Below are 56,156 nucleotides of genomic sequence, written 5' to 3' on the forward strand. Positions count from 1 at the left end.
TCTGCCACCTTGGTAGTCTGCTCGCTCACGCGGCACTTCCCTTCATGACGAGGTCGAGCACTCCGTGCTCGTCTATATCGCTTGCTTTCGTTTGGGTGAGGACTTTGCCGTCATCGATGACGAGTACGTTGTCGGCGAGGCCCAGAACTTCTTCAATTTCGCTCGAAACGACGATGATCGCCGTGCCGGCCGCCGCCAGTTTGCGGATGAGGGCGTAAATCTCGGAGCGCGCCCCGACGTCGACACCCCGCGTGGGCTCGTCCAGCAGCAGGACCGACGTTCCGTGGACCAGCCAACGGGCGAGGAGGATCTTTTGTTGATTTCCGCCCGAAAGGGTCCGTGCAGGACGGTCCGGATCAGCCGGACGCAACTCCAGTGCGGCGATCTGCTCACGTGTAGTTTCCCGTTCAGCCGCCTCGTTCAAGCGACCGGCCCGAGCAAAACGCTCGAAGGTCGACAGGGTGACGTTCTTGAAGATCGGCTCATCCAGAATCAGCCCCTGGCTCTTGCGCTCCTCGGGCGAGAGCCCGATGCCAGCGTTGACGGCAGACGTCACAGAGCCCGGCCGGAGCACCTTGCCGTTCACGGACACGCTGCCGGAAGAGGCCTTGCGGGCACCATAGATGGTCTCGAGGATCTCAGAGCGCTTGGATCCTACCAGGCCGGCGAAACCGAGGACCTCGCCCGCCCGAACGGTGAAACTGACCTTTTCGAAGTGTCCAAAAAGCTCGAGGTCGTTCACATCGAGCACGACAGGAGCATCGGCCGCCACGGCTTTCCTCTCCGGGAACACATTCGCGACATCCCGACCAGTCATCAGCCGGATCAGCTCGGACTTGGCTGTATCCGTGACGCTGAGCCCGTTTGCCGTGCTGCGCCCGTCCTTGATCACTGAGATACGGTCGCCGATCTGCCGGATTTCTTCGAGCCGGTGCGAGATGTATACGACGGCGATGCCCTGGGCAGTGAGTTCGCGAACCACGCGGAACAGATTGGACACCTCACCCGAGTCGAGGATTGCGCTGGGCTCATCCATGATGATCAGCTTGGTGTCCCGCGACAGGGCACGCGCCATGCTCACGATCTGTTTGTTGGCCGCAGAAAGCGTACCCACTTCTGTGGACGGCGAAAGGTCGCCGTGCCCGAGCCGCTTCAGAAGGCTGCGCGCAATAGCGTTCGCCTTTTTCACGTGCAGAACGCCTCCTGTTGCACGTTCGTGCCCGAGGAAGATGTTTTCGGCTACGGAAAGCCCGTCGACGACGTCGAGCTCCTGGTACATGGTGGCGATGCCCAGATCCAGTGCGGCCGTAGGACCCGGGAGCGTAACTTGTTTGCCTTCCCAACGGATTTCGCCGCTATCCGGCTGGTGGACGCCTGCCAGTGTCTTGATGAGGGTGGACTTGCCGGCGCCATTCTGGCCCATAACGCAGTGAACTTCTCCCGGAAGTACCTGCAGATCGACGCCCTTGAGCGCCTGGACTCCCGCAAAACCCTTGGTGAGTCCACGAACTTCGAGCAACGGCTGTGGCTGATCTTCTTCGAACATGCGACGAACCTAACACATTATGTCGGCGATCGGTATAAGTTCGTCGATTTCGCTTGACCTTCTGTTATTGTGATAGCAGTCACGCACAGTTGCGGGCATGAAAAGGCATGCTGCACCAGGCGAAGACGCACCTAAACTCATTGAGGAGATACACATGCTTGCAGTTCGTACGGGCCGGAAGATGCTCGTTACCACCGCTGCCTTTCTTGCTGTTGGCGGCCTTGTCACCGGGTGCACTGGAGGCGCAGACGCGGCCAACACTCAGCCCACCAACGCATCGGTTGAAGGCAACCAGGCCCAGGGTGACAAGGTAGTCATCGGCTTCTCCGGTCCCGCGGCAGACCACGGCTGGCTCGGCGCCATCAACTCAGCGGCGCTTGCCGAGGCGAAGAAGTACCAGGACATCGATTTGAGGGTGGCCGAGGGAACCAATGACGCGAACCTGCAGATCAGCCAGGTAGAGCAGTTCATCAACGACAAGGTTGACGCCATCGTCCTGCTGCCGACAGACGGCGCTGCCCTGACCCCGGTCGCCACGCAGGCCATGGAAGCAGGAATCCCCGTCATCAACGTTGACCGGGAATTCTCAAGCTCCTTCGCAGCCCGCGCCACCATCCTGGGCGACAACTACGGCATGGGCGTCAGCGCCGGCACGTACATCTGCGAGCAGCTCAAAGACAAGAAGGATGCTGTCGTCGCCGAGATCGCGGGCATCGACTCGTTGCCCCTGACGAAGGACCGCAGCAAGGGCTTCGCAGACGCGCTGGAATCTTGCGGCCTCAACGTGGACAACCGGGTCGCAGCCGACTTCACCGTCCAGGGCGGTGAAGCAGCAACGTCGCAGCTCCTGTCAGCTGCGCCGAAGATCGACGCCATCTGGAACCACGACGACGATCAGGGCGTGGGTGTCCTGGCCGCCATCGACAACGCGAGCCGCAAAGAGTTCTTTATGGTCGGCGGTGCCGGCTCGGCTAACGCCATGCGTGAAATCCAGGCCGGCGACAGTGTCCTGCGCGCCACCGTCATCTACCCCTCCACCCAGGCGGCAGACGGCGTCCGCCTCGCCCGCTTGATCTCCCAGAACAAGGCCATGAGCGACCTCGTGGAAGTGGAAGTACCGAAGCGGATCGTTCTGAACGCGCCGGTTGTCACCAGCGAAAACGTGGAGCAGTACCTTCCGACGGCCTTCGAGTCGTAGGACCGTGAGGCGCGGGTGCCCTGTCGCCGACAGGGCACCCGCGCCTCTGGACCAAAACTATCCAGCACCGCCCCTTCGGAGCGCTTCTGTGAAAGGACCAAAGGTGCCCCTCCCGCCCGGCCAGTTCGGCTCCACGGAACCTGCGAAGCCCTCGAGCCCTTATCGGTGGATGCGTTGGCCTGAGCACTGGATCCCGACGTCCTGGCCAGTCGATGCCGTAACCCCTCGGTCCGGCGTCCAAAACGCGGAAAGCGCCGGAGACGCGACGGCTGAACTTCGAGGGTTCTATAGCGCTCTGTCGAATTTTTAGATCAACTGGTTCATGTGGCTCACGGCAGCACCTACTTGAACTTTGAAAGCTCCATTCTGGCCTCCCCGGTCCTCCCGGGGATGGATCCCAGCAAGCACCCCTCTGGCAAGTGCCCCCTACAGCAAGCAGGAACAATTCATGACCACTACCCCACACATGTCCGGTCCGCCGGGTACCCCGGCAGCCCGTCCGCTCGGCGTGGCCGCCATCGGCTATGCCTTCATGGGGAAGGCGCATTCAAATGCGTGGCGGAATGTGGCCAGCTTCTTCGATGTCCCGGCCTTTGAACAAAAAGTCCTCGTCGGCCGGGATGCTAAAGCCGTTGCCGACGCCGCCACGAAATATGGCTGGGCCGAGTCCGCCACCGACTGGCGGACCGTCATCACCAGGGACGATATCGACATCATTGATATCTGTGCCCCCGGCTGGATGCACGCCGAGATCGCCATCGCCGCGCTGGAAGCGGGCAAGCACGTGCTCCTGGAAAAGCCGCTGGCCAACACCTTGGCAGAGGCCGAACGCATGACCGCCGCTGCTGCGAAGGCCCGTGCCCGCGGTGTCCAGTCGATGGTCGGGTTCAACTATCGGCGGGTTCCTGCCCTGGCACTGGCGCGTGAGCTGATCGAGGAGGGCCGTCTCGGCACGGTACGGCATGTACGGGCCGCTTACATGCAGGACTGGCTCGCCGACCCGGATTCACCCATGACCTGGCGGCTGAACAAGGAAACCGCAGGCTCCGGGGCGCTTGGTGACATCGCCTCCCACGCCATAGACCAGGTGCTGTTTCTGCTCGCAGATTCCGTCACAGAGGTATCCGGCCGGCTGCACACCTTCACGCCGGTGCGGCCGGGCAAGAACGGTCCAGAGGATGTGACGGTCGACGACGCCGCCTGGGCCACTTTGTCCCTCGCTTCCGGGGCCATCGCCTCCGTCGAAGTTTCCCGGGTGGCCACCGGCCAAAAGAACTCCCTGAAGCTGGAGATTTATGGCGACAAGGGCGCAGTACTCTTCGACTTGGAAAACCTGAACGAACTCACGTTCCTGGACGCTACCGTCCCCATGCGGGAACAGGGCTTCCGCCGGATCCTTGTCAATGAACCCGCGCACCCCTACATGGACGCGTGGTGGCCGCAGGGGCACATCATTGGCTGGGAACACACCTTCACCCACGAAATCCGCGACTTCCTGGCCGCGATCGGCAGCGGCGGTTCGCCGTCGCCCTCGTTCGAGGAGGGCCTTACCGTGCAGCGCGTGCTCGCAGCCATCGAAGAGTCCGCCAACGCCAAGTCCTCCATTATCCAACTCACCAACCCCGGACCAACAGACACGGCCGGCACCACCGAAGGAGCCTGACATGCCTCGCCCGTACACCCTGTTCACCGGCCAGTGGGCCGACCTCCCCTTCGAGGAAGTCGCCAAGCTCGCCTCCGGCTGGGGCTACGACGGCCTGGAAATCGCCGTCTCCGGCGATCACCTGGACGCCTGGCGCTGGGACGAACCCGGCTACGTCGAATCCAAGCTCGCCGTCCTCGAGAAGTACAACCTGAAGGTCTGGGCCATCTCCAACCACCTCAAGGGCCAGGCTGTCTGCGATGACCCGATCGACTTCCGGCATGAAGCAATCGTTGGGGCCAAGGTCTGGGGCGACGGCGACCCCGAAGGCGTTCGCCAGCGCGCTGCCGAAGAAATGAAACACACCGCACGCCTGGCCAAAGCACTCGGAGTGGACAGGGTCGTCGGCTTCACCGGCTCCTCCATCTGGCAGTACGTTGCCATGTTCCCTCCCGTCCCCGAGAAGGTCATCGACGCCGGGTACCAGGACTTTGCCGATCGCTGGAACCCGATCCTGGACGTCTTCGACGAATGCGGTGTCCGCTTCGCCCACGAAGTACACCCCTCCGAAATCGCCTACGACTACTGGAGCACCGTCCGCACGCTCGAAGCTATCGGCCACCGCGAAGCGTTCGGCCTGAACTGGGACCCCTCCCACATGATGTGGCAGGGCATCGATCCCGTCTCCTTCATCTGGGACTTCAAGGACCGGATCTACCACGTCGACTGCAAGGACACGAAGCTCCGGTTCACCGGCCGGAACACCGTCATGGGCTCCCACCTGCCCTGGGGCGACCCGCGCCGCGGCTGGGACTTCGTCTCTGCAGGCCGCGGGGACGTGCCCTGGGAATCCTCCTTCCGGGCCCTTACTGCGATCGGTTACGACGGACCCATCAGCATCGAGTGGGAAGACGCAGGGATGGACCGCCTCCACGGCGCCCCCGAAGCCCTCGCTGCCCTCAGGAAGTTCGATTTCCCGGCCTCCCAGACCAGCTTCGACGCCGCCTTCAGCAGCAAGGACTGAAGCCGGAGGGGGCCGCACAAGCGCTGTTGCCAGGCGAACTTGGGTGCGCTTGGATGAAGGTGACACGTTGATCAAAGCGCATAGAACTGTGGCTCAACGTTTGCAGACCCGAGACTCGCAGCTTTCCAATACTCATGTCAGGGGAAAATCATGTCCTACTCGCTCCAGCTGTACACCCTCCGCAACCAGATCCAGGCGGACCTGAGCGGCACCATCCGGAAGGTGGCGGAGATCGGCTTCACGCAGGTGGAGCCCTACAACTTCGTGGCCACAGCCCAGGAGTTGGGCGCCGCCCTGAAGGACAACGGACTCACCGCCCCGTCCGGCCACGCTCCGCTGCTCAGCCAGGACCAGGACGAAATCTTCGCCGCCGCCAAGGAGCTCGGCATCAGCACCGTCATCGAGCCGTACATCACGGCTGAGCACTGGCAGGACGCGGAGGCCATCCAGGCCACCGCGGCCAAGCTCAACGCCGCCGCCAGGAAGGGCGCCGAATACGGCATCCGCGTGGGGTACCACAACCACGCCTGGGAGCTGGAGTCCAGCATCGAGGGCCAAACCGCGCTGGAGTACTTCGAAGGGCTGCTGGACCCCGAACTGGTCCTGGAAGTGGACACCTTCTGGGCTGCCGTGGGCGGCCAGGACCCGGTGGACATCCTGACCAGACTGGGTGACCGGGTGAAGTTCATCCACATCAAGGACGGCCCCCTGACCACGGACACCAAGGCACAGCAGCCTGCCGGCCAGGGCAAGATCCCGGTGCGGGACGTCATCAACGCCGCCAGGTCGCTGGAAGTCGGCGTCGTGGAATTCGACGACTACTCCGGGGATATCTTCGATGGCATCACCCAGTCGCTGAACTTCCTGAACTCCGGCTCCGCCAAGGCCACTGAACGGGCCCAGGCATGAGCGCCCCCGCATCCACGCCGTCTTCCCGCCGGGGTCCGGTCGGCGTCGGCCTCATCGGAGCCGGCAACATCAGCAAGCAGTACCTGGACAACCTGACCGTCTTCCCGGACCTGAAAGTCCACGTCATCGCCGACCTCTTCGAGGAGGCTGCCGAGGCCCGCGCCAAGGAATACGGCATTCCCGAGTGGGGCGGCGTGGACGCCGCACTGAACCATCCCGACGTCGAAATCATCGTCAACCTGACCATCCCGGCCGCACACGTGGAGGTCGCCACCGCCGCCGTCCGCGCCGGCAAGCACGTCTGGACCGAGAAGCCCTTCTCGCTGGACCGCGAATCGGGACTGGGGCTGCTGAAGACTGCCGACGCCGCCGGCATCCGCCTCGGCACGGCGCCGGACACCTTCCTCGGCGCCGGACTCCAGACCGCCCGCCGGCTCATCGAACGCGGCGACATCGGCACCCCGCTCACCGCCATGACCACGTTCCAGACCCCCGGCCCGGAGTCCTGGCACCCGAACCCGGCGTTCCTGTTCCAGTACGGCGCCGGGCCGCTGTTCGACATGGGACCGTACTACCTCACCACGCTCATTCAGACGTTCGGCTCGATCCGCAAGGTGGCCGCCATCGGCTCCAAGGCCAAAGAGGTCCGCATCATCGGCTCCGGCCCGAAGGCGGGCGAGGAATTCACCGTGGACGTCCCCACCCACGTCTCCGCGATGGCCCAATTCGAAGGCGGCCAGTCCTCGCACAGCGTCTTCTCGTTCGAATCACCCCGCCAGCGGATGGGCTTCGTGGAGATCACCGGTACCGAGGCCACCATCTCGCTCCCGGATCCCAACTACTTCGACGGCGACATCAAGCTCTGGCGCGCCGGCGATGAGGACTGGACGGTCATCCCCGCCACCGGACCGGCCAACGGCCGCGGCATGGGGGTCCTGGACATGGCCCGCTCCATCCGCGGCGGCGTTCCGCACCGCGCCACCGGCAACCTCGCCTACCACGTCCTGGACACGATGGTCTCGATCGCTGAGTCCATCGAGTCCGGAACATTCGTCGACGTCGAAAGCTCCGCGCCCGCGTCCGCGGCCCTCCCCGAGGACTGGAACCCCACAGCGCCCACCGTCTAGAAGGCCTCGGAAACGCTCCTACCGCGCCTGCCCGCCGAGAATCCGCTCATAAAGGGCCAGATGGTCGGCCACCATGCGGGCCGAACTGAAGCGCTCTTCCGCCGCGGCCCGGCAGGCCTGGCGGCTGAGGCCGCCAGCCTCGGCGGCAAACGCCGCCAGCTGGTCGACGCCGCCCAGGTATCCCGTGACGCCGTGCTCCACGATTTCCGGGGCAGCACCCGCGGGCGTTCCCACCACGGGTGTCCCGGTGGCCAGTGCCTCGATCATCACGAGGCCGAAGGGTTCGGGCCACTGGATCGGATTCAGGAAGGCGATGGCGCCGCCCACCAGCTCGTATTTTTCGGCGTCGGACAGCTGTCCCATGAACTCGACGTCCGGTCCGAGCGCCGGCCGGATGACGTCGTCGAAATAGCCCTGTTCCGCGGGTCCCTGGATCCGGGCACTGGCCCGCAGCGGGATCCCTGCCGCCCGCGCAATGTGGATCGATTCGAGGATGCCCTTGTCCGGGGACAGCCGCCCGACGAAACACAGGTAGCCGCCCGTTCCCTTGCCGACGGGAACGGACGCCACATCCATGCCGTGGTGGATCACCCGCACCACCGGCACCTCCGGCGACCGGCTGACCTGGTCATGGGAAATGGCGATAATTCCGGTGGTCTTCCCGATGGCACGGTACAGGTCCGCGGCCTGCCGGGCCAGGCGGATGTGGATCGTGGTAACCACCGGGATTCCGGCCGGCCGATGGGCGTACAGGGGGCCACTCAGGGTGTGGTCATGAATGATGTCGACGCCGGTCATGCCGTCGTAGGCCCGAATGATGTGGCTCAGTTCAGACAGTGCGAGGCCCAGGTCGGCCGGTTCGGAGGGGCGCATCCGCGGGGCAAGGGGAACGGGGCAGGTGCTGTCGGAAGGGGCGGCCAGCAGGACGTCATGCCCTGCCGCCGCGAACCCGCGCGCAAGACTGTCCACCACCCGTTCTGTGCCGCCGTACCCCGGCGGCGGAACCGGGATCCACGGAGCCGATATCAGTCCAATGCGCATTGTCATCTCCCGCAGATCTGTGGCGTGCCCGCCGGGAGTTAGTCCAAACACTATGGCGGGCCCTCCCTCCGGACAAGGGCTACGTGAAATCCGGCTCCCAGATGGCAGTATCCAGCGAAGTGACCAAAGCAACTGTCCGGGACAGGAATGCCGGGGAAGCCGCGGAAGTTGTCGCAGGCATGAAGATTGAGATCTGGTCAGACGTTGCCTGCCCGTGGTGCTACATCGGCAAGCGCCGGTTTGAGACCGCCCTTGCCGAGTTCCCGCACCGCGACCAGGTGGAGGTGCAGTGGCGCAGCTATCAGCTGGACCCGACCGTGCCCGAGCACTACGACGGCACCGAACTCGATTACCTCAGCAAGCGCAAGGGCCTGGCCCCGGACCAGGTCACACAGATGTTCGACCATGTAGCAGCCCAGGCCAAAGGTGAGGGTCTGAACTACCGGTTCGACGCCGTCGTGGTTGCCAACAGCTTTACCGCCCACCGGCTGATCCACCTGGCCGCCGCCCACGGCAAGCAGGACGCCGCGAAGGAACGCCTGCTCAGCGACCACTTCGAACACGGCAAGGACATCGGCAGCCGCGAGTACCTGACGTCGCTCGGCGCGGACCTGGGCCTGGACTCCGGCGAAATCAGCGAGCTGTTCAGCACGGATAAATACGCCGACGACGTCCGCCGCGACTTCGCCGAGGCCCGTGCCCTGGGCATCAGCGGCGTTCCCTTCTTCGTGATCGACCGCAAGTACGGACTGTCCGGAGCGCAGCCGGCGGCTACATTCAGCATGGCGCTGGAGCAGGCGTGGCAGGAAGCGCACCCGCTGGTGATGGTGGGCTCGGACAGATCCGGCAACGTGGCGGGAGACGCCGAGGCCTGCGGCCCGGACGGCTGCCCCGTCTGAACCGGCAGGATTACGAACGGAAAACTCGGGAGCGGTTTAGTGACAGATCGCGGTAAGGTGTCCCCATGCCCCGGATTTCGGCCCCCAGCAACGCTGCACAACGCGCCGAGACCCAGCGCCGTATCCTGAACGCCTTCGGCGAGCTTCTGTTCTCCCACGGGCTGCCCGGGCTCACCATGACGGATGTGGCCCGGCACGCTGGGGTTGGCCGCACAGCCGTCTACAACTACTACGCGGACATCGAAGAGCTCCTGATCGCCTACGCCCTCGTGGAGACGGAGCGGTTCATGGCGGGGCTGCGCGAGTCGCTGTCCCGGCTCGACAACCCGGTGGACCGGCTGGCCCTGTACGTGCGGGCGCAGGTGGAGGACCTCAGCCGGCGCCACCTTCCGCCGGGTCCAGCCATGGGTGCCGTCCTTTCGCCGGCGTCGTTCGCCAAGCTGGCTGACCACGTGGGCGGGCTCAGCGACATGCTGCAGGACATTCTCCGCGACGGCATGGACCAGGGCTACTTCCCGGCGGCCGACCCGCTCCAGCAGGCGCAGCTGATCCACGGCACGCTCTCCTCCAGCGCCGCCCGCGGCGGCGACGACTCCGAGGACCTGGAGGAAAGGATTTCGCGCACGGTCCGCTTCATCCAACTGGGCGCCGGGGCACGGTTCGACGACGGCGGCCGTCCCGTACGACTGCACCCGCCGGCCGCTGCGGCCGGCTAAGCGTCAGCCGTCCCCGCCCAGGATCAGCCCGCCAGGATCAGGGCGTGGCGCCCTGGGTGGGCATGACCGGCCACTGCGAATCGTCGGCGACTCGCCGGCTTTCCCGCGGGCAGCTGAGCTGGCCCGGGGTCTGGTCGACAAGCTGCGGCTTGACCAAACCGCGGTAATCACTGGTCAGGATCACATCCACGCTGGCATCCTTACGGCCGTCCTGGAAGTAGTCAGAGCCCGGGAGGTTCCGCTGGACAGTGAAGGCCGCCGACTGTCCGGCAGCACCCGAGACGATGGCCGCCACACCGCGGTACCCGGTCTCGGTGTTGGCCACATTGCCAACAACGAACTTCCGGGCCTTGAATTCATTGGCCGCCGCCTTGGCCAGGCCGTTGCGGTTCGTGGCGTTGAGGACGTTTACCTTCACTTTGGCCGGCGGTGTGTAGTCGAAGGTTGTGGCGGGGCAGGCGGAAGAATTCTCCTGGGCCTGGATGGCGGACGGAAACTTGATCTGCCCGCTCATCACGCCCATCGCCCCCATGATCCCCGCGACAATGAGGCCCAGCAACAGCACGAGGACCACGCCGTGCAGGATCCGGCGGCGCAGCCGGCCGGGGTTTTCCGCGTTCCCGTCATCATCGACGAACGTGGCCCGGAGCTCCGGGCCCGTAATCACGCGGTGACCGTGCAGGACGGTCAGGTCCTTGGGTTTTCTAGCCATCGATCACGAGCACCCTTGCATGTATCGCGGTGCGCTGGTGGAGTGCTGTCCTCACCGCCCGGTGCAGGCCGTCCTCCAGGTATAGGGTGCCCTGGTACTGCACCACGTGGGGAAAAAGGTCGCCAAAGAACGTGGAGTCCTCGGCAAGGAGCGCTTCAAGGTCCAGGGTCCGCTTGGTGGTCACAAGTTCATCCAGCCGCACGGGACGGGGCGGAAGGGCCGCCCAGTCTTTGGGGGTACTGAAACCATGGTCGGGGTAAGGGCGTCCCTCGCCCACAGCTTTGAATATCACCCTGCAAGCGTATGCAACCGGCAGGTTCAAGGGAATGTGGAATCAGCGTGCCGCGGGAGGTTGTGGCCAAACAGTAACTATGTGTCACATCCGGGCGGCCAACCCGGACCGGAACGGGTTCGCCGGTGCCGGCTGACAGAATGGAAGCATGACTGCACCCTCTGCGCATGCTGCCCCGCGCTTCGGCACCCACAGGCCGTCGGAACCGGCCCTGGCCCTTCTCCTGGACGTTGACGGACCCGTTGCCAGCCCGGTCACGAGGGATGTGAAACCGGAGATCATTGCCGACCTGGTTGCGCTCGCGAAGGCCGGGGTGCCGGTCATCTTCAACACGGGACGCTCGGACACGTTTATCCGCGAGCAGGTCATGGAGCCCATGATCGCGGCCGGGATGCCGAGCGGAACCTTGATCCACGCCATCTGTGAAAAGGGCGCCGTGTGGTTCAGCTACACCTCGGCCGGTCCGGGGCCCATCCACGTGGACCACGAGCTGGCCATGCCCGCGGCCTTCGGCGATGACATCCGGCGCATGGTGGCCGAGGACTACTCGTCCCACATGTTCTTCGACGAGACCAAGCGCGCCATGGTGTCCGTGGAACAGCACATTGAAGTGCCCAACAGTGAATACCTCGCCGAGCAGAAGCTGTTTGATGCCGAGGCCCTGAAACTGATGGAGCGCCACGACCTGGGCGTCGTGCGGCTGGACCACCATGCACCCAATTCCGACGACGAGATCGACTACCGCCTGGACCCCACGATCATTTCCACTGACATTGAGTCGGTCCAGCTGGGCAAGGACCTCGGCGCGAGCCGCGCCGTGGAGATGCTGGCGGCCCAGGGCATCACACCGCAGGCCTGGCGGACGGTCGGGGACTCCCGCACGGACTACGCCATGGCGGACTGGCTGCACCACAACGACCACGCCGTCAAACACGTCGACGTCCGCCCTGCAGACGGAGTCCCGGCCAAGCCCTACGACATTCTCACCGCCGCCGACCTGGGCCTGCCCGAAACGGTCATTCACGACGACGCCGGCGCGGCCTTCCTGTCCAGCTGGCGGCAGGCGCTGCTCGGCTAGCTCCCCCTGCCCTGCACGTTTTCCGAGCAGGACTATCATGCAAGTAAGACTTCACCCCCAACAGCATGGGAGAAACACCATTACCGACGTGACGGTTCAGGACGATATCTACTACGGCGCCGAGGCATCCGAGGACATACCCGTACTCGCGGAGGCAACGTCGCCGGCGGCTGTCGCGCGCCTCAAGCACCGCCCCGACGTCATTCGCCGATCGGGCCGGTACGCGCTGATCAATGACACCCGGACGCCCTACCAGGCCATGGTGGAGGACCTGCTCTTCCTGCGGAATGTGCTGGATGGTGCCGGGCTGGATTACCTGCTGGTCCGCGGCAACAATGACCGCCCGGTGATCGCCCTTGACTGGAAGGACCGCAAGAAGCTGCGGTCCGCCCTCGTTGCCGCCTGCCGGAACGAGCCGTTCTACTCCATGACCGTGGACGCGAAGAAGAAAATGTCCGTCCTGGTCGCCGACGGCGAACTGTCCGTCAACCGGCAGGCACGTATTTTCCGGCTGTACCGCCCGCGGGTCGAGCCGGTGGGCGGCTTCGAATTCGGTGCCTCCGCCGGCGTCCAGGTTGAACTGTGGAGCTTCCTGGGCAACGAAGTGATCCTGCCCATCGAAAACTCCCTCACCCGCCGCACCATGATGGCGCACGAGGCCGTCCGCGGAACGGTTGAACGCTACGGCCACACGTGGCCCACCATCGAGAACATGTTCGCTGACCACGCGAGCGACATCAGCTTCGACATCGACATGGTTTTCTCCTGGGTGGACGGTAGCTCGCCGGAGTACATCGCCGCCCGCCGTGCCCGGCAGTCGCAAGCCGTCCTGGGCGAGGGCGACGACCACGAGGCACGCTACCGGCAGATCAATGAGCTCAAATATGCGCTCCGGTCGGTGTACATGTTCGCGCCGTGGGTCCGCCGCATCTTCATCGCCACGGACTCCCCCGCGCCCGAGTGGCTGAGCGACCACCCGTCAGTGACCATCGTCCGCAGCGAGGAGTTCTTCGCCGACCCGTCGGTGCTGCCTACCCACAACTCGCAGGCTGTGGAGTGCCAGCTGCACCACATCGAGGGGCTCTCCGAGCACTTCCTCTACTCCAACGATGACATGTTCTTCGGGCGCCCTGTGGGCCCGGACATGTTCTTCACCCCGGGCGGCATCACCAAGTTCATCGAGGCGGAGACCCGCATCGGCCTCGGCGAGAACGATGCCGAACGCAGCGGCTTTGAGAACGCGGCCCGGGTCAACCGGAAGCTGCTCTGGAACCGCTTCGGCCGGATCACCACCCGCCACCTGGAGCACACGGCCGCCCCGCTGCGCCGGAGCCTCGTGGCGCAGATGGAGCAGGAGTTCCCGGCGGAGTTTGCAAGCACTGCCGCCAGCACGTTCCGTGCTGCGGACAACATCTCCGTCACGAACTCCTTCTACCACTACTACGCACTGCTGACCGGCCGGGCCGTGACCCAGACGGCGGCCAAGGTGCGGTATGTGGACACCACACTCCGGTCGGGGCTGAAGTACCTGCCCAAGCTGCTGAACAAGCGCAACATGGACTTCTTCTGCCTCAATGACGGCAGCTTTCCGGAAGTTCCGGCGGAGGAACGCGCGGAGCTGGTTACCGAGTTCCTGGAAAAGTACTACCCCATTAAGGCGCCCTGGGAGAAGTAAAACCGGGAAAGCCGAGGCCCCTGCAATGCGGAAAGAACCCCGCCAGGCTACTGGCGGGGTTCTTTCGTGGGTAGTGACGCTACTTCCGTGTGAGGATCGGGCGTTTGGCGCCCTCGGGGATGCGGATTCCGGCTGCAGCCAGGCGGCGTTCCGTCTCCTCAGGGCTGACGTACTCGCCCACAGTCGGTGTGGAACCCAGCGGCACCACTGAATGCACCACGGTGTGCTCGTAAACGTGCACCAGGTTGAAGGCCTGACCGCCGTCGCGGCCGCGCGTGCCGCCCACCGGAACATTCAGGTCCTGGGTGTAGCACGTGGCTGAGGCCACCGACACAGGGATGCCGGCGAAGCTCGCCGTCGTGGAGTAGTGCAGGTGGCCGGCCAGGATGCTGCGCACATCCGAGTTCCGGACCACGGCGGCAAGCGACGCCTGGTCGCGTAGTTCCACCAGCACGGACAGGTCGAGCACCGACGGCACCGGCGGATGGTGCAGCGCCAGGATGGTACCGTCCGGCGTGGGGGTCTCCAGCTGCCCTGCCAGCCAGTCGAGCTGGTTGTCACTGAGTTCGCCGTGGTGGTAGCCGGGCACGGACGTGTCCAAGGTGATGACCCGAAGCCCGTTGACGTAGTAGCTGTGGTCCACGGGATCGTCGTTGCCATGCTGGCCGAAGAGCCCCGCCCGGAAGTTGGCCCGGTTGTCGTGGTTGCCCATGGCCCAGATGCCCTGCGCACCGAGATCCTGGCAGGCAGGCTCGACGATTGCGCGGAGCTTGGCGTAGGCCTCGGGATCGCCTTTGTCCGCCAGGTCGCCGGTAAAAATCACGGCTTCGGGGCGGGCACCGGACGCCTTGACCTCGTCGAAGAGCTGAATCAGGCGGGCTTCGCTGTCAACTGCGCCGTATAGGGGGTCCGGACCTCCCAACAGATGGGGGTCACTCAGGTGGAGTAGAAAATGGCGTGGCCGGGGGTGCTCGGCCTCGATGAGCTCCATTGCTGCCTTCGCGGTAGTGAGGAAGCGGGGCGCCTCCTGTGTTCCCTCTCAGTACGCTCCATCCAACCAGATAAAAAGCGAACTATGGGGAAACGGGAGTTAGCATGTTGAAAAATTACGACACCGCCGCCGCGTCCAGGCTACCTTCCTCGCTTTCGTTTCCTTGCCCGGCCATCCTGATGGCCGCTTCGTTAATTTGCCGCGCGTTATTTAGCTTGCAGAGATAAAGGGGAGGACCCGGAGTCCGCCGGCTGTTCCGGGCGGAAGGCTCTTCCGGAACGTGCCCGGCTTGCCTTGCGTGGGGCTACTTATGCCATGGACGACGGCGCGCACTAGCGCCGGTCGGGCCAGCCGGCCGGCAAGTCCGGTACAGCCTGTACATGCGGGGTCGGCCGACGGGCCCGACTCGGGCACCGGATCGCCGGTCAGGCAGCCGAAACCCGCGCGGCTTCCGTCGGGCGTCGGCGGAATCGTTCGGAGGGAAGTCACATCGTGCTCTCTCGCCGGGTGCATGGCTGTCACTAGTATCAACGGCGTTGGCTTCCGTTGCATTCCCTGGACCTCCTGACCATTTGACTTCATCTGGTGTGCGAACAGCCCGACGGCGGCTGTCCGCCACCGCTTACGGCGCCGTCGTTGGCTCCGCCGTCGGTGCCGCCGGGACAGCTTCCGCCGCTGCCGCATCCTCTGTTGGCGCAACACTGGGCGCAACAGTGGGCGCGGGGGCGGTCGCCGGTTCCGACGTGGGAACTGGGGCCGGTGCCGTGATTTCCACGGCCGTCGGCGTCGGGACCGGATCCGGCTCGGGCGCCGGGGCGGGCTCCACAGGCGCGGCCTCTGTTGGGGCCGGTTCGGCACTGGTGATCGGTGCTGAAGGCGCAACCTGGTCGGAGGGTGCCGGCTGCGCAGGCTCGGCCGGAGCCACCGGCTCCGTAGGTGCCGGGGCTACCGGAGCGGGGTCCACCGGTGTGGGAGTCGGCGTCGGGGTGGGTGTGGGAGTTGGGGTTGGGGTAGGCGTTGGTGTGGGAGTCGGCGTCGGTGTGGGTGTGGGTGCCGGCGCCGTGGCCGGCTTGGGCTTCACGGCGGCGGGCTTCGGCGCCGTCGGCGTGGGGGACGTTGTAACTGCCGGCTTTGATGCCGGGCGGGAAGTTGACGGAGCGGAGGTCGACGAGCTGACGACCAACGTGGTCCGGGCCGGGGTCGACTTGCCGCTGCGGGGGTTGGCGATTGCGGCTGCCGTGGCCGGGGTCAGGCTGTCGTCGGTGTTGCCCGGTCCGCTGTTCCCGGGAATATTGGGGATCGCCCAGCCGGAAGTGGTTGCGGCGTCGGTATCGAAACTCGTAAAGACCGCCGGCGTCAGCGCGTCCGTCTGCCGGATGGGCAGCAGGGTCCATTTCGCGGGATCCTGGTGCTGCCCGTTCTTGATGACCTCGAAGTGCAGGTGGCATCCGGTGGAGGAGCCGGTGGTGCCTACTTCTGCGATGACCTGGCCGACGCGCACCGCATCGCCCTTCTCGACGGCGATGCCCTGCAGGTGGTTGTACGTGGTGATCAGGCCGTTGCCGTGATCAATCTCGACCCTGTTGCCCCCGCCCCAGGGGTGCCATCCGGCTGCCCGGACCACGCCGGCGTCGGCGGCGTAAACGCGGGTGCCGCAAGCGGCGGCGAAGTCCCGGCCCCAGTGGAACTCGCCGGCCTCGCCTGTGATCGGACTGTGCCGCAGCCCGAACGAGGAACTGGGGGTGAGGACTTCCAAGGGTGCCATGAGGAAGCCGGCCGCCGGCCGCTTCAACGCGGTGGAGGCCACACCGGGAGACTTGGCAATGCCTGTCTTAGAGGCCTTCACGGTGGAGCCCGAGACGGTGCGGCCGGCAGGAGCCTTCGCGGGTGCGGCGGTGCCGGACCCACTGATCGCGTAACTGGGCGGGGTGCTGTCGGGATCCAGGAGCTCCGGTCCGACGACACCCGAGGGAGGTGCGATCGGGACGGCAGCGCCCACGGGCTGCTGGATCGAGGCGGCTGGCCCCTGGAACCCAAAGGCAAAGACGGAAAAGCCTACAACCACCGCTGCGGACAAGCTCCGCAGCGCGATCCGGCCCGGGGCGGTCGCCCTCGGTGCATGTTTGTGTCCCCCGTGATTTGCCACAGAATTCTCCTGGATCGGTACCCGCCAAACTCCTATCTCGACGAGCGTGTCCTCCATTGTGGCCACAGCCCCAAGCACGGCGGTACCCCTAAAACTGGGGGGCCAGCGGGTCCGGTTTCATAGGCTTAACCGGGCCGCCTCGGCGCGCGAGAATGAGTTATGCGGACTTTCCTTAGGGAATGGCAGGCGGAACTGAAAAGAACGCTGACCGGCAGTCCGGATGCTGTGCCGGACTGGTCCCGGAAGTTTGCCCAGGGTGATGACCCCGGATATTTCCTCCCCGGCTCTGCGGTCTGGGCCGTCCACGGCGGCATAGCGACAATCATCGGCGGTATCCGGTCCCTGCTGATGCAAACACTTCACCCCGCAGTCCTCGCCGGGGTCCACGACCATTCGAATTTCCGCGAGGACACGCTGGGGCGTCTGGCCCGGACCACGGCGTGGATCCATGCGCTCACCTACGGGTCCACCGCTGAAGCCCAGGCGGCAACATCGAGGGTGATCCGGCTGCACGAGTCCGTATTCGGAAAGTATGTCGACGGCGACGGCACCGTCAGGGAGTACTCCGCCAACGACCCCGAGCTGCTCCGCTGGGTGCACATTACCTTCACGGACTCGTTTCTCCGCGCGCATGAGCTGTGGGACGGCCCCATCCCCGGTGGCCCGGACGCGTACGTGCGCGAATGGGCCCAGGCAGGCAGGCTCATGGGCGTAGAGTTTCCGCCGGAGAGCAAAGCCGCCCTCGAGCGGGAACTCGAAGAGTGGCTTGCCACCGGCACCCTCCGCTGCGACGAACGGGTTGCCGAAACTGTTGCCTTCATCCGGCATCCACCCCTGCATCCGCTCCTGAAGCCGGGCTACCGGGTACTGTTCAATGCCGCTGTCCTGAGTCTGGATCCTGACTACCGCCGGCTGCTCGGGCTGCATACCGCCCGCCTTGGTCCGCTGCCGCTGCCGGTGCGTCTAGCCGCCAAGGCGACCCTCGTCGTCGTACGCCGCGCCTTGGGCCCGGCCAGCCCGAGCCAGCTGGCCGCCCGCGAGCGGCTACGGAGGCTGGGCGTGACTTAGCCGCCTCCCGCACCGGATTTGTTCGGCATTCAGAAAGGGAAACAGAAAACCCGGCCCTGACGATGTCAGAACCGGGTTTTCCGATGGCGGAGAATGGGGGATTTGAACCCCCGAGGGCGTTAACCCAACACGCGTTCCAGGCGTGCGCCATAGGCCGCTAGGCGAATTCTCCAGCTGCTCTTGAACCAAAAGCAGATACTAGAATACCTGAACTTTCCGGCATCTCCCAATCGGCCGGATTGGCCTCCCGGACAGGCACCTTTTGCGGCGGCTACGGCGCCGGCATCCAAGGCCCGGAACGCCGTGGCTCTGATGGCAGGATGGAGCCATGATCCAGCTGCATGCGCTTGTGGTTTACGTGCCCGATTCCCACGCCGGAGCTGTGCTCACCGCGATAGGTGACGCCGGCGCCGGCCGGCTGGGCGACTATTCGCACTGCTCGTTCACGTCGCCGGGTACGGGACGTTTTACCCCGCTGTCCGGGGCCCGGCCCTTCATCGGCACCCCGGGCCAGCCGGAGAAAGTTTCCGAGGTCCGGATCGAGTGCATCGTTGAAGAGGACGTGCTCGACGCCGTCGTGCAGGGATTGCGGCAGGCCCACCCCTATGAGGAGCCGGCGTTCATGAGCTGGCCCGTGAACGGGCACCGGTGAGACGTGCGCGGCGCCCGCCGCTGGTCAGCCGGAGCCGATTCGGGCCACACCCAAAGTTCGGGTAAAGTATCTGACGGCCCCTCATGTGGCGTCATCCTGTTGAACTCCCCCAGGACCGGAAGGTAGCAAGGGTAGATGGGCTCTGGCGGGTGCATGAGGGGTCTCTTATTTAAATGTCAGTCCCTATAGGTAGGTTTTCCCTGTGACTGTTACAACTGCCCTTTACCGCAGGTACCGCCCGGACTCGTTCGCGGACGTTATCGGGCAGGAGCATGTCACGGAGCCGCTGATGACGGCACTGCGCAAAAACCGCGTGAACCACGCCTACCTTTTCTCCGGCCCGCGCGGCTGCGGCAAGACCACCTCTGCGCGCATCCTGGCCCGCTGCCTGAACTGTGCAAAGGGCCCCACGGACACCCCGTGTGGCGTCTGCCCCAGCTGCATCGAACTTGCCCGCGGCGGAGCCGGCTCCCTCGACGTCATCGAGATTGACGCCGCAAGCCACGGCGGCGTTGACGACGCCCGCGACCTTCGCGAACGCGCCACCTATGCTCCGGTGCGGGACCGCTACAAGATCTTCATCATTGACGAGGCCCACATGGTCACCTCGGCCGGCTTCAACGCCCTGCTGAAAATCGTCGAAGAGCCGCCGGAACACATCAAGTTCATCTTCGCCACCACCGAGCCGGACAAGGTCATCGGGACCATCCGCTCGCGCACGCACCACTACCCGTTCCGGCTCGTGCCGCCGGAGCCGCTGATGGCGTACCTCGAGCAGCTGTGCCACCAGGAGAACGTCCCGGTGGCCCCCGGGGTACTGTCGCTGGTGATCCGCGCAGGTGCCGGATCCGTCCGGGACTCGCTGTCCGTGCTGGACCAGCTCATGGCCGGCGCAGGACCCAACGGCCTCGATTACGAGCTCGCGGTGGCACTGCTCGGCTACACGCACGCCTCGCTGCTGGACGACGTCGTCGAAGCAATCGCCGCTTCCGATGCCGCCACCGTCTTCCGTGCCGTGGACCGCGTCATCCAGACGGGGCACGATCCCCGCCGTTTCGTGGAGGACCTCCTGGAGCGCTTCCGGGACCTCATCATCGTCCAGGCCATGCCGGAAAGCGCCCAGGCGATCCTCCGCGGCATGCCGGCCGACCAAATCGCCCGGATGCAGAACCAGGCACACAATCTTGGCGCAGCCGAGCTCTCGCGGGCGGCGGACGTCACCAACACCGCCCTGACGGAAATGACGGGCGCCACGTCGCCGCGGCTGCACCTGGAACTGCTCTGCGCCCGGATCCTGCTGCCCAGCTCTGAGCAGAGCGAGCGCGGCATTGCCGCCCGGATCGACCGTGTGGAGCGGCGCCTGAACTACTCGGGGTCCGACGCCGGTGCTCCAGCCGCCGTTCCGGCTGCCCCAGCCGTGCCGGCTCCGGCCCCAGCCACGCCTGCTGCTCAGTCGCCGGCCGCACCTGCTCAGGCGCCTGCTCCGTCAGTTCCTGCGGCAGTTGCCGCCGCTGCGGCGGCTCCCGCATCCGTTCCGTCGCCTGACGAGAACCGTCAGCAGGTGCCGGGCCCACCCAGCATTCAGGCCGCACCCACGGAGCAGGCTGCACTCGAAAGGGAAGCACTGGCTGCGCCGCGCATCACCACCGGTGACTGGCCCATGGACGAGGCCGCCGCACGCGACCGCCGGCCCGGCCCGGATTCACACGCCGCTGAGGGCCGGGAACCTGCATTCCAGCGTCCTGCCGCCGCGCCAGCACGGGAGTCCGCCGCGCCAGCACGGGAGTCCGCCGCGCAGCCAGAACAGACCCGTCCGGAACAGACCCAGCGCGCCGAACAGGCCCAGCGCGCCGAACAGGCCCAGCGTCCCGAACAGACGCAGCGTCCGCAGCCGGCGGCGGCACAGGCTGCCCCGGCATCTCCCGCCCCGTCCTCCCCCGCGCAAGCCTCTGCCCCGCAAACCTCTGCCGGTGCGTCTCCTTCCGGCGCGTCCTCTGCCGGCCTGCCTCCTTCCGCGGGGCACGCCGACGTCGAAGTACTCCGCCGTGCGTGGCCCGAGGTCCTGCAGACCTTGGCAAAGATCAAGCGGAGCACCTGGGCACTCGTGGAACCGAACGCCCAGGTCGGCCAGTTCGACGGCCAGGTCCTTACGCTTATCTTCACCACCTCGGGTCTCGCCGGTGCCTTCGGCCGGGCGGACCACTCCGAGAACCTGCGCCAGGCCATCCACAAGACCATCGGCATCGACTGCCAGATCACCGCCGTTGCAGGCGCCGGCAGCTCAGCGAGCTCTGAACCAAACCCAAAAGCGCGTACTAGCCGGGACGTTCCGGCTACCACCACTGACGCGGATTGGGGCATCGCCCCCGTGGCGGGTGGCTCACTGCAAGCAGAATCCGCTCCGGCCCGCCCGGAGGCTGGTTCGGTGCCCGGTTCCGCAGGCCCGTCCACCGCGCCTGCCGCCGGGCACGCCGCATCGCCTTCACCCCAGGCTCCTGCGCCTTCCGCGCCGCAGTGGTCCGGGCCTAACATCACAGCGTCCCCATCCGACACCGCCACCTCCGCCGCCGGACGAGTCAGCCCGTCTTCACCGGAAGCTGGACCGAGCTCCGCGCCGCAGTGGTCCGGGCCTAACATCACGGCGTCCCCATCGGGCACCGCCACCGGATCCGGTGATACATCCAGCCCCGCCGCGCCGGCTGCGAACCTCGCATCTGGCGGCGACGGCAACGCCCGCGGTGAATCAGGCAATGGACTGGCCGCCGCTGGCCACCAGCCTGCCACCACCAGCGATGCCGCGCAGGCAACCGGTGCTGCCCAGCCGAGTGCCACACAACCTGGTGCCACACAGCCAGCTCCCCAGCCGCCGGCAAGGCAGGATGCGGCGTCCGGACCGCAGCACCAAGCCGGCGACTATTCCTATCCGGATGACGACTGGGGTCCTCCGCTGGACGAGGACGCGCCTCCCTTGGAAGAAGAGCCCCCCATGGACTGGGAGCCGTCACGCCAGTGGCAGGCCCCCGCGCCGTCGTCGGCACCGGAAGCACGCGACGCTGCCGCGTCTGCACCGCCGGCGCCGAAAATTCATGCCAGTACTGCTGATTCGGCACCACCGGTACGTCAATCCGGGCCCGACACCTCCGCTGATCCGTGGTCCCGTGCTGTGGAGCAAACGCCCGGCGTGTGGCTTCTCGGTTCCGAAAGCAATGTGGGCAAATACCGGGGCGCAGCCGACGACCAAAACGGCGACGATCCAGACGAGTCCGCTGCGCCGGCTTACCCGCCCGCTGCCGCCCAGCCGCCGCACGGCAACGGGGGCGCGGCTGCGGAAAACCAGCCGTCCACGGCTTGGAGTGAAAGCGCTCCGGGCGAGAGCGACGGCCAGGGCGGGAGCCGCCGTGCCGAGGATGTGCAGGGCGCGACCTCTCCGGAAACCGCCGAGCGGGGTGCACCGGAGTTTGCTCCTGCCTACGCCATGGCTTCCGCACCGGCTGCCAGCTCCGAGTACGGGGTATCCACCCCGGCCCAGGGTGTCCGCCCGCCGGCCGTGGCCGATGCCACGGACGTCGCCCACGTCAGGGTTCCCGTGTTCGCGGCCAGCCCAGGACCTGCAGTTCAGGCAGGACCTGCAGTTCAAACCGGACCAGCGATCCAGGCGCGGCCCGCCATCCAGGCGGGACCCGCTGTTGCCGCCGCCCGTACCGCCGCGCCCGCCCCTGCACCCGAGACTCCTGCAAGGGGCAAGCTGAGCCTGTACCAGAGGCTTTCCAACAGTCCGGAGGCAGAGGCTGGACGGGCCAAGGCGCCCGCGCGGAGCGTGGAAGAACCGGCGCCATACGTGCAGGACATTCCCAGCGCGGATGACGAAACCATTGAGGAGTCGGGCGTCTTTGGCCGTGCCGCCGTCGAGCGTATTCTGGGCGGAAAGCTCATCGAGGAACGGTCGCTGGACGGCAGCCCCCTGATGCCGAGGTACTAGGGCACGGCAACCCGCGCCCCGCCCGTGAGCGGCACCTGCCCGGTCATCCCCAGACCAAGCAACGAGTTTCAACCAAACAATCGAGGACAAAGTGTACGAGGGTGCAGTTCAGGAGCTGATCGACGAGCTCGGACGCCTTCCCGGCGTTGGGCCGAAGTCTGCGCAGCGCCTGGCGTTCCACATCCTGGAGGCAGATCCCCAGGACATGAAGCGGCTGGTGGAGGCCATCACCACGGTCAAGGAGCGGGTCAAGTTCTGCGCCTCCTGCGGCAACGTCACCGAGCAGGAGCTGTGCAACATTTGCCGCGACCCGAGGCGGGACCCCTCGGTCATCTGCGTCGTGGAGGAGTCCAAGGACGTGCTGGCGGTGGAGCGCACGCGTTCATTCCGGGGCCGGTACCACGTGCTCGGAGGCGCCATCAACCCGATCGCCGGGGTGGGCCCCGAGCAGCTGAGGATCCGCGAACTGCTCAACCGGCTCAGTGACGGCGCCGTCCAGGAGATCATCATCGCCACTGACCCGAACCTTGAGGGCGAGGCGACGGCCACGTACCTGGCGCGCATGCTGCAGTCCATCGGGGTCGCCGTCACCCGGCTCGCCTCCGGGCTTCCCGTGGGCGGCGACCTCGAATACGCGGACGAAGTCACCCTGGGCAGGGCCTTCGAGGGCCGCCGGAACGCGCTCAGCTGACCGGAACGGTCACAATTCCACAGGCGGCAGACCGCGGCGATAAACTGTTGAAATCAATATGCCGCCGTGCCGTAAGGCCGTCTGGCCTCCAGAACCCAATTTGATCCAGTGAGGGTGCACGCATGAGTATGCCCAGTACCGATGTGAAAACCGAACCGCAGCCGCAGGAGCTGCCCGCAAATGCTGCTGTCACCAAACAGCTGATCGTGCAGAAGTTCGGCGGCTCCTCGGTGGCTGACGCTGACGGCATCAAGCGCGTGGCCAGGCGCGTGGTCGACGCCCAGAAGGCCGGCAACGAAGTCGTCGTCGTCGTCTCCGCAATGGGTGACACCACCGACGAACTCCTTGACCTTGCCGCCCAGGTCACCGACTCTGCCCCGGCCCGCGAGATGGACATGCTCCTCTCGGCAGGCGAACGCATCTCCATGGCCCTGCTGGCCATGGCCATCAACAAGTTCGGTGCATCCGCGCAGTCCTTCACGGGCTCCCAGGCCGGCATGATCACGGACGGCATCCACGGCAAAGCCCGGATCATCGACGTCGACCCGCACCGCATCCGTACCGCCCTGGACAAGGGGCACATCGCCATCGTCGCCGGCTTCCAGGGCATGACGCGCGCCACCAACGAGATCACCACGCTAGGCCGCGGCGGTTCGGACACGACGGCCGTGGCCCTCGCCGCCGCCCTCGAGGCGGACGTCTGCGAGATCTACACCGACGTTGACGGCATCTACACCGCGGACCCCCGCGTCGTTCCGTCGGCCCAGAAGATCGACCGCATCTCCAGCGAGGAGATGCTGGAACTGGCCGCCTCCGGCGCCAAGATCCTCCACCTCCGGTGCGTCGAATACGCCCGGCGGTTCGGCGTGCCGCTGCATGTCCGTTCCTCATTCAGCCAGAACGAAGGCACCTGGGTCATGCCCGGCGCCGATGACAAGATCACGACTCAAGAGGGAGTTGCCTTGGAGCAGCCAATCATCTCCGGTGTTGCACACGACCGCTCGGAAGCAAAGGTCACCGTTGTGGGTGTTCCGGATATCCCGGGCAAGGCAGCCGCGATCTTCCAGGTCATCGCGGACGCGCACTCGAACATCGACATGATCGTCCAGAACGTCTCCACGCACGGCACCGGCAGGACGGACATCTCCTTCACCCTGCCCATCGTCGAAGGCGCCGACGCCCTTGCCGCCCTCCACGCCGCGCAGGCTGAAATCGGCTTCGAAAGCATCGAGTACAACGAGCAGATCGGCAAGCTGTCGCTGATCGGCGCCGGCATGCGCTCCCACCCGGGCGTTTCAGCCACGTTCTTCAAGGCCCTGTCCGCCGCAGGCATCAACATCAACATGATCTCCACGTCGGAGATCCGCATTTCCGTGGTGACCCACGCTGACCTGCTCGATGACGCCGTCCGCGCCATCCACAAGGCGTTCGACCTGGACAGCGAAGCCGTCGCCACCGTCTACGGCGGTACCGGCCGCTAAGGTGCCTGCTGGCACTTCGCCAGTGCAGAAGTAAGCCCGGTGCGCTCACGCGCACCGGGCTTCTTCACTTACAGGGCTTGTCACTTATTCAGGTCGCTCTTGCGGACAGCATAGTGGTGCCCCTCGGAGTCGGTCTCGACCTCGAACTGGGCTAGATCCTCTTCGGAAGCGTGCTCGTAATCGTCATGCAGGTGAACCACCGGTGCAGCTGAGTCGCCTACAGCGGCAGGGCCGAATACGAACCGGAGCCTGTCCGTCAGATTCATAAAGCCAGTGAGCACATGTGCCACAAGTCCCACCCCCTTCCCTGCTTGAAGGCGGAGAGCGTCTGCCCTTCGACTGCCGGTGCCCTTATTTTACGCCGCGGCACGCGAAAAGAACCCCGACGGGGCAGGGTTCAGCCGCCGGCATGGTCCAGGCCGCCGGGGTTTTCAGCGTCCGTTAGCGGAGGGACTTATCGTCCGGGTTGCGCGGCACAACATACGTGCTGCCGTCGGGGCGGCGGACGGTTTCCCACTGCTGCGTCTCGGCCTCGCGCTGGGCGAGCAGTTTACGGTTTTCCTCGGTCATGTCGTGCACCAGCGAACTCCTGTTCGCGGGGCCAAAGACCGCCCTAAGCTTGCCTGTTGCCCGCATGAACCGCTGTACGGCGTTCTCTTTTGCCACGGTATCCACTCCATTTCAGGACTACTGCCACTATCAAGGATACACCGACCGTTAGTGCACTAACTATTGCCGCTCCCCACCCGCCCACCTTGCGCCAAAGCAGTTAAGCCACGACGCCGGGACCCACCACGCGTGGTGAGTCCCGGCGTCGTCCGTCCTGGGGAACTGCGGCACTAGGCCACCGGCCGCACCGCCACCGGTGAACGCACGGCGTTGTCGCCCGAGGTCCATGTCAGGGATCCGGTGGAATACGCGTTCAGCGGAGCCCCGGCGGTGATGAAGGTAATGGTGAACCTGGCGCTTTCGCCCTCGGCCAGGGTCACTTCTGCCGGACTGACAGTCGCGGTGATGCCGGGGAGGGTGATCGCCGCCCGGTAGGTTCCTGCCGTCACCGCGGTGACAGTGCGCGTGACCGTCTGGCTGCCGGACATGGCGCCCAGGGCCACGGAGGGAAGGTTCACGTCCTTGGCTGCGATGGGGGCCACACCAAGGTCAATCCCCTGGCCCTGGAGGAAGCCCATCCAGTCGCTGATGCCGGCATCGTAGACGAGCCCCGGCGAGTCAAACCGGGCCGGATCAACATGGCCGGCGCCCTGGGCAAAGACGTCATGCACTGCGGCTCCCTTGGCGTTGACCAGGTCATAGGCCGTGGTCATGATGGCTGATTTCACGGCCGCCGGGGACCACTGCGGGTTCTTGCCCAGCAGCAGCGCGCCCGAGCCTGCAATCTGCGGGGCCGCCATGGACGTGCCGGAGAGGAACCCGAAGGTCTCGCCGTTGAAGCCCACCGGAGAAACGGCAGCCAGCACGGCCACGCCGGGAGCTGCCACATCCGGCTTGAGCAGGTCTCCGTTGGAGGCCAGGCTCGGACCCCGGGAGGAGAACTCCGCAATCTGGGGCACTGGCGGCGGTGTGGCTCCGGTGGTATCGGTCGCCTTGAGGCTTGCCGTCATGCCCGGCGTAGCCGCCACCACGTCCTTGATCTTCGGGTCGTTCACATGGACCGTGGGCACACTGTGCAGATCAGCGTCGAGTGAGCCCGGCACCAGGTTGACCAGGACCATCCCCACGCCACCCGCACGCTGGACCTCGGCGCTCTTGTCCACGCGCGCAATCACACCGCGGTCGCAGACCACGATCTTGTCGGCAACCTTGGCGGGGTCCAGGGAATTCGGCGCGCACAGGGCCGCGTCCGCAGCCGCTGCCGCGGCCGCCTTCACGTCCGCGGCCAGCACGATCGGCTGGGAGTCCACCTCGCTGCTCATGACGCTCGCCCCGGCGAACTTGCTGCCATCCGACAGTTCGGCGGTTCCGCGCAGCGTGTTGTCAAACGTGGAGGCGCCCACCGTGGTGATCCAGGGGCCGGCATGGTTGACGGTGGAGGCCGTCGGGCCCGAGTTGCCGGCGGAGGCTGCCACAAAGATCCCTGCGGCCGCGGCGTTGAGGAACGCGAGCGAAACGGCATCGACGGTGGAGTTGTTGTTTCCGGAAATGGAGAAGTTGAGCACGTCCACGCCGTCGAGGACGGCATCCTGGATGGCATTGAGAATGTCCGATTCCACGCAGCCGGTAGCCTCGGGAATGGCGCCCTCCCAGCAGACCTTGTACACCGCAATCTTCGCTGCGGGCGCAACGCCTGAGCTCTCGCCGAAGTCCCGGCCGCCTGCCGTCTGGGTGACGTCACTGTTTCCCGCAGCCGTGCTGGCCGTGTGGGATCCGTGGCCGTTGACGTCAAGCGGCGAGAACTTCTCCTCCGGGGACCGGAACTCCGGAGGGACCGCTGCCTTGTAGGCCTTGTCGTAGAACCGGGCACCGATGACCTTGCTGTTGCATTCGGTGCCATCGAACGCGTCGCCGGCCACACAGTCACCCACAAAGGTTCCGCCGTTGGCTTTGCGCATCGCGATCACGTTGCCCTGAAGGCGGTACGGCACGCCGACATCCGGGGTGCCGGACAAGGGATCAACCGTCTCCCCTTCGAAGAACGGGTTGTCCGGGGTGTAGCCGGTATCCAGCACGCCCACGACGATGCCTTTGCCAGCCTCTTCCTTGCCCCCGAACTGCTGGTCCCAGACGCCGTCCCTGCCGGGCAGTCCGAGGAAATCTGTGCTCGAGTAGTCCGGCTTGCGGATGCTGTCCGGGACCACTGCCAGCACGTCGCCATCACCCGCGAGCGCCTTGACCTGCGCGGCGGACAGGACAGCGCTGAAGCCGTTGAGGGCCAAGGTGTAGTTCCTGCTGATGGTCACACCCTTCGACGCTGCCTCCTGCCGCTGCTTGGCCTTGAGATGGGCGTCGTACTTGCGTGAGTTCGGGCCGGACGGGTTCAGTTTCTTCCCCTTGGGCACCGCCGTGCCCGGGATGCCGGGCACGCCACCGGAGTAGGTGGCCAGCGGTTTGTCCTTGAGCATCACAATGTAGCGCCCGTCGTCGAGTGGCGAAGAGGCTGGCTGAATGGCGGCTGGCTGGGTGGCTGCCGTTGCCGGCACGGCGGCCGGGGCTGCGATGCCCTGGCCAACGACCATGGCCAGTCCGACGGCAAATATGGCCGGCAGCCTTCGGCCGTATCCGGGGCGGGTAGTGGACTGCTGAGGGATCATGGGGGATGCCTTCCTTTGTTCAGGACCTGTAGACCTTCGGTCCCACGAACTGGACGCTCTGCCCCCCATGGGCGTCATCACTGTATGGTTATGCCGCGCACCCGTTGATGTCAGAAAGATACCGCCTACGCACCGAAGAATCGATACCCTTCCGTTAGCAATTGCCGGGTACCGTTATCCGCCCGTTCCGGACCGTCCGGTGCCCCGACGGTAGAATGGGAAAAACTTGAGGAGACCCGGCATGCGCAAGCCACTGATTTCTGTGCTGCTCGCCCTCGCAGCGACGGGCGGTCTCGCAGCCTGCACCCCCGACACCGGAACCGGCCAGCCCACGGCCACCCCGGGTGCCACCACAGGCTCGCCCGGGACCTCATCGCCTGGCACCCAGACGCCCGGCACCGCGTCACCCGGTACACCCGGCACCGGCAGCCCCAGTATCCCCGCCCCCGGCACAACACCGCCCGACGCCGAGACAACGGTCCCTGCGCCCGCCCCGCCTTCCGCTGCTCCCCTGCCGTCCGGCCCCAGCGCCGGAGACGCCGAACTGTCCATCACGGTCAAGGCCTCGAAGGACGGCAAGGCCGTCAACTACACACTGGTCTGCAAGGGCGGCGTCCCGATGGCAGAGAGCCAGCACCCCAGCGCGGCCGCGGCCTGCTCGGCGCTGAAGAACAATGCAGCCATCCTGAACCGCGCCACTCCGCCCAAGGGCATCTCCTGCACCCAGCAGTATGCCGGCCCCCAGGTGGCCAGCGTGACCGGCGAGGTTAATGGCACCCCCGTGGAGACCTCCTTCGCCCTGCGGGACGGCTGCCAGATCGGAGCCTGGAACGCAGCCAAGGACATCCTCGGCGCTGCAGCCGGGGCACTCTAGCAGCATGGCAGGAACAGCTTTGACGATCCGCGCTGCCCAGGTCCTCTCCCCGGCTGACTGGCGGGAACGGGAAGCGGCACATGCCCGCCGGGTACGCCGGTACGCCGACCCCTACCTCGCCCGCCGCTCGGCCGGGCGGAAGCATCCCGTGGAGGACTTCCTCTTCACCTACTACACCCAGAAGCCCGGGCAGCTGCTGCGCTGGCATCCCGGGGACGGCGTGGTGCTTTCCGGAGCGGAGGCAGCCGCCCGCAAGGACTGGAAGTGCTACAGAGCGCTCGACGGCGGTGAGCTGGCACTCCTGGGCCTGCCGTCCGGAAGCGTCGCGGTGACCTTCGACCGGGAGACGTTCCTGGCCGAGCGGCGTGAGGCGCTCCGCTTTGCCCGGATCATCCTCGCCGGAACGGCCGCGCGTCCGGCGCAGTTCGGGTGCTTCGGCCTGCACGAGTGGGCCATGGTTTACCGGCAGGAGAAGTTCGAGCTGCGCCACGAGTACCTCAAGCTGAGACTCGGCGGTGCCGGAACTGACAAAGTGGTGGAGGACAACCGGATCCGCTGCTCGCACTTCGATGCCTTCCGGTTCTACACGCCTGACGCCGTGCCCCGCAACGAACTGGCCCCCAGCCGGGAGAACCAGCGGACCATGGAACAACCCGGGTGCCTGCACGCCAACATGGACCTCTACAAGTGGGCCTACAAGCTCTCCCCCGCTCTGCCGAGCGAACTCGTGATGGACTGCTTCGAGCTGTCGTGGCGGGTGCGCGCCATGGACATGCAGGCCTCCCCCTATGACCTCACCGACTGGGGCTACCCGGCCATTCCGATTGAGACGCCGGACGGCAAGGCGGCGTATGTGGAGCAGCAGCGGGCGTTCTCCGCCGAAGCCCAGGTGCTGCGGGGCCGGCTGCTGGCTGCCCTGGCGCCGCTCCTCGACGGCCTCGACCCGGAGGCCTGACGGTGACCGAGACGCCTGGTTCCCCGGACCTGGAACTTGACCTGACCGTTGCGCTTACGCATGCACCGGGCGGCCCGGAACACGTCTTTGTCCTCGTGAGCCGTTCCGGCCAGCTCGTCGAATCAACGCTGCCGGATCCAGCGGCGGCGATTGCCGCCGTCGGGCGCTTCGGCGAAGGGATCTTTTTCCCGGAGCCGGGCCCGCCCAAGCTGTGCACCCAGCAGTACGGCGGCCCCCAGGTGGCGGTGGTGACGGGCACCTTCAACGGCCGCGATGTGAACTCACGGTTTTCTTTGACTGACGGCTGTGAAATTGCCCGCTGGCGGGCGCTGTCCCCGCTGCTGGGCGGAGTGGCCGGGTCCTCCGGCGCCATCTGAGCTGGCGGAGATCTTGCGGCAGGCACGGCGAAGGCCGGCGGGACCCTGGCTTTTTGAGCCACGCCCGCCGGCCTTCGCTGTGGGGCCCTTCCGGGAGCCCGGTTCCGGGACCTTCCTAGATGGAGTTATCCGGTGACCGCGTCAGGTCCTCGTTCTGGACCTTCCCCTGTTCCTTCATTTCCTTCGGATCTTCCGAAGCCGGTGCAACCGCGACGGCGCCGCCCTCCGCCACCACCACGTTCACGAACGTCGGGGAGCTGGTCCCGTCGAAAGTGATCCGTCCGATGTAGGAGCCCGGAGCCAGGTCCTTCCAGGCAAGGACGAGCTCCCCGCCAAGGCCGTTCGCAAGGCGGACGGGATCCGGGGTCACGGTGGCGTTGCCTTCATTTGCGCCCAGGACCGCCGCGTCCACGGAAGCCCTGGTCGCCTGGCCGTTGGGGCTGTCGTAAAGGTTCACGAACATGCGGTACGTGCCTGCAGCAGGGTTGGGAATCGAAACGGACTCGCTTGCCGCGCCGGTGGCGGCCACGATCCCCCGCCCGTCCGGGGTGATGACCACCATGTCGAAGTCGGCGTTCTCATCCGCGGAGATCACGGACAGCTTGGCCAACGGTGCCCCGGCCGGGACTTCCACGGTCTTCGTGAAATTCGACGCGTCAGTCGCGTACCGGAAGGGCCCGGGCACAAGTTCGATGGCCGAGGAGTCCGCCTTCGACAGGCCGTCGAGGGTCACGTTCGTGGGCGAGCCTGAACCCGAGACGATACCGATGTTCCCGGAACCGCTGGCCCCCTCCGACGTGAAGGCGATGTTCTTGGGAGCCACTACCGACTGCGGCCGGACTGCGATCGGTGACGTCACGGTCTTGTTGGCACCCTGCCACGTGAGTGAACCTGCCGTGAACTCGCCCAGCTGAGCGCTCTGGTTTTCGAAGGCCACCTTGAACGTGCGCTTCTCTCCCGCCGCACCGAAGGTGAGGATGGACGGGGTTACCGTCACCTTCACACCGGGCACGCGGGCCGTGGCCCTATAGGTCCCTGCTGTCAGGGCCGTCACGGTGCGCGTGACTTCAATCCTGCCCGCCAGGTTTCCCAGCGAGAAGGACGGGACATTCATGTCACGCGGCCGCGTGCTGCCGAGTCCGGCGATGCCCAGGTCCATGCCGGTTCCCTGGATGAAGCGCAGGTAGTCATCGCTGCCGGCGTCATACACCAGTCCGGGATTCAGGACACGTGCCGGATCGACCTGGCCTGCACCCGTGGCGAGGACGTCGGTGTTCTTGCTGCCGTCTGCGAGCTTGATGTCACTGGCGGTGGTCATCATGGCGGACTTCACGGTGGCCGGTGACCAGGTGGGGTTCTTGCCCAGGATGAGCGCGCCGAAGCCGGCAACGTGGGGTGAGGCCATGGAGGTGCCGGACATGAAGCCGAACTGGTCGCCGCCCGAGCCGATCGGGGAAACGCCGGCCAGGACCGCCACGCCGGGCGCGGCGACGTCCGGCTTCAGGAGATCAGAGTCCGTGGCAAGCAGCGGTCCGCGGGAGGAGAAGCCGGCGATCTGCGGCTGCGCCTCGAGGGGCAGTCCCGTGGTGTCCTTGTTGACCAGGGAGACCGTGAGGGCCGGGTTCGCCGCCACCTTGGCCTTGATGGTCTCCGTGGCAGGCGGGTTCACGTGCACGGTGGGGACGGAGTGCTTGTCGGCGTCGAGCGATGACGTGGCCAGGTTGACGAGGATCATGCCCACCCCGCCGCCGCGCGCAACCTCGGCGCTCTTGGCCACCCGGTCGTAGACGCCGCGGTCACAGACCACCACCTTGCCGGAAATCTTGGCCGGATCGAGCGAGCCCGGGGCGCACAGCGACGGGTCGGCCGCCTGGCCGGATGCCACGTTGGCGGCGAGCACAACGCCTGCGCCGGCAACTTCGCGGTTCATGATGCTGGCCCCGCGGAATTTGCTGCCGTCGGAGAATTCGACGGTGCCCTGCAGCTCCTGCGAGAAGGTACTGGCCGCTACCGTCGTGACCCACGGCTCGCCATGGTTCACGGTACTGGCTTGCGGACCCGAGTTTCCTGCGGAGGTGGCCACGAAGATGCCGGCCGAGGCAGCGGAGAGGAATGCCATGGACACAGGATCCGTGGTGGTGGAGGTGGTGCCGGAGATGGAGTAGTTCAGGACGTCGACTCCGTCGAGGACTGCCTGGTTGATGGCGTCGACGGCGGCCGAGGTGTAGCAGCCGCCGGTGTTGGGATCCTTGTCCTCCCAGCAGATCTTGTAGATGGAGAGCTTCGCGGCGGGTGCGATGCCGCCGGTCAGGCCGAAGCTGCGTCCGTCAACGAAGGTCTCCACGTCAGCGTTGCCCGCCGCCGTGCTTGCCGTGTGCGTTCCGTGGCTTCCCACGTCCACAGGCGAGATCACTTCCTCCGGGGCCCGGTCCCCCTTGGCCACGGAGTCCTCGAAGGCATCAGAGAAGTACCTGGCACTGAGGACCTTGGAGTTGCAGGCTGTTCCGTTGAAGCCCTCACCCTTTTGGCACTCGCCCTCGAAAGTGCTGCCGTCCGCCTTCAGCATGGCGATCCTGCCGCCGGTGGTGCGGTAGGGCACGCCTACCTTCGGGTTGCCCTTGAGCTGGGCGACTGCACTGCCGGCGAAGAACTGGCTGCCTGGCGTGTAGCCGGAGTCGATGACGCCCACCACGACGCCCTTGCCTGCAGCGGCCTTGCCGCCGAACTGGGTGTTCCAGGTGCCGTTGGCCCCGCTGAGCTTGAGGAAGTCCGTGGTGGAATAGTCGGGCTTCTGCTGGGTATCGGGGGCCACCGCGAGGACCTGGGGGTTCTTGGCCAGGTTCAAAGCCTGTTCGGCGGTAAGTGTGGCACTGAAGCCGTTGAGCGCCGCGGTGTACGTGCGGCGGATCTGGACCTTTTCCTTTTCAGCCAGCGCAGTCTGCTTTGCCTCCAGGTGGGCCTGGTACCGGCGCACCTCTGCCCGGCTCGCGTCGAGTTTGCGGCCGGAGCGCGGCTTCGTGGCCTGCAGGCCGGGCGTGCCGCCCTCGTAGGTGGCGGCGGGCTTCTCGGTCAGGACCACAATGTAGCGCCCGGCCGAGTAGTCGTTGGGGTCGACGTTCTTTTGCTGGACGGCGGGAGCCGCATTCTGCGACGGCGCCGCGGTTGCCGGCAGTGCGCCGGCTGACGAAAGGAGCAAAGGCAAGCCGACAACCAGTGCCGCTGCTTTCCGGGCCCCCCGGCTTCGGAAGAAGCTTTTTCCTGCTGATTTCACGAGTGGTTTGAACCTTTCATAAGGAACAGCCCCGGCTACATTGCCGGGCGCAGGCGGCAACGACACGTGAAGATGACAGGTCCTGTCGATCCCAGCAATCGCGACCGATCCCCACAGTACCTACTGAGAGCCGCATATGACATAGGGCACAAACCATGAATTTACTTTTTTGTCACAGTCCTCGACACAGGCATCAAAAAGCGGCGGGCGCCCTGAAAGGCACCCGCCGCTGGAGAGAGAAAGTTTGCCGCTCCGTCCTGCCGGGAGCTGCTGCCCGGAGGAGCTACTGCCGGGGCGTGCGGACCACTTCGCTGATCCACTGGCGCGTCTTCTCGTCCACCGGACCCGCCACCCGGTCCTGCCCGCCACCGCCGCGGACTTTTCCGCCCCGTCCGGCGCCGCCCCGCCCAACGCGGTTCTGCGCAACCCGGTTCTGCCCAGCACCGTCCTGTCCGGCACCGCCCCGTCCGGCACCGCTCTTGCGGGCTGCACGGTCGGCCCTGATCTTCTGGACCACCATTCTTCCGAGCCCGGCGAACACCGCCGCGGCCATCACCGGCAACAGGACGGATTTCGGTTTCTCAGCCATTCCGCAATCCTACTGAGCATGCCAGCGGCGGGCCAGAGCCGGCGTCGTTCTTCCCGCGCTCCGGCGTTCCCCGCACCCGATACGAAAGTGGTGCGCCGGGCCCGGTAGAATAGGGCATGCAAGCTCGCGGAGCGCCCGTCCGTGCCATGCCAAATGAATGCCGTGCCGATTGAATGCGGTGCCATTTGAACAGCCAGGCAGCTTTAGGAATGGCGTGAGACGGCACCACTCCGCTGCGCCCTTACCCAATGCACATGCACAGGAGTTACCGGATGCCCCGGATCGTTGTCGACGTCATGCCCAAGCCCGAGATTCTGGACCCGCAGGGGAAGGCCATCGTGGGTGCACTCCCCCGCCTGGGCTTCACCAGCTTCAGCTCTGTCCGCCAGGGCAAACGTTTCGAACTGACCGTTGACGGCGAGGTGACCGAGGACATCCTGGCCCAGGCCCGCGATGCCGCCGAAACCCTGCTGTCCAACCCCGTGATCGAGGACGTCGTGAACGTCGAGGTCGTCGAGGCCTGAGATGACTGAACTTCCCCTGATCGGCGAGGCAGTCGCCGTCGCCGCCGACGCTCCTGGTGCTCGCAGGCTCGCCGGTGCCAAAATTGGCGTCGTCACCTTCCCCGGCACCCTGGATGACCGCGACGCCGCCCGCGCGGTCCGCCTGGCAGGCGGCACGCCCGTCGCGCTCTGGCACGCGGACACCGAACTGGGTGACGTGGACGCCGTCGTGATCCCCGGCGGATTCTCCTACGGTGACTACCTCCGTGCCGGCGCCATTTCCCGCTTTGCCCCGCTGATGTCGAAGATCATTGACGCCGCCAACTCCGACGCGAAGCTGCCCGTCCTGGGCATCTGCAACGGTTTCCAGATCCTGACCGAGTCGCACCTGCTGCCCGGGTCCATGATCAAGAACGACCACCTGAAGTTCATGTGCCGCGACCAGGTGCTGCGCGTGGAGAACAACAGCACCGACTGGACGCTGGACTACGCGCCGGGCCAGGAGATCACGGTGCCGCTGAAGAACCAGGACGGCCAGTACATCGCCGACGAAAAGACCCTGGACGCGCTTGAGGCCGAAGGCCGCGTGGTGTTCCGCTACGTGGGCTTCAACCCCAACGGCTCCCGCCGCGACATCGCCGGCATTTCCAACGCCGCTGGCAACGTGGTGGGCCTCATGCCGCACCCGGAGCACGCAGTGGAAGTTGGCTTCGGCCCCGAATCCCTGGACGGCATCGGCGGGACGGACACCGACGGCCTGGGCTTCTTCACCTCCGTGCTGAACAAGATTGTGGGAGCGAACAAATGACCGAGATCTCAACCAGCTCGATCACCGAGAACAAGAAGTTCAACATCGACACCGTCGAGAACGCGGCCAAGACGCCGGACACCGAACTGCCCTGGGCTGAACTTGGCCTGAAGCAGAACGAATTCGACGAGATCGTCAAGGTCCTGGGCCGCCGCCCCACCGGCGCCGAGCTGGCCATGTACTCCGTGATGTGGAGCGAGCACTGCTCCTACAAGTCCTCGAAGAACCACCTGCGCCAGTTCGGCGAAAAGGTGACGGACGAGATGAAGAAGGACATGCTGGTGGGCATCGGCGAAAACGCCGGCGTTACCAACCTGGGGGACGGCTGGGCCGTGACCTTCAAGATCGAGTCCCACAACTCGCCGTCGTTCGTTGAGCCGTACCAGGGTGCCGCCACCGGCATCGGCGGCATCGTCCGCGACATCATCTCCATGGGCGCCCGACCGGTTGCCGTGATGGATCCGCTGCGCTTCGGCGCCATCGACCACCCGGACACGGCACGCGTCATGCACGGCGCGGTCGCGGGCATCGGCGGCTACGGCAACTCCCTCGGCCTGCCGAACATCGGCGGCGAGATGGTGTTCGACTCCGTGTACCAGGGCAACCCGCTGGTCAACGCCCTCGCTGTGGGCGTCATGCGCCACGAGGACATCCGCCTGGCCAACGCCTCGGGCAAGGGCAACAAGGTGGTCCTGTTCGGTGCACGCACCGGCGGCGACGGCATCGGCGGCGCCTCCGTGCTCGCATCCGAGTCCTTCGACGACACCAAGCCGTCCAAGCGCCCGGCCGTCCAGGTGGGCGACCCGTTCGCTGAAAAGGTCCTCATCGAGTGTTGCCTGGAGCTGTTCAAGGGTTCGCTGGTTGAGGGTATCCAGGACCTTGGTGCGGCAGGCATCTCCTGCGCCACGTCCGAGCTCGCCTCCAATGGCGACGGCGGCATGCAGGTTGAGCTGACCTCCGTGCTGCTGCGCGACCCCACGCTGACGCCGGGCGAGATCCTGATGTCCGAGTCGCAGGAACGCATGATGGCCGTGGTCACGCCGGAGAACGTCGAGGCCTTCGAGGCTGTCATGGACAAGTGGGCCGTGGAGTACGCCTGGCTGGGCGAGGTGACGGACACCGGCCGGCTCATCATCACCTGGGACGGCGAAGTGATTGTCGACGTCGATCCCCGCACCGTGGCGCACGACGGTCCCGTCTACGACCGCCCGTTTGCCCGCCCGGAGTGGCAGGACGCCGTCCAGGCCGACAAGTTCACCGGTTCCGTGCAGGACGCCGGCCGCCCCTCTGCCCCGGCTGAACTGGCCGCGGCGGTGACCGAGCTGGTCGCTTCGCCGAACATGTGCGACAAGTCCTGGATCACCAACCAGTACGACCGGTACGTCGGCGGCAACACCGCCATGGCGTTCCCCGACGACGCCGGTGTGGTCCGCGTTGACGAGGAATCCGGCCTGGGCGTGGCCCTGGCCACCGACGCCAACGGCCGCTACACCTACCTCGACCCGTACCACGGTGCCCAGCTGGCACTGGCAGAGGCCTACCGCAACGTCGCCACCTCCGGCGCCGTGCCGATGGCCGTCAGCGACTGCCTGAACTTCGGCTCCCCCGAGGACCCGGACGTCATGTGGCAGCTGGCGGAGGCCATCCGCGGCCTGTCCGACGCCTGCATGGTGCTGGGCATCCCGGTCACCGGCGGCAACGTCTCGCTGTACAACCAGACGGGCACGACGCCGATCCACCCCTCCCCGGTGGTGGCAGTGCTGGGCAAGCTCGACGACGTCGCGCGCCGGACGCCGTCCGGCTGGCGGGAAGACGGCGCAGCCATTTACCTGCTGGGCACCACCGCGGCCGAACTGGACGGTTCGGAATGGTCCAACCTGCGCGGCCACCTCGGCGGCCTGCCTCCCAAGGTTGACCTGGAGAAGGAACGCGCCCTCGGCGAGATCCTGATCAACGCCTCCCGCGACGGCATGGTGGACTCCGCCCACGACCTTTCCGAGGGCGGCCTCGCCGCGGCCCTCGTGGAGTCGTCGCTGCGCTATGGCGTCGGTGCCCGGATCGCGCTCCAGGATGTCCTGGACCGCGACGGCGTTGACCTCTTCACCGCGCTGTTCTCCGAATCCCAGGGCCGCGCCATCGTCTCGGTGCCCCGCTCTGAGGAAGTCCGGTTCAAGGACATGTGCACCGCCCGCGGCTTCGATCACCTCCGCATCGGCGTGGTGGACGCAGCCAGCGGACAGCTGGAGATCAACGGCGTGGACACCCTCTCGCTGGACTCCCTCCGCGAAGCCCACGAGGCCACCCTGCCGAAGTACTTCGGCTAGGGGCCCAAGCCCATCGGTTGCTCCGTAACTGCCCTTTTGACCCGTCATTAGGGCAGTTACGGAGCAATCGTTGTTTAACTCCCGCGCCGCCAGCCGGCCTGGACCAGCGCACTGCGGACCTTGGCAACGGCGGCCTTGCCGTCATTGAGCAGGTGACGCTTGGAGATCCGGACTTCCGTCCAGCCCAGGGCCGCATAGCGTTCTGAGCGGGCGATGTCGCGTTCAATCTGCAGCTCGTCACCGTGGTGCTCCCCTTCGTACTCGATGCCTATCCGGTACTGCTTGTAGGACAGATCCGGCTCATGATGACGCACGCCATCATCGGACAGGATCGGCACATTCACTTCCGGTTCCGGCAGGCCCGCGCGGACAATCGCGAGCCGAAGCATAGTCTCCTGCGGTGAGTCCGCTCCCACCCGGATGAGCCTGATGGCCTCCTTGGCCTTGCGCAGCCCGCGCTTGCCCTTGTGCCTGTCGATCATGCGCTGGAGGTCCGCCAGCGTACACAACGGCTGGTCCCGGTCTTCGAACTCGGGGCGGGGAATACGCACACAGCTGTCGCCCGCCACCACAAGCTCGTCCACACTCAGCATTTCGGCGAGATCGAGCCACGTCCGTTCCGGTGTGGTGACGGGGATGCCGTCAACGGTGGTGACTTCATCGTCGTAGAGCTTCATCCGGTGGACGATGACGTGCGGCCGGTTTAGATGGGCCGCACCCTCAGGCCTGATGATGTCGAACATATCCGAACGCCCTTTCCGTCGTCGTCGCGGCAGGTTCAGAAGTTCGGCCGCGGTGAAGTGCGATGCGGCGCATCGCTCGTTGACTTCGATGAAGGGCCGCACCCTGACGCTCAAGGCAAGCTCCGCCGTCGGGCATCCTGCACGGATGCCTCTGCCCAGCGACGTGAGCGAGCGGTGCCGCAGCCGCTTGGACGTGATGCCGGCGCGGCCGGCCTCGCCAACGGTGAACGGCCTGTCCTGGAATTTGTTCGGCAGCGGGCGTGCGGTCTTCATGGCTACATGAGAGCAGAAAGAACGCCTCTGCTGCTGAAGTTATCCACAGCCCCTATCGATTGCTCCGTAACCGCCGTTTTCAGGGCTCAAAAGGGCAGTTGCGGAACAGTCGATGGGGTTCAATCCTCGCTGTGGATCTCCCGCTGCCGGGCGCTCAGCAGCTCCAGTTCGGGGCGGTAGGCCACGAAGCGCTCGACGGCGGTTAGCACCTCCACGAGGTGCGCCCGGTCGGCGGCAACCAGGCCGGCGCCGATCCGGGTGCGCCGGTACTGGTCGTGGTCCCCCACCTCGGCTACGGAGACCTCGTAGCGCCGCTTGACCTCGGCCAGCAGGGGCCGCACGACGGACCGCTTCTCCTTGAGGCTGTGTACGTCACCAAGGAGGATGTCGAACTCAATCCAGCCGATCCACATGCCGTTAATGCTAGCGAGTGCTCCGTAACTGCCCTTTTGAGGGTTCAAAAGGGCAGTTACGGAGCACTCGACGGGACTCAGATGGTGAGCTCGCCCATCGTGTCCCAGCCTTCGCCGTCGAGCTGGCGGCTGATAATGCGCGGGGTTTCGGCGAGGGCCTGCGGCATGTCCGCCATGGCCTTCTTGAAGTGGGCGCTGCTGACGTGGTCGCCCGCGGCGTCGTCCTTGAAGGCTTCGACGAGGACGAATTCGTTGGGATCATCCACGCTGCGTGACCAGTCGAACCACAGGTTGCCGGGCTCCTGGCGGGTTGCCTCGGTGAAGTCGGCAACGAGGCCGAGCCATTTCTCGGACCAGTCGGGCTTGACCTTGAATTTGACGACGATGAAGATCACGGGGCTATGCCTTTCGTTGGGTTGATGGGTCAGTTGTGTTGGCGGGTTAATGGGCGGCGAGCGCCTGCTCGCACTCTTCGATGGCCTCGCGCGCGTACTTCTGCTGGGCCGGGGTTCCGACCCGCTCTGCCCACTGCTCGGCCAGCTGGAATTCCACCAGCGCCTCGGTGAGCCGGCCCGCAGCATGCAGGGTCCAGCCCAGGTTGTTGTGCAGCGCCACCATCCAGCGTTTGGTGCGCTCATCGTGCACGGTGGAGGCGTACTCCAGGGCGCTCCGGGTCCAGGGTTCCGTGTGGGCGGTGTCGGCGATGGCCAGCATGTGGAGCGCGTCGACGGTCAGGTACTCCTCACCCAGATGGTCGCCGAGCTCAGCCGCCTGCTCGAACAGCGGCACCGCCATGGCCGCGTGGCCGCTCGAGTTCAAAATGCGCCCGCGCTCCAGCAGGACGCGGACACCGACGGTCGGTTCGTCCCCGTCGATGGCGTCGAGGAGGGCGTCAGCCTCTTCGTAGCGCCCCTGGAGTCCGATGGCGCGGCCCAACTGGGTGGCGAGCTCGGCGCGCTCGTCGGCGTCGTACCGCGGGTCGGCCAGGGCTTCCCGGAAGCGCTGCTCGGACAGTTTGGGATCCTCGAAGTTCCACAGCAGGTCAAGGGTCTTTTGGTCCAGCATGTATCTCTCCTGATCAGCTTTCACCGGCGGCGAGTTGGCGTGCACCTTCAATGTATCGGGAAGTCATGAGGCGCTGCGCCCGGCGGGCCAGCGCGCCGCCCGCAGCGTAAAACCAGTTGGACGGCCTGCTGAACGCGGTGATGCTGACGAACACGCGGCCCTGGGCGTCGATCTCGGCCACGAATGACTCCTCCCCCCGCACCGGATGGCCAGGGAGGCTGCCGTAACCGAAGCCGGCCGACTGTGGGCCGCCACCGGGGGCGGGCCGGTGCACCCAGATCACCTCACAGGGTGCGTTGAGGCGGAAGGGCCCGACGCCGAAACCGCTCACCACGCGTGCGCCGGGAACAACGACGCCGGACTCGGTCCGGACGCGCAGGCCGGACCGCCGCTGCAGCTCCCAGGCCAGGATTCCCTCGGCCACCCGGTGGTAGGCGGCGGTCCCTTCGCCGAGATAGGTCCTGGATGCCACCTTGCGGTACCCGGCCGGAGACCCGCCATGTTCGGTGGCGCCGATGTCCGGGTAGTTCAGCTCGCCGCGGGCCAGCCGGCGCTCAGTCATCTGACCGGCTCCGTGCTGCACCCGTACTGTCCTGGCTCCGGCCCCGCACCCCGGCAAGCCGTGCCCAGCCGAGCTGCTCCTGCTGCTTGCGGTTCAGCGAAGCGACTACGAGGTCGTAGGAGTCCTCCACCATGTCCCGGACCATGTCGTCCGGCAGGGCTCCGTCCAGGCGGACCCCGTTCCAGTAGGTCTTGTTCATGTGCCATGCGCCGGTGATTTCCGGATGCACGGCCCGCAGCTGTTCGGCCAGGGCCGGCTCGCATTTGAGGCTGACCGACCAGTCATCCGGATCCATGGCGGACAACGCGAACATCTTGGCCTCCTGACGCGCCCCGCCGGACACCGCCGCCCTCACCTTGAACACCGATGTTTCGGGGCCAAACGGGAAGTCCTCGAAGGCCCCCGGAAACGACAGGCAGATTTCTCTCAGTCCGGCTGGGTCCATGCAGCGAGCCTACAAAGCCTTCCCGGGCAGTGCTAGTCTGCGATCATGGCAGCTGCCCAGGAGACCATACCTGTGCTGGATCTCGGCTCCGCACGCCGGGCCGACGGGTCGTTCAGCCCTGAATTCATAGCGCAACTCCGCGATGCCACGCACCGGGTGGGCTTCTTCCAGGTCATGGGCTACGGAGGTGCCCCCGGCCAGGCGAAGGAGCTGCTGGCAACGATCAGGCGTTTTTTCGACCTTCCCCTCGAAGAACGTATGAAGCTCGACAACCGCCTGTCTCCGCATTTCCGCGGTTACACCAGGATGGGCACGGAGGTCACCCAGGGAAGGGCGGATGCGCGCGAGCAAATCGACTACTCACCCGACCGTGAGCCGGTGAAGGACTATCCGGCGGACCAGCCCTATTGGCTCCTTCAGGGGCCCAACCTGTGGCCGGACGAGGCGATGCCGGAGCTGGAGCGCACGGCAATGGCCTGGGCTGAACTCATGTCCGGGGTGGGAGCGGAACTCATGCGGGCCATCGCAGTGTCCCTCCGGCTGCCCGAGGACTACTTCGACGAGCCCTTCGGGGACGCGCCGGCCTGGATGGGCAAACTGGTCCATTACGTCGGCGGCGTGGTGGAAGCGGCCGGTGACCAGGGCGTCGGGTCGCACGCGGACTACGGTTTCGTTACCCTCCTGCTTCAGGATGACGTGGGCGGTCTTGAAGTGCTGCCGCCGGGAACCACCGAATGGGTCCCGGTGGAGCCCATTTCCGATGCGCTGGTGGTGAACCTTGGCGAGATGCTGGAAGTTGCCACCGAGGGTTATCTCGCGGCCACCATCCACCGCGTACAGGCCCCGCCGCCCGGGGTTGACCGATACTCCGTTCCATTCTTCTGGTCCCCGCGCCTCGATGCCGTGATAGAGCCGGTGCCCCTGCCTGAGGACCTCAAAGCCCAGGCCCGCGGCATCTCCGACGACCCGTCCAATCCGATGCTCGCCTCATTCGGCCTGAACATGCTCAAAGGCCGGATGCGTGCCCATCCGGATGTCACGGAGCGCCACTATCCGGGACTGCTGAAGCGCTAAATGTTGCGGCCGGCGCCTGTGCACGGGACCTGTCAGGGCTAGATGCCCACGCGCCACCCTTCGCGGGCGGGGCAGGAATTCACCACAACATCGAGCCCTGCGGCCTTGGCCCTTTCCACCGCGGCGTCGTCGAACACGCCCAGCTGCAGCCACACGGCCTTGGCGCCGACGGCGATGGCCTGGTCGATGACCGCCCCTACCTTCTGTGAATTGACGAAGCAGTCCACGACGTCGATCGGGTGCTTTTCCGCCGGAATCTCCGCGAGGCTGCGGTACCCCTTCTCCCCGTGCACGTCGTCACCCGGCAGGTTGACCGGGATGATCTCCATGCCCATGCGGTCGCGGATAAAAAGCGAGACGTCGTACGCGGAGCGCCACTCGTTCCGGGTGAGGCCGACTATCGCCCAGGTACCCTTCGTTCGCATGAGCCGGTCAATTACCGCCTGATCGTTTTTGTGAGCCATGTATCAACTCTACTCCTGCGCCATTTCCGGATGATTCCCGAATATCTGAAGGTCACGTCGGTCAATCGGGCGTGATGAACGAATATTACCGTTCAAAAAAGGCCGATTTTGTGAAATCGTGCATCTGGGCTTGAGTAGATAACGACCATCCCGAGCGGCCGAGAGACCTGGATCGATGAAGCCGCAGCAACCCCCGGTGACGTGAGACGACCATTCCCACGGCGCTGTTCTTCCGCCCCGGCGGAGCTGGGGGTGCTACTGCCAGGACCGATGGAGTGCTGCAATGACCCCAGAGAATACTTTTGCCCTGCCCACCCTTGCCCGGATTCCGTCTGAGGCAACCCCACATACCACTTCGGACGCGACGGCGGTCGAAGCAGGGCTGCGTGACGCGCCCGGCTCCTCTTCCGGCTCTTCGGGATGGTCCTCGACCGAGCCAACGGACGGCGCAGTGCACGGCGTCCCCACCGACGGGCCGGCGCGTCACAGCGGTACCACCTCCAGCATCGACCCCGGCAACGTCGCCTTTTGGGAAGAACAGGCCCTCCGGCTGGACTGGGCCGAGCTGCCCGGTGCTGAAAAGTCCGGCAGCCACAGGCCGTGGCATACGGCGCACAGCTGGGTGCCCGCCGACGTCGGAACCGGCCGCGGACCCGAGATCAAGTGGTTCGACGGCGGCAAACTGAACGTCGCATACAACTGCGTGGACCGGCACGTCGAAGCCGGACGCGGGAACAAGGTGGCCCTCTTCTTCGAGGGTGAACCGGGCGACCGCCGCACCATCACCTACGCCGAACTGCAGCGTGAGGTTTCCAAGGCGGCCAACGCACTGCTGGCACTCGGTATCACCAAGGGTGACCGCGTGGTCATCTACCTGCCCGTGATCCCGGAAACGGTCATCATTACCCTTGCTGTGGCACGGATCGGCGCCGTCCACTCCCTGGTGTTCGGCGGGTTCTCCGCCGAGGCCCTGCGGTTCCGGGTCGAGGACACGGGGGCGAAGCTGCTGGTGACCACTGACGGCCAGTTCCGCCGCGGCGTGGCCGTACCGGTCAAGGACAACGCCGATGCCGCCCTCGCCGGGGACAACGCGATCGAGCGCGTCCTGGTCATCAACCGCACCACCGCCCCCGAAGCTCTCTCCACCGTCCCCATGACCGCCGGCCGCGACGTCTGGTGGCACGACGTCGTCGAACCTGCCTCCGATGTCCACGAACCGGAGGCGTTCGACGCCGAGACCCCCCTGTTCATCATGTACACGTCCGGCACCACGGGAAAGCCCAAAGGGCTCGTACACACCTCGGGCGGTTACCTGACCCAGGCGTCGTGGAGCTTCGAGCACCTGTTCAGCAACCCGGACCCGGCACTGCGGGACCAGGATGTGCACTGGTGCACCGCCGACCTCGCCTGGGTCACGGCGCACACGTACGAGATCTACGGCCCCCTCTCCAACGGCGTCACGCAGGTGATCTTCGAGGGCACCCCCAACACCCCGCACCCGGGCCGGCACTTCGAGATCATTGAACGCTACGGCGTCACGCAGTACTACACGGCCCCTACCCTGGTCCGCTCGCTCATGGGCTGGTTCCCGGACGGCGTGCCGGAAACCTACGACTTCTCGTCCATCCGTCTGCTGGGCACCGTGGGAGAGGCCGTCAACCCGGAGGCGTGGCGGTGGCTCCGCGACAACCTCGGCGCAGGCACCGCCCCGATGGTGGATACCTGGTGGCAGTCCGAAACCGGTGCCACCATCATGTCCCCCGCGTCCACCGACACCGAGTTCAAGCCCGGCTGCGCGGCCCGCCCCCTCCCTGGTGTCAGCACCCGTGTGGTGGACGAGGCCGGCAACCGCACAGCACCGGGCGTTCAGGGCTTCATCGTCGTGGACCAGCCGGGGCCGGCCATCGCCCGCACTGTATGGGGCAACCCGCGCCGCTACTTCGACTCCTACTGGAGCCAGTACGCCGGACAGGGCTGGTTCCTCGCCGGAGACGGCGCCAAGTACGACGACGACGGGGACATCTGGATCCTGGGGCGGGTGGACGACACGCTCAACGTCTCAGGCCATCTGCTCTCCACCATCGAGATCGAGTCCGCCCTGGTTACGCACCCGGACGTGGTGGAGGCCGGGGTCTGTCCGGTGGCCGACCCCAAGACCGGGCACGCCGTCGTCGCTTTTGTTGTCCTCAAGGGCGGGGCTCCGGCGGGCTCTACCACCGGCTCAACTGCCGACGAGCTCCGCAACCACGTCGCGAAGGAGATCGGCCCGATCGCCAAGCCGCGCGACGTCGTCGTTGTCCCGGATGTGCCCAAGACCCGCAGCGGCAAGATCATGCGCCGCCTGCTGACCCAGCTGTTTGAGGGAACGGCACTGGGCGACACCACCTCACTCCAGAACGAACCGGCCATCGCCGGCATCCAGGATGCGCTGCGCCGCCGCGCTGCCGCCATCCCCGGAAACCCCAACACCGGATTCCCCAACACCGGCCAGAAGTAAAGGAACGAATATGAACGACATCAGCAATGTGGCCCGTCTTTCCGAACCGCTGAAATTCGCCTACTGGGTGCCGAATGTATCGGGCGGCCTGGTGGTCTCCACCATCGAGCAGCGCACCAGCTGGGACTTCGACTACAACAAGAAGCTGGCCCGCATCGCCGAGGAGTCCGGCTTCGAATACGCACTGACCCAGACCCGCTACGCCGCGTCCTACGGCGCCGACAAGCAGCACGAGGCCACGTCCTTCAGCCTCGCCCTGCTCGCCGCGACCGAACGCCTCAAGGTGATCGCCGCCGTCCACCCGGGCATGTGGCACCCCGGCGTGCTGGCCAAGTTCGTCATAACCGCCGATCACATCTCCAACGGCCGCGCCGCCGTGAACATCGTCTCCGGCTGGCTCAAGAACGAGTTCACCAACTTCGGCCTCGAATGGCTGGAGCACGACGAGCGCTACGTCCGCACCGAGGAATTCATCAGGGTGCTCCGAGGCCTGTGGACCGAGAAGGAATACAGCCAGGCCGGCAAGTACTACAACATCACCGACTTCACCCTGAACCCCGCCCCCGTGGCCGTTCCGGGCCGCGCGCACCCGGAGATCTTCTTCGGCGGAAACTCGACGGCGGCCCAGGCCACCGCGGGCCGCGTCGCCGACTGGTACTTCTCCAACGGCAAGGACCTGGAAGGCTTCAAGGAGAACATCGCCGGTGTTGTTGCCGCCTCCGGCGAAACCAAGCGCGGCACCGAAGGCCAGCTCGCCGCCCCAAGGTTTGGCCTCAACGGCTTCGTCATTGCCCGCGACTCGGAGAAGGAGGCCCGCGACACGCTGCGCGAGATCGTGGAGAAGGCGCACAAGCCGGCCGTCCAGGGCTTCCGCGACGCCGTGCAGGAAGCCGGCCCGTCCACCAAGGACGGCAAGGGCATGTGGGCGGACTCCACGTTCGAGGACCTGGTCCAGTACAACGACGGCTTTAAGACCCAGCTGATCGGCACCCCGGAGCAGATCGCCGAGCGGATCGTGGAGTACAAGAAGATCGGCGTGAACCTCTTCCTGACCGGCTACCTGCACTTCCAGGAGGAAATCGCCGCGTTCGGCCGGGATGTCCTGCCGATCGTCCGCGAGCTCGAGGCGGACCTGGCCCGCAGGAACGGCACGGAACTCGACCTTTCGAGCACTCCTGTTGCCGAGGCGGTGGCTGTCTAATGGCTGACCGCAAATTCGGCTTCCGCACCCGCGCCCTGCACGCCGGCGGCACGCCCGACGCCGAGCACGGCGCCCGGGCGGTGCCCATCTACCAGTCGACGTCGTTCGTTTTCAAGGACACCCAGGACGCCGCCAACCTGTTCGCCCTGCAGAAGTACGGCAACATCTACTCCCGCATCGGCAACCCCACCGTGGCCGCGTTCGAGGAGCGCATTGCCTCGCTGGAGGGCGGCATCGGGGCGGTGGCGACGTCGTCGGGCATGGCCGCCGAGTTCATCACCTTCGCCGCCCTCACCCAGTCCGGCGACCACATCGTCGCGGCGTCCCAGCTCTACGGCGGCACCGTCACCCAGCTCGACGTGACCCTGCGCCGCTTCGGCGTGGACACCACGTTCGTGCCCGGCACCGACCCCGCGGACTACGCTGCGGCCGTCCGGGAGAACACCAAGGCGATCTTCGTCGAGGTGGTGGCCAACCCGTCATCGGAGGTCCAGGACCTTGCGGCCCTGGCCAAGGTGGCGCACGACGCCGGCATCCCCCTTGTGGTCGACGCCACCTTGAGCACGCCCTACCTCGTGCGGCCGATCGAACACGGGGCGGACATCGTGATCCACTCCGCCACGAAGTTCATCGGCGGCCACGGCACCACCCTCGGCGGCGTCATCGTCGAGAGCGGCCGCTTCAACTGGGGGAACGGCAAGTTCCCCACCATGACCGAGCCCGTGGCCTCCTACGGCAACGTCTCCTGGTGGGGCAACTTCGGCGAATACGGGTTCCTCACCAAGCTGCGCTGCGAGCAGCTGCGCGACATCGGACCTGCCCTGACGCCGCTGGCCGCATTCCAGCTGCTGCAGGGAGTGGAAACCCTCCCCCAGCGCCTGGACGAGCACCTGAAAAACGCGCAGGCCGTGGCCGAATGGCTCGAAGCCGATCCGCGCGTGGCCTACGTGAACTACTCCGGCCTGCCGTCGCACCCGCACTTCGAACGGGCGCGGAAGTACCTCCCCTTGGGGCCGGGCTCCGTGTTCTCCTTCGGCGTGAAGGGCGGACGGGCCGCCGGACAGAAGTTCATCGAGTCCCTGCAGCTGGCCTCGCACCTGGCCAACGTGGGCGACGCCCGCACCCTGGTCATCCATCCCGGGTCCACCACCCACCAGCAGCTCAGCGACGAACAGCTCGTGTCCGCCGGCGTACCGGAGGACCTCGTCCGCATCTCGGTAGGCCTGGAAGACCTGGAGGACATCCTGTGGGACCTGGACCAGGCGCTCACTGAGGCACAGAACGCCGCCGCGGATAACGCCGCCGTCCTCGAAGAGCCTGCTGACAGCTGCACGATTGGAGCACACGCATGAGCACCACTGAGCGAACCTGGACCGGCCCGTCTGCGCCGGAGCGCCTGGGCCTGCTGCGTGAAGCGAAGTCGATTGCCATCGTGGGCGCTTCGGACAAGCCGTCACGTGCGAGCTACTTCGTGGCCACCTACCTGCAGTCCTCGACCCGGTACAAGGTGTACTTCGTGAACCCGGTGGTCAAGGAGATCCTCGGCCAGCCGACGTACGCCTCGCTGGCGGACCTGCCGGAGAGCCCGGACATCGTGGACGTGTTCCGCAAGCACGATGACCTGCCGGGCGTACTGGACGAAGCCGTCGCCGCAGGCGCCAAGACGCTGTGGCTGCAGCTCGGCTCGTGGCACGAGGGCGTGGCAAAGGATGCCGAAACGGCGGGACTGAACGTGGTGATGGACCGCTGCGTCAAGATCGAGCACGCCCGGTTCCACGGCGGGCTCCACCTTGCCGGCTTCGACACGGGAGTGATCTCCTCGAAGCGGCAGGTTCTGGCCTAGCAACAGGGCCGGCAAGACCGAAAGAATGAAAAATGCCGGGCTGGATTTTGATGGGGGACAACTTCCAGCCCGGCACTCTCACTTTGGTAATCGACGGGGAACCCTCAGGGGTTACGCGGATTCCAAAACTTTCTAAAATCTTTTTTCGGCCTTCCCCGGCGCCGGTCCACCAGGGCGGATCCCTCAGGACAAGCCGGGAAACCTACGGCGTGCCTGGCACGGGCTTCGCCGGGACGGTCGGCAGCGTGGGCACTGCCGGCAGCGGCTTGGCCGGAAGCTTGGGCACCAATCCTGTTTCGGGGATGGTGGGCAGCTGGCTTGGACGGGCCGGCGTCGGCGATTCGCTCTTTGCCGCTCCGTGGGAAGCTGCTGAACCGGCCGATGCGTTGGGCGAACCATGTGAAGCGGACGAACCTGATTGGGCCGGGGCTACCGGTTCCGACGGCGAAGCAGCAGTTCCGGTAGCTGAGGGCTTGGGCGCAGCAACCGTGGGAGCCGGGACCGCCGGAAGGTCGGCGGGCGACGTGGGCGTTGGTGCCGGTGCTGTTGTCTCGCTGGCCGGCTGGAAGATCCGGACCACGGTATGGCCTACGCTGTTGCGGAAATCCTCGCTGGAGGCTGCGACGGCGCCGGCGCCAAGTCCCATGGCACCGACTACAGCCGCGCCCACCACCATGCCCATCCGGCGCTGCCGGTTGCGGCGGTGCTGCTCGAGGCTGGCGACGTCGGGAGTCGAGGCCCGGCGCATCGCCTGGGTGGGTGCATCCGCAGTGGGTGCGCCCGCAGCGGAGGCACCGTGGGCGAGCAGCGCGGCCAGATCGGCACGCGGTTGGGGTGCGGGGTCCTGGCCAAGTCCGCGCAGTTCTTCGAGGGACCTGCGGAGATCGGCGTCGTCTTCGAGCCCGGAATCCAGGAGGATCGCCTGGATCTCTCCTTCTTCGCGGCCTGCCGGCATGACACTCATGATGCTGCGTGGTCCTTTTCCTTGACGAGTTCGCGCAGGGCGATGAGCCCGCGGCGCTGGAGCTGTTTGATGGCCCCGGGGGTCTTGTTCATGATGCCGGCCACCTGTTCGACCGAAAGGTCCGCGACGATCCGCAGAACCAGAACTTCCCGCTGGTCGTCGTTGAGCAGGGCAAGTGAAGAAGCGATTCCGCCGAGCGAGCCGAGCACCTCGTCCTCGGCCGAGTTCGACCGCCGCTCGTCCAGGAGCGGGTCGAACTCGGTGAGCTGCGGCGTCCTCGCGGACCGGCGGCGGTAGTCCACAAGCCGCGCGTGCGCCACCGAGAATATGAAGGTCCGCAGCCCGGAGTGGCCGCCCCGGACATTGCTGAGCTTGGGCAGAATGTCAACGAAGACGTCCTGCGTCAGGGCTTCGGCGTCATCCACGCCGCGCGCCCGGAAATAGCCCAGGACGGCGGGGGAAATGGTGCTGTAGACAGCGCTGAAGCCGGAGGGGTCGCCAGAAAGGGCTGCTGACAATTCGTCATCGGTCAGCTGAGCTGCCAAGGAGCTGTCCTTCCCTTTACTGCAGGTGTGCGGCGGTAGTAAGCCTAGCCGCCGCACACCTCACGCCCCTATTCGGGGAACGCCCTGTTTCGCGTGCTGTGAACTACTTGCCGGTGGGCAGGTCGGCACCAGCGTCAACCTTGACGTCAGCGCCTGCAGTGACGGACGCATCGGCCGTCTGGGCCGCGTGGTCCGCAACATCCGGCACGGCCGGTGCGGCGGGCACCTCCGGGGCGGCGGGAACGGCCGGGACGGCGGGAACGGCCGGGACGGCCGGAACGCCGGCGCCACCGGGAACAGCGGGGATTGCAGCGGTCACGTCGGCGCCGGCGGCCTTGTCCCCGGCGGAGACGTTGGCGTTGGCGGCAGCGTTGTCCTCGTCAGCTTCGACGGCGGCGTCGGCCGCGTCTGCAGCCTCACCGGCGGCCTTGGCCTTGGCAGCCGGAGCGGCAGGGACAGCCGGCGTGGCCGGGACGGTCGGAACTTCCGGCACCTCGGGGGTGGCAGGAATGGCGGGCGTAGCGGGGGTCACCTCTGCGTGCTGCGTGCTGGACACCTGGGCGGCGTTCGCCAGTCCGATGCTGGAGAAACCTCCGACAGCAACGATGGCGGCTGCGACAGCAATCTTGGTGGTCTTGCTAACACTCTTCATCAGAAAAAAGTCCTTTGGTTGATTTGAAGGCCGGGCCGGAGGCCGATGGGGGACAACCTCCGCCCGGCGCTTACATAGACGTAATCGCCGCGGCGGTCCGGCAGGTTACGCGCACCCGGAAAACTTTTTCTGGCGGAAAGGTTTCCCTTGGAAACGCGGGATTTTTTCTGGCATAAAGCCCGACGGCGGCGGGCCACCGAAAGGTGACCAGCCGCCGTCGGGCGCTGCTCGCTTGAGTTGTTGGTGCTGGCGCCTCCGGCGTCAGTCAGTTTTAGTCAAGGATCAAATCGTTGACAACGATCGTCTGGTCCCGGTCCGGTCCCACGCCGATCGCGGAGAAGCGGGTGCCGGACAGCTTCTCGAGGGCCAGCACGTAGTTGCGGGCGTTCTCGGGCAGGTCAGCCAGCGTCCGGGCGCCGGTGATGTCCTCGGTCCAGCCCTCGAAGTACTCGAAGATCGGCTTCGCGTGGTGGAACTCGGTCTGCGTCATCGGCATTTCGTCGTGCCGGACGCCGTCGACGTCGTAGGCCACACACACGGGGATCTGTTCGATGCCGGTGAGGACGTCAAGCTTGGTCACGAAGTAGTCGGTGAAGCCGTTCACGCGGGAGGCGTGGCGGGCCAGGACGGCGTCGTACCAGCCGCAGCGGCGAGGGCGGCCGGTGTTGACGCCGAATTCGCCGCCGGTCTTCTGCAGGTACATGCCCATCTCGTCGAAGAGCTCGGTGGGGAACGGGCCTGCGCCGACGCGGGTGGTGTAGGCCTTGATGATGCCGATGGACCGCGAGATGCGGGTGGGGCCGATGCCCGAACCCACAGAGGCGCCGCCTGCCGTGGGGTTGGAGGAGGTCACGAACGGGTAGGTGCCGTGGTCGACGTCGAGGAACGTGGCCTGGCCGCCCTCCATGAGAACCACTTTGCCCTCGTCCAGGGCGGCGTTCAGCACGAGGGTGCTGTCGATGACCAGCGGGCGCAGCCGCTCGGCGAAGGAGAGGAAGTAGTTGACTACTTCATCAGCCTCGATGCTGCGGCGGTTGTAGACCTTGACCAGGAGCTCGTTCTTCTGGCGCAGCGAGCCTTCGACCTTCTGGCGCAGGATTGACACGTCGAAGACGTCCTGGACGCGGATGCCCAGGCGGGCAACCTTGTCCATGTACGTGGGGCCGATGCCGCGGCCGGTGGTGCCGATGGCGCGGCTGCCGAGGAAGCGTTCGGTGACCTTGTCCAGCACCTGGTGGTACGGGGCGACGAGGTGGGCGTTGGCGGAGACGCGCAGCTTCGAGGTGTCCGCGCCGCGGGCCTCGAGGCCGTCGATCTCCTGGAACAGTGCCTCAAGGTTGACGACGCAGCCGTTGCCGATAATGGGGACGGCGTTGGGGCTGAGGATGCCGGCTGGAAGGAGCTTGAGCTCGTACTTCTCACCGCCTACGACGACGGTGTGCCCGGCGTTGTTGCCGCCGTTCGGCTTCACAACGTAGTCGACGCGGCCGCCAAGCAGGTCGGTGGCCTTACCTTTTCCTTCGTCGCCCCACTGGGCTCCGACGATCACGATTGCTGGCATGGGATCCTCCCCCATTCGTTCGGGCCTAGCCCGGTTGGATCACCGAGGTGCTTCAACCGGAGGTCGGCGCCGTTCATGAGAATGCCCCGAGTGGACCGGCTTTCGCTGTTCCTTCGCAGGAACGGCGGCGCAACGGCCCCGGGGCTCTTACCACCCAAGTTTAGCCGATGGCGCCCCGTTCTCCCTTGTCGCGGCCCTCTCACGGGACACGCAGCGCCACAGGGCCAGCCGAGGAGTTGCCCGACGGCGAGGGCAAGCGCTTTGCCACCAAAAGGCTTTTGAAGTGATTTAGCCCTCATTTGTCGCGCAGCCGGCCCTTCCCTCCGCGACTCGGCCAGCGGGGCGTGTGAGCGGAGGGCCTGGCGGTCCGGACGCCTTGCTAAACTGGGGAGGACCGGTCAGGTACCGGTCCACACCTCATTTCACACCACGCCGCATTCGGCATGCCTGCGGCGTGCCGGTCCTGCGGCGCGGCAGCGCGACCCACCTGCAGGAGACACAGCACCACATGACAGCCCTGGCTACCGAATCCTTCCACGAACAGCTCCTGACGCGCCGTTATGAACCCAACGTCGCCGCTGTCAACGAACTGTGCGACGCCCTGCAGCTCGCCAAGCCGGGCACCCAGGTGCCGTACGTCGATCCCGCGCACGACGTCGAGGAATGCCGGATCATCAGCCTCTACTCCAACATCGGCACGGCATCGCCCACCGGCTTCATCATGCCGGGCGACGACGACGCCGCCACCCGCATGCTGGGCATCCAGTGGAAGCTGGGCCTGCGGCCGGAGTACATCATGCCGTGGAACGTCCACCCCTGGCACACGCCTGGCGAGCCGAACGGCAAGTTCACGCCCGACCAGATCCAGGCCGGCCTCAAGCCGCTGCTGAAAGTCCTGGCCCTGGTGCCCCGCGCCTCGGTCATCGTGGCCCACGGCACCGAGGCCAACCGCCTCGCCGGCCTCCTGCTCAAGACCGAAGTTCCGCTGCTGTGGCGCCGGGGACTGAAGACCTACAAGGTCCGCTCGCTGAGTGGCCGCTCCTTCGCCGGAACGCCGGAGCGGCAGAAGCAGTACCTCGACGAGATGCACGTCGCCTACGCCGACGCCATGGCCCGCACGGGTATCCGCAAGGCATAACCCAAGCCGCGAACGGGCTGAACCGACGGCGGGCGGCCAACCTTCCCAGGAGAAGGTGACCGCCCGCCGTCGTATTTAACTCAGTTGTGCTGCTTGCCCTCGATGGCTGCCTTGGCCGTGGGGTCGGAGTCGTTGAGGAACTTCTCGATCCGCTCCGGCTCCTCCGCCTCGTTGATGGCCGCGGAAGCACGCCCCAGCGAGTAGAGCGCCCGCAGGAAGCCTCGGTTGGGCTCGTGCTCCCACGGGATGGGCCCGACGCCACGCCAGCCGTTGCGGCGGAGCGAGTCCAGGCCGCGGTGGTAGCCCACCCGCGCGTAAGCGTAGGAATCGATGGTGCGGCCTTCCGACCACGCTTCCTCTGCCAGCACGGCCCACAGCAGCGAAGATGTGGGGTGCTTTTCCACGAGGTCCAGCGCCTCAGCGCCGAGCGCGAGGTGCTGGTACACCTCGGTCTCGGCGGGCAGGAGCGTGGGCTCGGGGCCCAGCAGGTTCTTGCGGAACTCGTCGGACATGATTAGAAGGTCTTGCCTGCGGAGCCGAGCTGCTGGGTGGCTTCGACGACGCGGGCGGCGAGGCCGGCTTCGGCGGACGCGCCCCAGACGCGGGGGTCGTAGGTCTTCTTGTCGCCCACTTCACCGTCGACCTTGAGGACGCCGTCGTAGTTGCGGAACATGTGGTCCGCCACCGGACGGGTGTACGCGTACTGGGTGTCCGTGTCGATGTTCATCTTGATGGTGCCGTAGGACACGGCGTCGCGATCTCCTGGTCCGAGGAACCGGACCCGCCGTGGAACACCAGGTCGAACGGGTTCTCCTTGCCGATCTTGGCGCCGACCTGGGCCTGGATGTCCTTCAGGATCTCCGGACGCAGCTTCACCCCGCCCGGCTTGTACACACCGTGCACGTTCCCGAAGGTCAGGGCCGTGATGTAGCGGCCGTTTTCGCCGGCGCCCAAGGCGTCGACGGTGGCCAGGGCGTCTTCCACCGTGGTGTAGAGCTTCTCGTTGATCTCGTGCTCAACGCCGTCTTCCTCGCCGCCGACGGTGCCGATCTCCACCTCGAGGATGATCTTGGCTGCGGCGGTCCGGTCCAGCAGTTCACGGGCGATGCGCAGGTTCTCCTGCAGCGTCTCGGCGGAGCCGTCCCACATGTGCGAGTTGAAAAGCGGGTTGCGGCCGGCCTTGACCTCGGCCTCGGAGGCGGCCAGCAGCGGCAGCACGAACCCGTCCAGCTTGTCCTTCGGGCAGTGGTCGGTGTGCAGGGCGATGTTCACGTTGTAGTTCTTGGCCACTCGCGGGCGAACGCGGCGAAGCCCAGCGAACCGGCCACCATGTCCTTCGTGGACGCACCGGACCAGTACGCGGCGCCGCCGGTGGAAACCTGCACGATGCCGTCCGACTCGGCCTCAGCGAACCCGCGCAGGGCAGCGTTCAGGGTCTGGGAAGAAGTGACGTTGACCGCCGGGAACGCGAAGCCGCCCTTCTTGGCACGGTCGATCATGTCGGCATAGATCTCTGGGGTTGCAATGGGCATGCTGACTCCTAAATCGAATTTCGTCTGCGGGTTGGGTAGACCCTGGAGTGAACCTCGTCGGCTAAAACCATCCTAGCCATTTCTGTTCAGGGGCAGTGTTTCGGATCACCCGGCCGGGTAACACTTGGCGCAACTTCGATCCGTGGCACCGGCGTGGCAGGAAGTGCCATCTCGGCGAAGCCAGCTAGACGTGCTGGCCGAACACGTGCCGGCGCACCCAGGCGTGCATCGCGATCGCCGCGGCCGAGCCCGCGTTGATGGAGCGCGTGGATCCGAACTGCTCGATGGACAGCGTGGCCTCCGCGGCCTCGTGCACCTCCGGGGTCAGTCCGGGGCCCTCCTGCCCGAAGACCAGCACGCATTTCTGCGGCAGTTCGTACGTCTCCAAGGGAACGGAGTCCGGGAAGATGTCGATCCCGATGATGGCCAGTCCCTCCCCCTGGGCCCAGGCCACGAAATCCTCCACCGTGGGGTGGTGGCGGACGTGCTGGTAGCGGTCGGTGACCATCGCCCCGCGGCGGTTCCACCGCCGTCGTCCGATGATGTGGACCTCCTTGGCGAGGAACGCGTTGGCGGTGCGAACCACGGTGCCGATGTTGAGGTCATGCTGCCAGTTTTCGATGGCGATGTGGAAGTCGTGGCGTTTGGAGTCCAGGTCCGCGACGATCGCCTCGTGCCGCCAGTACCGGTACTTGTCCACGACGTTGCGCCGGTCACCGTCGGCCAGGAGGTCCGGGTCCCAGTGGTCGCCTTCAGGCCAGTCACCTTCCCAGGGCCCGACGCCGACCTCGGGTTTTGGCTCCTGCGTCCCGTTCCGGTCTGGCTGGGGTGGGTCTGGTTGGGGTTCGGGTGTCCCGGGCGTTTGCGTCACCCCTCAACACTAGACTGGGCTCCGGAACGCAAACATCTCGGTGAGGATAAACATGGCAGAAGCGGACAAGGTAAAGACATCGGCGGCCGTGTACCGCAGCGGCCAGGAGATCGAGTGCTGGCTGACCGACATGGACGGGGTCCTGGTGCATGAGAACCAGGCCGTGCCCGGGGCCGCGGAACTGATCCAGCGCTGGGTGGACACCTCAAGGCGCTTCCTGGTGCTGACCAACAACTCGATTTTCACGCCGCGTGACCTCGCGGCCCGGCTGCGTGCCTCCGGCCTGGAAATCCCGGAGGAGAACATCTGGACGTCGGCGCTGGCCACAGCCCAGTTCCTGAAGGACCAGGTATCGGCCGGCGGACCGGACAGCGGAAACCGCGCCTACACCATCGGCGAGGCAGGGCTGACGACGGCGCTCCACGAGGCAGGCTTCATCCTCACCGACCAGAACCCCGACTTCGTGGTGCTCGGCGAAA

General features: G+C 66.2%; 52 protein-coding genes, 1 tRNA gene, 1 other RNA gene and 1 pseudogene (2 of these 55 running past the window's edge). 28 read left to right on the forward strand and 27 right to left on the reverse strand.

Going from position 1 to position 56,156, the window contains the following annotated elements; genetic code table 11:
• Positions 1 to 29 carry the beginning of an ABC transporter permease gene (locus tag BWQ92_RS07395; protein WP_076798950.1) on the reverse strand. 1,024 nt of this gene lie to the left of the window's left edge, so 29 of the gene's 1,053 nt are visible here — the first part of the coding sequence; it begins with the start codon at positions 27 to 29; its stop codon lies beyond the left edge, outside the window.
• Entirely contained in the window at positions 26 to 1,546 is a 1,521-nt protein-coding gene (locus BWQ92_RS07400) for a sugar ABC transporter ATP-binding protein (protein ID WP_076798951.1), read from the reverse strand. The genes BWQ92_RS07395 and BWQ92_RS07400 overlap by 4 nt, the downstream gene beginning before the upstream one ends.
• Before the next feature lie 154 nt (positions 1,547 to 1,700).
• Between BWQ92_RS07400 and BWQ92_RS07405 the strand changes: the two genes are divergently transcribed.
• The 5 genes from BWQ92_RS07405 to BWQ92_RS07425 all read left to right on the forward strand — a co-directional run bounded on the left by BWQ92_RS07405 (position 1,701) and on the right by BWQ92_RS07425 (position 7,446).
• A complete protein-coding gene (locus tag BWQ92_RS07405; protein WP_083706243.1) occupies positions 1,701 to 2,744 on the forward strand; it encodes a substrate-binding domain-containing protein in 1,044 nt (347 codons plus the stop codon).
• A 448-nt stretch (positions 2,745 to 3,192) separates the two neighbouring features.
• Entirely contained in the window at positions 3,193 to 4,407 is a 1,215-nt protein-coding gene (locus BWQ92_RS07410; protein ID WP_076798953.1) for a Gfo/Idh/MocA family protein, read from the forward strand.
• A gap of 1 nt (position 4,408) precedes the next feature.
• Entirely contained in the window at positions 4,409 to 5,410 is a 1,002-nt protein-coding gene (locus BWQ92_RS07415; protein WP_076798954.1) for a sugar phosphate isomerase/epimerase family protein, read from the forward strand.
• A gap of 150 nt (positions 5,411 to 5,560) precedes the next feature.
• Positions 5,561 to 6,319 carry a sugar phosphate isomerase/epimerase family protein gene (locus BWQ92_RS07420; RefSeq protein ID WP_076798955.1) on the forward strand — a complete coding sequence of 253 codons (759 nt, stop codon included), beginning with the start codon at positions 5,561 to 5,563 and terminating at the stop codon, positions 6,317 to 6,319.
• Positions 6,316 to 7,446 carry a Gfo/Idh/MocA family protein gene (locus BWQ92_RS07425; RefSeq protein WP_076798956.1) on the forward strand — a complete coding sequence of 377 codons (1,131 nt, stop codon included), beginning with the start codon at positions 6,316 to 6,318 and terminating at the stop codon, positions 7,444 to 7,446. Before BWQ92_RS07420 ends, BWQ92_RS07425 begins: the two co-directional genes overlap by 4 nt.
• An 18-nt stretch (positions 7,447 to 7,464) precedes the next feature.
• On the opposite strand, the gene BWQ92_RS07430 is transcribed toward BWQ92_RS07425, so the two are convergent.
• Positions 7,465 to 8,487 (reverse strand): glycosyltransferase family 4 protein, encoded by a 1,023-nt coding sequence (locus BWQ92_RS07430; protein WP_076798957.1) that lies wholly within the window; start codon positions 8,485 to 8,487, stop codon positions 7,465 to 7,467.
• Between the two features lie 179 nt (positions 8,488 to 8,666).
• Between BWQ92_RS07430 and BWQ92_RS07435 the strand changes: the two genes are divergently transcribed.
• Positions 8,667 to 9,386, forward strand: a complete 720-nt coding sequence (locus BWQ92_RS07435; protein ID WP_076803575.1) for a DsbA family oxidoreductase — start codon at positions 8,667 to 8,669, stop codon at positions 9,384 to 9,386.
• A 65-nt stretch (positions 9,387 to 9,451) separates the two neighbouring features.
• Positions 9,452 to 10,102 (forward strand): TetR/AcrR family transcriptional regulator, encoded by a 651-nt coding sequence (locus tag BWQ92_RS07440; RefSeq protein ID WP_076798958.1) that lies wholly within the window; start codon positions 9,452 to 9,454, stop codon positions 10,100 to 10,102.
• A 37-nt stretch (positions 10,103 to 10,139) separates the two neighbouring features.
• Here the strand turns inward: BWQ92_RS07440 and BWQ92_RS07445 are convergent, their stop codons facing one another.
• A complete protein-coding gene (locus BWQ92_RS07445; protein WP_083706244.1) occupies positions 10,140 to 10,814 on the reverse strand; it encodes a LytR C-terminal domain-containing protein in 675 nt (224 codons plus the stop codon).
• Positions 10,807 to 11,106: a type II toxin-antitoxin system VapB family antitoxin gene (locus BWQ92_RS07450; RefSeq protein ID WP_043417724.1), complete on the reverse strand. Its 300-nt coding sequence runs from the start codon at positions 11,104 to 11,106 to the stop codon at positions 10,807 to 10,809. Before BWQ92_RS07450 ends, BWQ92_RS07445 begins: the two co-directional genes overlap by 8 nt.
• A 148-nt stretch (positions 11,107 to 11,254) precedes the next feature.
• Between BWQ92_RS07450 and BWQ92_RS07455 the strand changes: the two genes are divergently transcribed.
• Positions 11,255 to 12,184 carry a hypothetical protein gene (locus BWQ92_RS07455; protein ID WP_076798959.1) on the forward strand — a complete coding sequence of 310 codons (930 nt, stop codon included), beginning with the start codon at positions 11,255 to 11,257 and terminating at the stop codon, positions 12,182 to 12,184.
• A gap of 37 nt (positions 12,185 to 12,221) precedes the next feature.
• On the forward strand, positions 12,222 to 13,859 hold the full coding sequence (locus tag BWQ92_RS07460) for a stealth family protein (protein WP_216359077.1): 1,638 nt from the start codon (positions 12,222 to 12,224) through the stop codon (positions 13,857 to 13,859).
• 79 nt (positions 13,860 to 13,938) lie between these two features.
• On the opposite strand, the gene BWQ92_RS07465 is transcribed toward BWQ92_RS07460, so the two are convergent.
• On the reverse strand, positions 13,939 to 14,850 hold the full coding sequence (locus tag BWQ92_RS07465) for a phosphodiesterase (RefSeq protein ID WP_076798960.1): 912 nt from the start codon (positions 14,848 to 14,850) through the stop codon (positions 13,939 to 13,941).
• Positions 14,851 to 15,472: 622 nt separating this feature from the next.
• The gene (locus BWQ92_RS07470) at positions 15,473 to 16,996 is read right to left on the reverse strand and encodes a M23 family metallopeptidase (protein WP_236783141.1); all 1,524 of its coding nucleotides are present in this window, start codon (positions 16,994 to 16,996) and stop codon (positions 15,473 to 15,475) included.
• Positions 16,997 to 17,155: 159 nt separating this feature from the next.
• Here BWQ92_RS07470 and BWQ92_RS07475 point away from each other — a divergent pair, with 159 nt between their 5' ends.
• Complete coding sequence (locus BWQ92_RS07475) at positions 17,156 to 18,064, forward strand: oxygenase MpaB family protein (protein ID WP_076798962.1); 909 nt, start codon at positions 17,156 to 17,158, stop codon at positions 18,062 to 18,064.
• An 84-nt stretch (positions 18,065 to 18,148) separates the two neighbouring features.
• On the opposite strand, the gene BWQ92_RS07480 is transcribed toward BWQ92_RS07475, so the two are convergent.
• Positions 18,149 to 18,236 (reverse strand) — tRNA-Ser (locus tag BWQ92_RS07480).
• Positions 18,237 to 18,392: 156 nt separating this feature from the next.
• On the opposite strand from BWQ92_RS07480, the gene BWQ92_RS07485 reads away from it, so the two are divergent.
• From BWQ92_RS07485 to BWQ92_RS07505, 5 genes are all read left to right on the forward strand, one after another.
• Positions 18,393 to 18,716, forward strand: a complete 324-nt coding sequence (locus tag BWQ92_RS07485) for a hypothetical protein (protein ID WP_076798963.1) — start codon at positions 18,393 to 18,395, stop codon at positions 18,714 to 18,716.
• A 72-nt stretch (positions 18,717 to 18,788) separates the two neighbouring features.
• Positions 18,789 to 18,885: signal recognition particle sRNA small type (gene ffs / locus BWQ92_RS07490), an RNA gene on the forward strand.
• Between the two features lie 33 nt (positions 18,886 to 18,918).
• Positions 18,919 to 22,695, forward strand: coding sequence for a DNA polymerase III subunit gamma and tau (locus BWQ92_RS07495; RefSeq protein ID WP_076798964.1), 3,777 nt, complete (start codon positions 18,919 to 18,921; stop codon positions 22,693 to 22,695).
• Between the two features lie 91 nt (positions 22,696 to 22,786).
• Positions 22,787 to 23,386 carry a recombination mediator RecR gene (gene recR / locus BWQ92_RS07500; protein WP_076798965.1) on the forward strand — a complete coding sequence of 200 codons (600 nt, stop codon included), beginning with the start codon at positions 22,787 to 22,789 and terminating at the stop codon, positions 23,384 to 23,386.
• 122 nt (positions 23,387 to 23,508) lie between these two features.
• Entirely contained in the window at positions 23,509 to 24,867 is a 1,359-nt protein-coding gene (locus BWQ92_RS07505; protein WP_076798966.1) for an aspartate kinase, read from the forward strand.
• 80 nt (positions 24,868 to 24,947) lie between these two features.
• Here BWQ92_RS07505 and BWQ92_RS07510 read toward each other — a convergent pair whose 3' ends face one another.
• The 3 genes from BWQ92_RS07510 to BWQ92_RS07520 form a co-directional block, all read right to left on the reverse strand.
• Positions 24,948 to 25,133, reverse strand: coding sequence for a hypothetical protein (locus tag BWQ92_RS07510; protein ID WP_236783142.1), 186 nt, complete (start codon positions 25,131 to 25,133; stop codon positions 24,948 to 24,950).
• A gap of 175 nt (positions 25,134 to 25,308) precedes the next feature.
• Positions 25,309 to 25,503 (reverse strand): hypothetical protein, encoded by a 195-nt coding sequence (locus BWQ92_RS07515; protein ID WP_194718022.1) that lies wholly within the window; start codon positions 25,501 to 25,503, stop codon positions 25,309 to 25,311.
• 203 nt (positions 25,504 to 25,706) lie between these two features.
• Positions 25,707 to 28,133, reverse strand: coding sequence for a S8 family peptidase (locus BWQ92_RS07520; protein WP_076798968.1), 2,427 nt, complete (start codon positions 28,131 to 28,133; stop codon positions 25,707 to 25,709).
• Between the two features lie 241 nt (positions 28,134 to 28,374).
• Here BWQ92_RS07520 and BWQ92_RS07525 point away from each other — a divergent pair, with 241 nt between their 5' ends.
• Genes BWQ92_RS07525 through BWQ92_RS07535 form a run of 3 tightly spaced genes read left to right on the forward strand, consistent with a single transcriptional unit; the run spans position 28,375 to position 30,339 of the window.
• Positions 28,375 to 29,007, forward strand: a complete 633-nt coding sequence (locus BWQ92_RS07525) for an SSI family serine proteinase inhibitor (protein ID WP_076798969.1) — start codon at positions 28,375 to 28,377, stop codon at positions 29,005 to 29,007.
• Between the two features lie 4 nt (positions 29,008 to 29,011).
• Positions 29,012 to 29,962, forward strand: coding sequence for a 3-methyladenine DNA glycosylase (locus BWQ92_RS07530; RefSeq protein WP_157365121.1), 951 nt, complete (start codon positions 29,012 to 29,014; stop codon positions 29,960 to 29,962).
• 2 nt (positions 29,963 to 29,964) lie between these two features.
• Entirely contained in the window at positions 29,965 to 30,339 is a 375-nt protein-coding gene (locus tag BWQ92_RS07535; RefSeq protein WP_172804260.1) for a serine protease inhibitor, read from the forward strand.
• Positions 30,340 to 30,454: 115 nt separating this feature from the next.
• Here BWQ92_RS07535 and BWQ92_RS07540 read toward each other — a convergent pair whose 3' ends face one another.
• Positions 30,455 to 33,541 carry a S8 family serine peptidase gene (locus BWQ92_RS07540; protein ID WP_442856749.1) on the reverse strand — a complete coding sequence of 1,029 codons (3,087 nt, stop codon included), beginning with the start codon at positions 33,539 to 33,541 and terminating at the stop codon, positions 30,455 to 30,457.
• Positions 33,542 to 33,893: 352 nt separating this feature from the next.
• Entirely contained in the window at positions 33,894 to 34,199 is a 306-nt protein-coding gene (locus BWQ92_RS07545; protein ID WP_076798972.1) for a hypothetical protein, read from the reverse strand.
• Positions 34,200 to 34,471: 272 nt separating this feature from the next.
• Between BWQ92_RS07545 and purS the strand changes: the two genes are divergently transcribed.
• From purS to purL, 3 genes are read left to right on the forward strand one after another with little or no spacing between them, the layout of a single operon-like run.
• The gene (gene purS / locus BWQ92_RS07550) at positions 34,472 to 34,723 is read left to right on the forward strand and encodes a phosphoribosylformylglycinamidine synthase subunit PurS (protein ID WP_003798434.1); all 252 of its coding nucleotides are present in this window, start codon (positions 34,472 to 34,474) and stop codon (positions 34,721 to 34,723) included.
• Between the two features lies 1 nt (position 34,724).
• Positions 34,725 to 35,510, forward strand: coding sequence for a phosphoribosylformylglycinamidine synthase subunit PurQ (purQ, locus tag BWQ92_RS07555; protein ID WP_076798973.1), 786 nt, complete (start codon positions 34,725 to 34,727; stop codon positions 35,508 to 35,510).
• The gene (purL, locus tag BWQ92_RS07560; RefSeq protein ID WP_076798974.1) at positions 35,507 to 37,834 is read left to right on the forward strand and encodes a phosphoribosylformylglycinamidine synthase subunit PurL; all 2,328 of its coding nucleotides are present in this window, start codon (positions 35,507 to 35,509) and stop codon (positions 37,832 to 37,834) included. The genes purQ and purL overlap by 4 nt, the downstream gene beginning before the upstream one ends.
• A gap of 74 nt (positions 37,835 to 37,908) precedes the next feature.
• Here purL and BWQ92_RS07565 read toward each other — a convergent pair whose 3' ends face one another.
• The 6 genes from BWQ92_RS07565 to BWQ92_RS07590 form a co-directional block, all read right to left on the reverse strand.
• A complete protein-coding gene (locus BWQ92_RS07565; protein WP_076798975.1) occupies positions 37,909 to 38,850 on the reverse strand; it encodes a hypothetical protein in 942 nt (313 codons plus the stop codon).
• Positions 38,851 to 38,969: 119 nt separating this feature from the next.
• Entirely contained in the window at positions 38,970 to 39,263 is a 294-nt protein-coding gene (locus BWQ92_RS07570) for a DUF503 domain-containing protein (RefSeq protein ID WP_076798976.1), read from the reverse strand.
• 77 nt (positions 39,264 to 39,340) lie between these two features.
• Positions 39,341 to 39,658, reverse strand: a complete 318-nt coding sequence (locus BWQ92_RS07575) for a putative quinol monooxygenase (RefSeq protein WP_076798977.1) — start codon at positions 39,656 to 39,658, stop codon at positions 39,341 to 39,343.
• A gap of 46 nt (positions 39,659 to 39,704) precedes the next feature.
• Entirely contained in the window at positions 39,705 to 40,328 is a 624-nt protein-coding gene (locus BWQ92_RS07580; RefSeq protein WP_076798978.1) for a hypothetical protein, read from the reverse strand.
• Positions 40,329 to 40,341: 13 nt separating this feature from the next.
• Positions 40,342 to 40,890, reverse strand: a complete 549-nt coding sequence (locus tag BWQ92_RS07585; protein ID WP_076798979.1) for a DUF1990 family protein — start codon at positions 40,888 to 40,890, stop codon at positions 40,342 to 40,344.
• Positions 40,883 to 41,335, reverse strand: coding sequence for an MmcQ/YjbR family DNA-binding protein (locus BWQ92_RS07590; protein ID WP_076798980.1), 453 nt, complete (start codon positions 41,333 to 41,335; stop codon positions 40,883 to 40,885). Before BWQ92_RS07590 ends, BWQ92_RS07585 begins: the two co-directional genes overlap by 8 nt.
• A 45-nt stretch (positions 41,336 to 41,380) precedes the next feature.
• Here BWQ92_RS07590 and BWQ92_RS07595 point away from each other — a divergent pair, with 45 nt between their 5' ends.
• Positions 41,381 to 42,409: an isopenicillin N synthase family dioxygenase gene (locus BWQ92_RS07595; protein ID WP_076798981.1), complete on the forward strand. Its 1,029-nt coding sequence runs from the start codon at positions 41,381 to 41,383 to the stop codon at positions 42,407 to 42,409.
• 38 nt (positions 42,410 to 42,447) lie between these two features.
• Here BWQ92_RS07595 and BWQ92_RS07600 read toward each other — a convergent pair whose 3' ends face one another.
• Positions 42,448 to 42,873 (reverse strand): CoA-binding protein, encoded by a 426-nt coding sequence (locus BWQ92_RS07600; RefSeq protein ID WP_076798982.1) that lies wholly within the window; start codon positions 42,871 to 42,873, stop codon positions 42,448 to 42,450.
• Positions 42,874 to 43,156: 283 nt separating this feature from the next.
• Here BWQ92_RS07600 and acs point away from each other — a divergent pair, with 283 nt between their 5' ends.
• The 4 genes from acs to BWQ92_RS07620 are packed head-to-tail and all read left to right on the forward strand — an operon-like array spanning position 43,157 to position 48,414.
• Complete coding sequence (acs, locus tag BWQ92_RS07605; protein ID WP_236783143.1) at positions 43,157 to 45,370, forward strand: acetate--CoA ligase; 2,214 nt, start codon at positions 43,157 to 43,159, stop codon at positions 45,368 to 45,370.
• Between the two features lie 10 nt (positions 45,371 to 45,380).
• Positions 45,381 to 46,571, forward strand: a complete 1,191-nt coding sequence (sfnG, locus tag BWQ92_RS07610) for a dimethylsulfone monooxygenase SfnG (protein ID WP_076798983.1) — start codon at positions 45,381 to 45,383, stop codon at positions 46,569 to 46,571.
• Entirely contained in the window at positions 46,571 to 47,923 is a 1,353-nt protein-coding gene (locus tag BWQ92_RS07615; RefSeq protein ID WP_076798984.1) for an O-acetylhomoserine aminocarboxypropyltransferase/cysteine synthase family protein, read from the forward strand. The genes sfnG and BWQ92_RS07615 overlap by 1 nt, the downstream gene beginning before the upstream one ends.
• Positions 47,920 to 48,414, forward strand: coding sequence for a CoA-binding protein (locus BWQ92_RS07620; RefSeq protein ID WP_076798985.1), 495 nt, complete (start codon positions 47,920 to 47,922; stop codon positions 48,412 to 48,414). Before BWQ92_RS07615 ends, BWQ92_RS07620 begins: the two co-directional genes overlap by 4 nt.
• A 202-nt stretch (positions 48,415 to 48,616) precedes the next feature.
• On the opposite strand, the gene BWQ92_RS07625 is transcribed toward BWQ92_RS07620, so the two are convergent.
• The 4 genes from BWQ92_RS07625 to BWQ92_RS07640 all read right to left on the reverse strand — a co-directional run bounded on the left by BWQ92_RS07625 (position 48,617) and on the right by BWQ92_RS07640 (position 52,136).
• A complete protein-coding gene (locus BWQ92_RS07625; protein ID WP_076798986.1) occupies positions 48,617 to 49,378 on the reverse strand; it encodes a hypothetical protein in 762 nt (253 codons plus the stop codon).
• Positions 49,375 to 49,923 (reverse strand): RNA polymerase sigma factor, encoded by a 549-nt coding sequence (locus BWQ92_RS07630; RefSeq protein WP_076798987.1) that lies wholly within the window; start codon positions 49,921 to 49,923, stop codon positions 49,375 to 49,377. Before BWQ92_RS07630 ends, BWQ92_RS07625 begins: the two co-directional genes overlap by 4 nt.
• A 103-nt stretch (positions 49,924 to 50,026) precedes the next feature.
• A complete protein-coding gene (locus BWQ92_RS07635) occupies positions 50,027 to 50,575 on the reverse strand; it encodes a hypothetical protein (RefSeq protein ID WP_076798988.1) in 549 nt (182 codons plus the stop codon).
• 271 nt (positions 50,576 to 50,846) lie between these two features.
• Complete coding sequence (locus BWQ92_RS07640) at positions 50,847 to 52,136, reverse strand: adenylosuccinate synthase (protein WP_076798989.1); 1,290 nt, start codon at positions 52,134 to 52,136, stop codon at positions 50,847 to 50,849.
• A gap of 508 nt (positions 52,137 to 52,644) precedes the next feature.
• Here BWQ92_RS07640 and BWQ92_RS07645 point away from each other — a divergent pair.
• Positions 52,645 to 53,274: a uracil-DNA glycosylase gene (locus tag BWQ92_RS07645; protein WP_076798990.1), complete on the forward strand. Its 630-nt coding sequence runs from the start codon at positions 52,645 to 52,647 to the stop codon at positions 53,272 to 53,274.
• A gap of 80 nt (positions 53,275 to 53,354) precedes the next feature.
• Here the strand turns inward: BWQ92_RS07645 and BWQ92_RS07650 are convergent, their stop codons facing one another.
• The 3 genes and pseudogenes from BWQ92_RS07650 to BWQ92_RS07660 form a co-directional block, all read right to left on the reverse strand.
• Complete coding sequence (locus BWQ92_RS07650; protein ID WP_076798991.1) at positions 53,355 to 53,786, reverse strand: DUF3151 domain-containing protein; 432 nt, start codon at positions 53,784 to 53,786, stop codon at positions 53,355 to 53,357.
• A gap of 2 nt (positions 53,787 to 53,788) precedes the next feature.
• A pseudogene (gene fbaA, locus BWQ92_RS07655) lies at positions 53,789 to 54,806 on the reverse strand (class II fructose-bisphosphate aldolase).
• Between the two features lie 184 nt (positions 54,807 to 54,990).
• A complete protein-coding gene (locus BWQ92_RS07660; protein ID WP_076798992.1) occupies positions 54,991 to 55,677 on the reverse strand; it encodes a TrmH family RNA methyltransferase in 687 nt (228 codons plus the stop codon).
• A 52-nt stretch (positions 55,678 to 55,729) separates the two neighbouring features.
• On the opposite strand from BWQ92_RS07660, the gene BWQ92_RS07665 reads away from it, so the two are divergent.
• Positions 55,730 to 56,156: the 5' portion of an HAD-IIA family hydrolase gene (locus BWQ92_RS07665; RefSeq protein WP_087872249.1), read on the forward strand. 410 nt of this gene lie beyond the right edge of the window; only the first 427 of its 837 coding nucleotides appear in the window; its start codon is at positions 55,730 to 55,732; its stop codon lies off the right edge, out of view.

Origin of the sequence: Arthrobacter sp. QXT-31, from assembly GCF_001969265.1 — a bacterium.
Lineage (GTDB): Bacteria > Actinomycetota > Actinomycetes > Actinomycetales > Micrococcaceae > Arthrobacter.

Coding starts and splice junctions, on each gene's coding strand:
- BWQ92_RS07400 (WP_076798951.1), bottom strand. CDS start 1,546: ATGTTCGAAGAAGATCAGCCACAGCCGTTGCTCGAAGTTCGTGGACTC.
- BWQ92_RS07405 (WP_083706243.1), top strand. CDS start 1,701: ATGCTTGCAGTTCGTACGGGCCGGAAGATGCTCGTTACCACCGCTGCC.
- BWQ92_RS07410 (WP_076798953.1), top strand. CDS start 3,193: ATGACCACTACCCCACACATGTCCGGTCCGCCGGGTACCCCGGCAGCC.
- BWQ92_RS07415 (WP_076798954.1), top strand. CDS start 4,409: ATGCCTCGCCCGTACACCCTGTTCACCGGCCAGTGGGCCGACCTCCCC.
- BWQ92_RS07420 (WP_076798955.1), top strand. CDS start 5,561: ATGTCCTACTCGCTCCAGCTGTACACCCTCCGCAACCAGATCCAGGCG.
- BWQ92_RS07425 (WP_076798956.1), top strand. CDS start 6,316: ATGAGCGCCCCCGCATCCACGCCGTCTTCCCGCCGGGGTCCGGTCGGC.
- BWQ92_RS07430 (WP_076798957.1), bottom strand. CDS start 8,487: ATGCGCATTGGACTGATATCGGCTCCGTGGATCCCGGTTCCGCCGCCG.
- BWQ92_RS07435 (WP_076803575.1), top strand. CDS start 8,667: ATGAAGATTGAGATCTGGTCAGACGTTGCCTGCCCGTGGTGCTACATC.
- BWQ92_RS07440 (WP_076798958.1), top strand. CDS start 9,452: ATGCCCCGGATTTCGGCCCCCAGCAACGCTGCACAACGCGCCGAGACC.
- BWQ92_RS07445 (WP_083706244.1), bottom strand. CDS start 10,814: ATGGCTAGAAAACCCAAGGACCTGACCGTCCTGCACGGTCACCGCGTG.
- BWQ92_RS07455 (WP_076798959.1), top strand. CDS start 11,255: ATGACTGCACCCTCTGCGCATGCTGCCCCGCGCTTCGGCACCCACAGG.
- BWQ92_RS07460 (WP_216359077.1), top strand. CDS start 12,222: ATGCAAGTAAGACTTCACCCCCAACAGCATGGGAGAAACACCATTACC.
- BWQ92_RS07465 (WP_076798960.1), bottom strand. CDS start 14,850: ATGGAGCTCATCGAGGCCGAGCACCCCCGGCCACGCCATTTTCTACTC.
- BWQ92_RS07475 (WP_076798962.1), top strand. CDS start 17,156: ATGCGGACTTTCCTTAGGGAATGGCAGGCGGAACTGAAAAGAACGCTG.
- BWQ92_RS07485 (WP_076798963.1), top strand. CDS start 18,393: ATGATCCAGCTGCATGCGCTTGTGGTTTACGTGCCCGATTCCCACGCC.
- BWQ92_RS07505 (WP_076798966.1), top strand. CDS start 23,509: ATGAGTATGCCCAGTACCGATGTGAAAACCGAACCGCAGCCGCAGGAG.
- BWQ92_RS07510 (WP_236783142.1), bottom strand. CDS start 25,133: ATGAATCTGACGGACAGGCTCCGGTTCGTATTCGGCCCTGCCGCTGTA.
- BWQ92_RS07515 (WP_194718022.1), bottom strand. CDS start 25,503: ATGCGGGCAACAGGCAAGCTTAGGGCGGTCTTTGGCCCCGCGAACAGG.
- BWQ92_RS07520 (WP_076798968.1), bottom strand. CDS start 28,133: ATGATCCCTCAGCAGTCCACTACCCGCCCCGGATACGGCCGAAGGCTG.
- BWQ92_RS07525 (WP_076798969.1), top strand. CDS start 28,375: ATGCGCAAGCCACTGATTTCTGTGCTGCTCGCCCTCGCAGCGACGGGC.
- BWQ92_RS07530 (WP_157365121.1), top strand. CDS start 29,012: ATGGCAGGAACAGCTTTGACGATCCGCGCTGCCCAGGTCCTCTCCCCG.
- BWQ92_RS07545 (WP_076798972.1), bottom strand. CDS start 34,199: ATGGCTGAGAAACCGAAATCCGTCCTGTTGCCGGTGATGGCCGCGGCG.
- purS (WP_003798434.1), top strand. CDS start 34,472: ATGCCCCGGATCGTTGTCGACGTCATGCCCAAGCCCGAGATTCTGGAC.
- purQ (WP_076798973.1), top strand. CDS start 34,725: ATGACTGAACTTCCCCTGATCGGCGAGGCAGTCGCCGTCGCCGCCGAC.
- purL (WP_076798974.1), top strand. CDS start 35,507: ATGACCGAGATCTCAACCAGCTCGATCACCGAGAACAAGAAGTTCAAC.
- BWQ92_RS07565 (WP_076798975.1), bottom strand. CDS start 38,850: ATGAAGACCGCACGCCCGCTGCCGAACAAATTCCAGGACAGGCCGTTC.
- BWQ92_RS07570 (WP_076798976.1), bottom strand. CDS start 39,263: ATGTGGATCGGCTGGATTGAGTTCGACATCCTCCTTGGTGACGTACAC.
- BWQ92_RS07580 (WP_076798978.1), bottom strand. CDS start 40,328: ATGCTGGACCAAAAGACCCTTGACCTGCTGTGGAACTTCGAGGATCCC.
- BWQ92_RS07585 (WP_076798979.1), bottom strand. CDS start 40,890: ATGACTGAGCGCCGGCTGGCCCGCGGCGAGCTGAACTACCCGGACATC.
- BWQ92_RS07590 (WP_076798980.1), bottom strand. CDS start 41,335: ATGGACCCAGCCGGACTGAGAGAAATCTGCCTGTCGTTTCCGGGGGCC.
- BWQ92_RS07595 (WP_076798981.1), top strand. CDS start 41,381: ATGGCAGCTGCCCAGGAGACCATACCTGTGCTGGATCTCGGCTCCGCA.
- BWQ92_RS07600 (WP_076798982.1), bottom strand. CDS start 42,873: ATGGCTCACAAAAACGATCAGGCGGTAATTGACCGGCTCATGCGAACG.
- acs (WP_236783143.1), top strand. CDS start 43,157: ATGACCCCAGAGAATACTTTTGCCCTGCCCACCCTTGCCCGGATTCCG.
- sfnG (WP_076798983.1), top strand. CDS start 45,381: ATGAACGACATCAGCAATGTGGCCCGTCTTTCCGAACCGCTGAAATTC.
- BWQ92_RS07615 (WP_076798984.1), top strand. CDS start 46,571: ATGGCTGACCGCAAATTCGGCTTCCGCACCCGCGCCCTGCACGCCGGC.
- BWQ92_RS07620 (WP_076798985.1), top strand. CDS start 47,920: ATGAGCACCACTGAGCGAACCTGGACCGGCCCGTCTGCGCCGGAGCGC.
- BWQ92_RS07625 (WP_076798986.1), bottom strand. CDS start 49,378: ATGAGTGTCATGCCGGCAGGCCGCGAAGAAGGAGAGATCCAGGCGATC.
- BWQ92_RS07635 (WP_076798988.1), bottom strand. CDS start 50,575: ATGAAGAGTGTTAGCAAGACCACCAAGATTGCTGTCGCAGCCGCCATC.
- BWQ92_RS07640 (WP_076798989.1), bottom strand. CDS start 52,136: ATGCCAGCAATCGTGATCGTCGGAGCCCAGTGGGGCGACGAAGGAAAA.
- BWQ92_RS07645 (WP_076798990.1), top strand. CDS start 52,645: ATGACAGCCCTGGCTACCGAATCCTTCCACGAACAGCTCCTGACGCGC.
- BWQ92_RS07650 (WP_076798991.1), bottom strand. CDS start 53,786: ATGTCCGACGAGTTCCGCAAGAACCTGCTGGGCCCCGAGCCCACGCTC.